Genomic DNA, 57671 nt, shown 5'->3' with positions numbered 1-57671 from the left:
ACCACATCGCAGGACCTTTTGAAAGATTCAGCATCTTGAATTGGATGGCAGATTTGTCTGCCACAATTCCGGAATATCCTCCCATTGCATCAATTTCTCTTACGATCTGTCCTTTTGCGATTCCGCCCATTGCCGGGTTGCAACTCATCTGTCCGATGGTCTGCATATTCATTGTAATAAGCAGTGTTTTTGAACCCAGGTTAGCTGCTGCTGCTGCTGCCTCACAACCTGCGTGTCCTGCACCTACTACTATTACATCATATATTTCTGAAATCATTTTTATCTCGCTCGTTTTAAGCTTTAAACCTTATCTTTATAACCAATGTTTCACGTGAAACATTTTTGGAGAATGCACTCTAGGTAAACTCATATTGTTGCTAGAATAGAGTACTTTAGATATGGGACTTTAAGTGATTCTTCAATTTTAAAACTTTAAATCCCTGTATTTATCCAGGTACAGATCTTCCATTCTCCGCATCTCTTTTTCTTCCTCTTCCGTCTTGTCTTTATAGCCTGCAAGATGTAAAATGCCGTGGGCTAAAACCCTTCTTAATTCTTCTTCATAATCTCGGGAAAGGGTAGAGGCATTATCAGAAATGCGCTGCAAAGATACGAAAATCTCAGCGCTTATTGTCTTACCTTTTACATAATCAAAAGTGATGATATCTGTATAATAATCATGCTGCAAATAATCCTGATTAATCTTAAGAAGATATTCGTCATCACAGAAAATGTAATTGATTTCTCCTAATTTTTTTCCTTCTGAAAGAATAAGATCTTCCAGCCATTTTTTGTAATCTGCACTTACCGACTCTGGTAAGTTTTCGTAAAAGAACTGTATCATTTTTTTTAAAACCAGTGTCCTAAAATAACACTGAATATACCTTTTTGGTTATTTTTTAGGGAGTGGCTGAAGTTTACTTTTATCTGCCCGAAAGGAGATTTGTAACCAGCTGTAATTCCCAGAGAGCTATAATTTACTTTAACTGCATCCTCAAACTTGATATCGTTTGATAAGTTGGCAAAGGTAAAGTTTCCGCTGATAAAATAGTTTTTATTAAACTTAAACTGAACATCGTTGGATGCCAGTATTACATTGTTTGTATACAACTGGGCGAAATAGAATCCTCCAAAACTTTTAAAATTGATGAGATTCTGCTCAAAAATTCCACCTAATCTGTACTGATAATAGCCTGGAAGGTTTTCACCGATAGTAACGCCTCCAAACAGATTGAGACGATAACTGAATTGTTTGCTAAGCGGAATATTAAGTTTAAGGTCTGCTTTGATCTGAATAATTCTTTTATCAACTTCAGACTTTAAAAGATCTACAACCTTTCCTTCTGCTGCAAAATAAACCCCTTTTGTGGGGAATTCCTTATCATCCTGAGTATCGGTTTTAATAAACACATAAGGGTTCAGAAAACGGCTGTATCGCCTGTTATCTCCATTGCTGTTTTCTGCTTTAAAATAATCGTGGCTGATACCGCCGCCAATGGCAAATTTATCCTTCCAGGTAGACTGTATATAAGCTTCATTTCTGATCCATTCCCAGCGGTCTACTACATAATTATCTACATTCTTTATATCAAAGCTCATTCCTGACGAATAGAGACCAACTCCAGGAATGTATCCGTTATCTACAAAATAATTAAGGTAATATCTGAGACGGTCTCCTACAACGAGATCCACCGAAAGGTTTGAATTTTTGAATAAAAGTCTTTTGGCAGAATAATTCAAAAGAAGTCCTGTTTTAAAAACTTCGTCATAATGTAATCCGAATTTTAAAAAATGACGGGCATCATCTTCAGTCACGTAAAGCTTCAGATAGTTGGCGTCATTCTCCTGAACGATATCATAATTGATAAATTTGTAGTTGTTGGTGGCAACCAGTTTATCAATCATTTTATTAATACTTCCGTAGGTCTGCAAAGAGGGTAGGCGTAACCCCATTTTCCCTAATGTGTAGTTTTTTCCGTAAATTTTACTTCCTTCAATAGAAATACTATCTATTTTATAAACATTGGAATAGATTGGATTCACCTGTTGTCTGAGACGGTCAAATGGTCTCTTGGGCAGCTGGTCTAATACCTGGGAATATTTCATACCTTCCACATATCCGCTGTCCAGAATTTTCTTTTTATCATCGTAGCTGGTGGCGGACATCCCTTTCAGATTAGGTTTAATATTGATGTCTGTATATCTGTATTGTCTTCGGGTATCTTTTTTGATGCCGAAATCAATAACCTGGTTCAGAATGGCTATAATATTGTTTAAATCCTCTCTTTTCGAAAGATCCTGGTTAAGGTCCACACCAATGACGATGTCAATTCCTTTGTCCTTTAAAGGCTTTGACGGATAGTTTACCGTCATTGCTCCGTCAATATAAATACTGTCGCCAATTTTTACAGGATCCATTAAAGAAGGAAACGCAGAACTTGCCATAATAGACTGTACGAGATCTCCTTTTTCAAAAATCTGCATATTGCCACTTTCAAGATTGGTAGCAACACAAAGGAATGGAATAGGCATTTTGGAAAAGTCTTCAATATTGGAAACGTTTTTGAAAAGTTCTTTCAGAAGATAAACATTTCTCTGGCCGGTACTGATGGAAGAGGGAAGTGTGATTTTTCCGTTTTTAAGCGGAATGGATAAAAGATATTTATCTACGGATTTGTTGAAAAAGCTGGCTTCCTGCCGGGACTTTGGATCCATAATCAGAGAATAGAAATCCGTATCCATGACTATTTTTTCTATTTCTTTTCCGGAATAGCCGGCGGCATACAATCCGCCTACAATGGCTCCCATACTGGTTCCGGAAATGTAATCCACTTTCACTCCCAATGAATCCAATACTTTAAGAACTCCAACATGTGAAAATCCTTTGGCTCCACCACCGGCCAGCGACAGGCCTATTTTTGGATTCTTCGGAATTACCAGATTTTTTTTTACCTGAGAATGGATCAATAACAGTGGGAATATGAAAAGCAGAATCAGGAGTTTTCTCATAGTTAATCTTTTATATAAATCCGTTTCACCCGAGGTGAAATGGAGGTTAATACTTCATAGGTTATCGTTTTGCAGTAGCCTGCGAATTCTTTTAAGCTTGGTTTGGCGTTGAAAACAGTTACCGTATCGCCTTCTCTTACACCAGGAATATGGTCTACATTAATCATCATCATATCCATGCAGATATTTCCAACGATGGGTGCCAGCGTTTTATTAACTCCCACATTTCCTACCTGATTTCCGATCAGTCTTGGAATTCCGTCCGCATATCCCACTGGAATGGTTGCAATTCTTGTAGGATGATCTGCTTTATATCTTCTGCTGTATCCTACCGATTCACCATTTTCAACGGTTGATATCTGTGAAATTACGGTTTTAAAGCTTACCACAGAACGTAATTGTTTCTGAATTTCAGCATCTGCTGATTCTCCCAGCATACCAATACCGATTCTTACCATATCATGCTGATGATCTTTATAGCTGGTAATTCCTGCTGAATTCAGGATGTGGCGGATGGGAGTGTAACCCAGTTTTTCAATGAGGTAACTTGAATTTTTATCAAAAACCTCCAGTTGTTTCAAAGTAAATTCTTTTTCTTCAGGCATATCAGAAGATGATAAATGGCTGAACATACTTTGGACCTTTACATTTTTGTGGCTTAAAGTTTCGCTTAAATGATCCAGTTCAAAATCTTTAAAACCAAGACGGTGCATTCCTGTTTCCAGTTTGATATGGATTGGATATTTCTTATCATATCCGGATTTCTGAACCGCTTCATAGAATAATTCCAGAACTCTGAAACTGTAAATTTCCGGCTCCAGGTTATATTCGATAATCGTCTGATAACTGTGCTGTTCAGGATTCATCACAATAATAGGAGTAGTAATCCCTTTTTTACGAAGCTCTACACCTTCATCTGCATAGGCTACCCCAAGATAATCTATATGATGGTGCTGAAGAAACTCTGATACTTCAAAACTTCCTAAACCGTAGGCATTGGCTTTTACCATAGCCATCATTTTAGTTCCCGGCTTCAGCAGTGATTTGTGATAGTTGATATTATGAAGAATCGCATTAAGGTTTACTTCAAGTACTGTATCATGTTTTCTGAGTTCAAGAATATCTTTCAATTTTTCAATCTCAAATTTCCTTGCTCCTTTCAGTAAGATGATCTGATTTTCTATGTCACTAAGATGCTTACTTTCAATCAGCTCTTTAGTATCAATAAAAGTATAGGTTTTAGCTTTAAATAATTCACTGAAGTTTGAAATTTCATCACCGATCAAGAATACAGAATCAAAATTCTGTTCATTCACCAATTCTGAAACTTCCTCGTATAATTCTTTGGCATTGGAATTCACTCCAACAATATCTGTTAAGACCAGAGATTTTTTAGATTTATTATATTCATTCAAAAACTGGAGGGCAGTCTTCAAAGAATCGAGGTCCAGATTAAAAGAATCATTGATGATAATATTGCCTTTAATTCCTTCAATCGCTTCAAGTCTCATTTCAACGGCTTTTAAAAGGTTGATTTTTTCAACGATCTTTTTATTTTCGATATTCAGTTCCTTAAGCACAGAGATAAGCGCCATAGCATTGGTTAATGTCGCTTCGTCTCTCTGATGCACCGGAAAACTGATTTCTTCACCCAAATATTCAACAATGATGTTTTCATCTTTGGAAATATTGTTTTTGATGAAAACCTGGTTCTCTTTTTTAAAACCGTAAGCAATTAATTTTTTATCAGAATAGGATTTTTTAATTTTTTGATCAACAAGAAGATTGTCTCCATTATAAATGATGACTTCAGAATTTTTGAAAAGAATGATTTTTTCATCAATCAATTCTTCCTCGGAAGAAAAGTTGGCCGCATGGGCCGTTCCGATATGCGTGAGCAGTCCGATCTGAGGGTGGAAAATATGTTCAAGTTTTTCCATTTCATCCGGTTTTGAAATTCCCACCTCAAAAATTCCCAGTTGATGAGAATTGTTGATTTGAAGAAGAGACAGCGGAAGACCGATCTGTGAATTAAAACTTTTAGGGCTTTTCACGGTAGGAAATTCATTCCACAGACATTGATAGAGCCATTCTTTTAATATAGTTTTACCATTACTTCCCGTAATCCCGATGGATTGTAAATGAGAATGTTCGAAATGATACTTTGCTAACTTTTGAAGAAACGCTACAGAATTTTCAACAATGATCCAGGTTATATTTTCAAACGCCGGATAATGATGTTCAGAAATAATGACATTGATTCCCCTGTCCATTGCAGATTCAATAAATTTTTCACCGGAATTTTTGTGAGTATTGATCGCAATGAAAGCCGTATTCTTGATAGAATAAATAATCCTGCTGTCGTATGCTATATTTTTGATCAATAAACTTCCGTCACCAATGACCTGTGAATTGGTGATCCCTGCAATGTGTTGTACTGTATAATTCATTGGTACCCTTTCTGCTTTTTTTAGCGAAACGGCAAAAAGGTAAAATAGTAAAAGGGCTAAGATTTATGACATCATCCGGTTTTTCCTTTTTAAATATTTTACAGTGTAGCTTTTTCGCTTTTCATTTTATATTAGTGAATATATTTTACGGTTTATAGCAAACAGTTTTACAATTTAGTGATTTCGTCGTCTGCTTTATCCGATTATTTTCTTTTTGAAAGTACTTCGTCAATAAAAACACGGCGGCTTACTGCTTCATAACTTTCTGTTTCTCCCAGTTCCACCAGATTATCTCCCTGTGAAGTTCTCATCGAGTAGTTGGCAAGATTACCGGTTCTCTTACAAATAGCATGCACTTTTGTAACATACTCTGCAGTCGCCATCAAATTGGGCATTGGCCCGAACGGACGGCCTAAAAAGTCCATATCCAGTCCTGCAATAACCACTCTGATCCCGCTATTGGCGAGCTGGTTGGCAACATCAACAATGCTTTCATCAAAAAACTGAGCTTCATCAATGGCTACTACATCACAATTGGAAGCCAGCAGAAGAATTTCATTAGGGTTTTCTACTGCTGTACTGCGGATTTTATTCTGATTATGGGAAACTACATCCTCTTCAGAATACCGTACATCCATTTTTGGTTTAAAAATTTCCACATTCTGTCCTGCCATTTCCGCTCTTCGCAATCTGCGGATAAGTTCCTCGGTTTTACCGGAAAACATAGAGCCACAAATTACTTCCATCCAACCACTTTGTTTGGAATGATTAATTGTATTTTCTAAAAACATTTGTTAAATTAGCCGTATATTTTTAACATCAAAAGTAAGCAATTTTAATAAGAATCTTATTATGCAGAATATCCAAGATTTAAAGGAAAAGATTTTTTTTGAATCCATGAATATCATTGATAATCTGGACAAAATAAGTAATATAGACGAATTACTTTCCAAGCAAGATCTTGTGGATGAGCTTGCTAACAGGATTTCTTTTTTGAAACTGCTGGAAAAAAATATCGAATACTTCGTAGCAGACAATCCGGCACAGAATCCGGACCATCACTATGTCTCTTTTGATTCCGGAGAAACAGAGCATCACGATACCGGAAATGAAGTGACGGAAGAAGAGGCTATTTTCAATAATGAACTGAACGAAATTGATGAAAATGAAGTTTTTTCAGATCAATCTGAAGAAGAAGCTGTTTTCAATAATCAGCTGAATGAAATTGTTGAAAACGAGTTCCACGAAAATATCGTAAGCTTTGTAGAAGAAAATAAGACTGAAAACGCACCTGAAAATCAGGAACAGGATTTTGGAAATGAAACCCTGGAAGAAGAAGCAGTTTTTAATAATCAGCTGAATGAAATTGATGAAAATGAAATTTCAGAAGAACAAAGAGCTGTTCTGAGTTTTGTGGATGAGGATAAAATCCTTGCTGATTCTACACCGGATTCGGATGAAGATCTTAATGAAGATCTGTTTTATAATGAAGTAACAGCAGAAGAAGCGGTTTTCAGTAATCAGCTTCATGAAATAGAAGAGCAGGAAGAGTTAATTTCTGAAGAGGAATCGAAGAAAGAACCTGAGTCTGCGGTAGCAAATGATGTGAAATCTTCTGTTACAGAAACCATTCCAAGCATTTTTGATACAGAAACGCTGGATGATGAAATACTGATTGAAGAAAACGAAGAACAATTTGTGGCTTCAAACATTTCCATAGAACAGGGTGAAATGGCTACAGAAACTTCCAATGTAGAAAATATTCTGAGTGAGATCAAAAATGACCACTCTGAAGAACCTGTAAAAGAAGAAAGCATTCTTGCTGAAGTCTATGACCGCAGAAAGATTGTTGAAATCGATAAACCTGTTCCCGAAGAAACAGATAAACATCGTTCCGATGAGAGCTTCGAAAATTTGGAAGAATACCATCGGGAGAAAAAAATAAAATTAGCCAATATCAAAGGAATGAAGGCTGTTCAGTCACTTTTTGATGACGACCACCTGGAACTTCCCAAGGAAGAAAAAACAGCTCCTGTTGCCAAAGAAGATACAGGAAGTATTCTGAAATCCAATATTCCAACCCAATTTATGGAAGCAGACAAGCTGAAACCTGAATTTAAGCTGGATCTGAATGACAGACTTGCCTTCACGAAGATGCTTTTTGAAGGAAGCCAGGCAGACCTGAACGATACTGTTTATCAGCTGAACCAATTCAGAACACTGGAAGAAGCCAAAGAATACCTGAGTGATCTGTACTATGACAGAAAATGGAATAAGGTGGATGAATATGCACAGAGACTTTGGATATTGGTGGAAAATAAATTCTTATAATTTTGAGCGGAATCCTATATTTTGTTCCCACACCTGTCGGGAACCTAGAAGATATGACATTCAGGGCGGTAAATGTTCTGAAAGAAGTAGATTATATTTTATGTGAAGATACCAGAACTTCAGGAATACTTTTAAAACATTTTGAGATTTCCAAGCCCTTAAAGTCTTATCATTTACATAATGAGCATCAGGCAACGGAGAAGGTGATTACAGACCTTAAAAACGGGCAGAATATTGCTATTATTACCGATGCAGGAACTCCGGGTATTTCAGATCCCGGATATTTACTGGCCAAAGCAGGAGCAGATAACAATATTGATATGATCTGCCTTCCCGGAGCTACGGCGCTCATTCCGGCACTTGTTGTTTCAGGTCTTCCTAATAACGAATTTCTGTTCGCAGGGTTTCTGCCGCAGAAAAAAGGAAGACAAACCAAGCTGAAGCAGCTTGCTGAAGAAAAAAAGACCATCGTTTTGTACGAAAGCCCTCATAAGATTAATACCACTCTGGAACAGATCAAAGAATTCTTCGGAGAAGAAACCAAAGTAAGCTTAAGCCGTGAGATTTCTAAAAAATTTGAAGAAACTAAAAGAGGAACAATCAATGAATTAATTGAGTTCTCCAAGAGTAAAACTTTAAAAGGAGAGATCGTCCTTATTGTCAATAATTCTATTTAAATTTCTTTGAAAAAATTAGTTTTTGTATTGTGTTCTGTAGTCTGTACAGCGCAAACTAACCAATATATGAAGGTGATCCTGTCGAAAAAGACGGGGAAAGAAATCAGTTCTTATTCTGAGGGATATGGAACATTCTACGATACTGATTATAAGAAACAGGGAATTGTGGATTCTTTAGGCACTATTACATTTGAATCACCTTACAAAGGAAGTATTCTGCATGTTTTCAAAAACCGGTTTATTCTTTATTCTGAGGAAGGAAATGGTAGAAAATCAGCTGTTATTGATGAAAAGGGAAAAGAACTTATTCCTCTGAACGATCAGGAATTTAATACACCGTGGTGGAGTGAAGAATGCATTATTTCATCAAAACAGAATTCAGAAGCCGTTTATGATTTTAACGGAAAGGAAATCATTCCTTACTCGGAAAAGATCCGTTTTTCAGGGAAGAACAGGCTTTTTGTTTTAAAAGATAAAAAATGGTTTCTGTATGACTTTAACGGAAAACAGCTCAGCACCCGGGAATTTAAAGAAGACTACAGCTTTGAAGAGGACAGGGCACTTATCATTAATGAAAATGGAGAAAGTGAAATCATTGGTAATAACGGACAAACACTGCACAAATTTTCTAAACAGGTTGTCAACATCAATGCTTATCCTTATCTGATTACTAAAAATAAAAGTACAGGAAAGTATGGCTTGATTGATGCGGAAGACAATACGATCGCCGAAGAAATTTTTAACGATATCACTCCGGAATATTTTGGCAAAAAAGAATATATCTATCTTACGAAAAACGGAAAGACAACAGTTTTCAGTAAGAAAGACGGAAAGCTGTACGCACAGACTTTTAAATACGTAAATCCTTTATTAGGTAATTTATTCAGTGTTTATAATGATAAAGCAAAAAAATCCGGCATTATAGACCTGCAGGGTAACATCATTTTTCCGCAGGAATACGATTTTATCAAAAGTTTTACTGTTTCAGGAAAAGATTTTATTTACCTTAAAAAAGGAAATGAAGAACAATTCTTAGATAAAGATCTTAAAAATATTGTAGGAGACGGAGTTCAGATTTTCGGTTTTTATCCCGACAATCTTATCATTGGAAAGCAGGAACGCTATTATAGATTTTCTGTAAAAGATCATTCTATATCTGAGTTGGAAAATATCAGCGAGATTAAAAATGAAGATGTTGACTATTTTAATCCTCTCAATCAGTATTCAAAACCTTTGGTCTGCAGAAATACAGACAACTTTTATGGAATCCTGGATGGGAAGGGAACAGAAATTGTACCGTTTGTATACGAAGATATTATCACATTCGGAAATGCTGAAAACGAAATTGTCGTGAAAAAAGAAGGAAAATTTGGGGTTTCCAATTTTCAGAATGAGCCTTTGAAAGACATTATTTATGATAAATACTTTTGGCAGAAAGAGGTATTAAGACTGGATAAGAGTAAAAAAACAGACTTTATTTATTTCACCAGATTTAAAAATAATTATGTTCAACTTTAATGAAAATCCTGATATTCATCAAAAAAAAGCTAGTATTTTGACAATTTAAATGGGTTGAATAACATTTTATAATATCTTTGCAAACCGTTTAATTTCAGAAAGGAATTGTAGAAACATGAAGAGGCAGCTGTCACTAGCTGAACGAGTTATAAAAAATAATTGTCAATAGATATGAAAATATTAGAAGGAAAAGTAGCACTAATTACCGGAGCTACAAGAGGAATCGGTAAGGGAATTGCTGAAATGTTTGCTCAGCAGGGAGCAAAGGTAGCATTTACCTACGCTGGCTCTGTAGACAAAGCAAAAGAATTAGAAGCAGCTTTAAGTTCTGTAACCCAAATTAAAGGATATCAGTCTGACGCATCAGATTATGATGCTGCTCAGAAATTGGTGGAGGAAGTAATGGCAGAGTTCGGGCAGATTGATATTTTGGTAAACAATGCAGGGATTACAAAAGATAACCTGTTATTGAGAATGTCCAAAGAAGATTGGGATCAAGTAATCAAAGTAAATTTAGATTCAGTTTTTAACCTTACAAAGGCAGTAATTAAGCCGATGATGAAGGCAAGATCAGGATCTATCATTAATATGACTTCTGTAGTAGGGGTGAAGGGTAATGCCGGACAAGCCAACTATGCAGCTTCTAAAGCCGGGGTGATCGGGTTTACAAAATCTGTTGCACTGGAGTTAGGCTCAAGAAATATCAGATGTAATGCGATTGCACCTGGATTTATCGAAACAGAAATGACGGCTGTTCTGGATGAAAAAACCGTTCAGGGATGGAGAGAAGAAATTCCGATGAAGAGAGGAGGTCAGCCTGCAGATATCGCCAATGCATGTGTATTCTTAGGCAGCGAAATGTCTGCATACATTACCGGACAGACGTTAAACGTTGACGGTGGAATGTTAACATAAAAAATGAAAAAAGTACAGAATATAGTTTTATTCTTGTCCGTTTTACTATTCATCGGTCTGGCATACATTAGTTTCTTTAATGTATATCAGACCGATGATTATTTTTGGTCCTATACAACCAGAAAAGTGGGACTACTGGAAAGTTTTAAAGATACTTATACAACATGGGGAGGAAGATATTTTGGGTATTCTATCAATATGTTTAATCCCGTCTTTTATGACAGTAATAATATTGTTCCGAAAATCTATCCTGTCTTTTTAATGTTTTCCTTTATTGGAATTTCCGCATTAAACCTGAAAGAATATTTCCACTATTCTCTGAAAGAATCTCTCAAAAAAGGATTCCTTTTGTTTTTCTTTTATACCATACTTCTGGTAAGCCTGCCTGAGCATTACTTCTGGATCACGGGTTCAAATATCTATTTCGTTCCTGTAATTTTAGCGGGTATTTTACACTATTTTATTATAAAAAATAAAGATACGGGAGAGAATATCTGGTTTTATCTTTCTCTACCGCTTATCATACTGCTGATGGGTTCCAATGAAATTCTGGCATTGATTGTATGGGGAATTCTGTTGGTATCTTATTATCAGAAACGTAATAAAAAGAACTTGTTTTTGGCACTCCTGGGAACCGTTTTCCTGCTGGTATGTTTTCTTGCACCAGGAAATTTCAACAGAATGGGAGAGGTAGAAAGTGGTGTTGTAAAATGGTTGAAAAGGATTGCTCTTTTTGGTGCTGATACAGCATATGTAGGGCTTAAGGTTATCGCAGTACTTCCATTGTTTATTAAGGTTTTTGAAGAAGAACTCAGGAAAATCGCTACTCAGATACTGTTGAAAAAAGCTGTTTTATTCTGGTTGGTTTCATTGATACCTTTGTTATTTACAGGGTATATTCTGACCTCCATTGCAAGGCAGTTTGAAAGTATCATCTTCTATTTTTTAATTAGTTTTTCACTAATCGCCTTTTTCAAATTCGAGAAAATTAAAAAGTTCTGGTGGGTTTCTCTTTTCATTATTTTCCTTCCTGAACTCAAAGTTTTCCCTGAGAAATATTCTTATTTTAATATTGATTTCAATGGTGAAAATATAGTCATGGAGCTTCTGACTACAGATCTTAAGGAATATGAAAGAGAGATGAATCAGAGAGTTGATATAATTAAAAACTCGTCTCAGGATTCTGTTGTGGTAGATAAAATAAAAGAAGTTCCCAGAATTTTATATATGGATGAAATGGCTTCTTTAAAAGAGGAAAAAAACTATGTAAATGATCAGCTTGAAAAATATTTCAATAAAAAATACATCAGAACAAAAGAATAAAGGCTTTAGAATATTTATCTAAAGCCTTTTATTTTATTTTATTTTTAGTCTTTAAAAACCTGATTTTCCTGCTCCTGGACTCTTATAAAAGTAGTTCTCTTGGAAAGTTCTTTAAGCTTTGAAGCACCTACATAAGTACAGGTAGACCGTACACCTCCTAAAATATCCTTTACGGTTTCTGAAACAGGTCCCTTATAGGCCACCTTTACTGTTTTTCCTTCAGAAGCACGATATTCAGCCACACCTCCGGAATGCTTATCCATGGCTGTTTTAGAGCTCATCCCATAGAAAAGGCGATATTTTTTGCCGTTTTCTTCAATCATTTCGCCACCACTTTCATCATGTCCGGCAAACATCCCGCCCAGCATGACGAAATCTGCACCGCCGCCGAAAGCTTTTGCTACATCACCGGGAACCTTACATCCGCCATCAGCAATGATATGTCCCCCCAAACCGTGCGCAGCATCTGCACATTCTATAATCGCAGAAAGTTGAGGATATCCCACTCCTGTTTTTACTCTGGTCGTACACACAGATCCAGGGCCAATACCTACTTTTATGATATCTGCACCTACCAGAAGAAGTTCTTCCACCATTTCTCCGGTAACCACATTTCCTGCTATAATAATTTTATCCGGGAAATTGGCTCTTGCTTTCTTCACAAATTCAACGAAATGCTCAGAATAACCATTGGCTACATCTATACAAAGAAACTCAATTTTTGGGTGCTTATCGAGGATCTGTTTTATTTTCTCTTCATCAGCTTTTCCGGTTCCGGTACTCAGTGCAATATACTGATGAATACTTTCAGGCTGGCTGTTGAGAAACTTGCTCCATTCCTCAGGAGTATAATGCTTGTGAACCGCGGTAATAATTTTCTCCTTGGCCAGCTCCACTGCCATTTCAAAAGTTCCTACCGTATCCATATTGGCTGCAATTACAGGGACTCCTGTCCATCTTTTCCTGGTATGTTTAAAGGTAAATTCTCTCTGTAAATCAACTTCCGAGCGGGATTTTAAAGTAGAACGCTTAGGGCGGAACATTACATCCTTGAACCCCAGTTTTATGTCATATTCTATACGCATTTTGTAATTATTTGTCAGAATAAAGGTAGTGAATAATATGAAATAGTGTATTTTTGAAATAATGGATTTTCCTGTAACATTTCATATTTTCGGCAAAACGATCCTTGCGCATCCGCTTTTTGAGGCTGCCGGAATGTTTCTGGGCATGAGATATTATTTTTATCTGAAACGTAAGGCTAAGGAAAAACTTTCTTTCAATACTTCTGCGGCGGTTTTAATTGGTGCCACTGCCGGAGCTTTGATAGGTTCCAAGCTGATTGGTAATTTTGAAAACCCTTATGCATTATTTGAAAATTTTTCTTTCAGGAAGTTCTGGTCAAACAATACTATTGTAGGCGGACTGGCTTTTGGTTTAATGGGAGTAGAGCTGGCAAAAAAGATTGTACATCATAAAGAAAGTACGGGAGATCTTATTGTTTTTCCCCTGATATTGGCCATGATTATAGGCAGAATAGGATGTTTTCTGACAGGTATTGATGAAGAAACATATGGTATTCCTACTGATTCTGTTTTTGGAATGCATTTGGGGGACCAATATCTCAGACACCCTGTTGCCTTGTATGAAATAGCCTTTTTAATTCTTCTTTGGATTGGATTAAAGTATATTCAGAATCGTAAAAAATACCCTTCCGGCTTTATATTTCAGCTGTTTATGCTCAGCTATTTTACATTCAGATTCCTTTTGGATTTTATAAAACCAAGGGTAGAAATCATTGGAAATATGGGTACGATTCAAATGGTGTGTATCTGTGTAATTATTTACTACATTTATAAAATAAAAAATACCGGATCTTTATATTTAAAATATTCAAGATGAAAACATTAACTATTTTAGAAGGGAATCTCAATCTGGCTGGGGTAGTGATAATGATTATTGGTGCAATTATTTTGGCTGCACTGTTTTTTTCCCTCATCGTCGCTTTTATTACAAAACTTATTTATGAAAGGAAAGGAGACCGGAAATTCACCAGGAAACAATTTATTCAGACCATGCTTATATCCCTTCTGATCTGTGGGTTAATCAGCGGTTATATTTGCGGAGGACTTTAAAAAATTTGCTATGCCAGTAAGAAATTATACGTATTACGATTATACCATCAGTCTTTGCCCGGAATGTCTTAAAAGGATAGGTGCCAAGATCATTATTGAGGATGAAGCTGTTTTTATGACCAAAAGATGTCCGGATCATGGATTTTTTAAAACAAAAATAGCTTCTGATGTACAGTATTATAAAAATATAAGAAACTATAATAAAGCCTCTGAAATGCCCTTCCATTTCGGAACTGATGTGGAATATGGCTGCCCCTATGATTGTGGACTATGTGTAGATCATGAACAGCATAGCTGTCTTTCTATCGTAGAAGTGACTGATCGCTGTAATCTGACCTGCCCAACCTGTTATGCGATGTCCTCACCCCATTATGGAAGTCACAGAAGCCTGGAAGAAATTGAGGCTATGTTTGATGTTATTGTAAAAAATGAAGGGGAACCGGACGTGGTGCAGATCAGTGGAGGAGAACCTACCATTCATCCGGAGTTTTTCAAAATTATGGATATTGCCAAATCAAAACCGATCAAACATCTGATGCTGAACACCAACGGAATCAGAATAGCCAATGATCCGGGATTTGCTGAACAGTTGGCGACGTATGCTCCTGAGTTTGAAATTTACCTTCAGTTTGATTCATTTAAACCTGAAGTCCTGGAAGATTTCAGAGGGAAGGATCTTACCGCGGTCAGAATGAAAGCACTGGAAAAACTCAATGAGCTTAACCTTTCTACGACACTGGTTATTGTCCTTCAAAAAGATAAAAATATTGATGAAATAGGAAAAATTATAGAGTTTGCCCTGAAACAGAAATGCGTAAGAGGAATTACCTTCCAGCCGGTTGAAATTGCCGGAAGAAACCGGGAAGATTCTGCTCATGAAAAAATTACCTTAACGGAGGTAAGACAGGAAATTATCAATCAGTTTCCCTTATTAAATTCTGATGATATTATTCCCGTTCCATGTAATCCGGATGCGCTGGCTATGGGATATATCCTGAAACTTCAGGGCGAAACAATCCCTTTAACCCGATATATCAATCCTGCAGATCTCCTGAATAATGAATCAAGGAATACCATTGTTTATGAACAGGATAAAGGATTGCATATGCAGCTGCTGGATATTTTCAGTACCGGAATTTCCGTAGATAAAGTTCAGCCTAAAGTCAATCAGTTACTGTGCTGTCTGCCGGATGTTTGTGCTCCGGATCTTGACTATGATAACCTTTTCAGAATAATTATCATGAACTTTATGGATGCTCATGATTTTGATGTACGAGCGGTGAAGAAGTCATGCGTACATATTGTCAATAAAGACCTGAAGTTAATCCCTTTTGAAACGATGAACCTTTTCTACAGAGATGAAAAAAAGGCTTATCTGGAAGAGCTCAGAAAAGAAGATAGAGTATTATTTTAAGAATATAAAAGCAAAGCGTGAAATCAGATTTCACGCTTTTATTATTTCCTTGTTATTTTACTTCTTTTACATCTTCAAAAGTCATCACTTCTTCCAATGTTTTCATGTATTCATACGCAGTAAGATCAAACTTTACCGGAACAATAGAAATATATCCGTTAGCCAATGCCGTTTCATCGGCATCTTCAGAATCGTCCATATTGTTGAAATAACCTGTTAGCCAGTAATATTTTTTACCGTGTGGATTGATTCTTTCATCAAAGCTTTCTTCCCATTTGGCATGAGCCTGCTTACAGACTTTTACACCTTTTATTTCTTCCGCCGGGAGTTTTGGAATATTGACATTCAGTACAATTCCTTTTGGCATTGGATTTTCCAATGTTCTTCTTACGATATTCTGAATAAATTCTTTAGCCTGGGTAAAATCTGCTTCCCAGCTGAAATCCAGCAATGAGAATCCAATAGCAGGAATTCCTTCCACACCAGCTTCTACCGCAGCAGACATTGTACCCGAATAAATTACATTGATAGAAGAATTTGCCCCGTGATTGATTCCTGAAACCACAATATCCGGTCTTCTTTTCAGAATTTTATCAAGAGCCATTTTTACACAGTCTACAGGAGTTCCGCTGCAGGAAAAATCAGTCTGCGGGCCGTCCAGGGTAACTTCTTCGTAACTTAGGGTAGAGTTGATGGTAATAGCGTGGCCTTTTCCACTTTGGGGAGAGTTGGGGGCTACAACCACTACTTCTCCGATTTCATTCATAAAACTGACAAGATTTCTGATACCAGGAGCTGTAATTCCGTCATCATTAGTCACCAGAATAAGTGGTCTTTCCATAAATTATCTTTAATTTTTTATTTAAATAGAGTGAGTTTGTTCATTTTCAGAATTGAACAAATAGATTTTCAACACATCAAATGTAGGTAAAAATCAGACGCCATAAAATACCAGATTGGGATTGGCTGTTGTGAAAATAGAAATAAAATCCTTTTGCTTTTGCTTCAGAGAGTGAAGATCAAAGCACCAATAAAGAAAAATATCAGATGCAGAATATCTGACTAAAATGAAGGAAGTTTACTATGAACTTTATTTCATCAAACTCAGAATTTTACAGGTGCTTCCCATGAAAATCTCTTGTTATCCTGTGAAGAACACCTGTAAAGCCTGATAGTTTTAATGTTAAGTGGTTGTACAAAATAATAAACTAGTCGAGAGGTTTTCTACCGGAAATGATATTATAAAGAATAACAATAATAGCAATAACCAGTAAAACGTGAATTAAATAACCTGTGCTCATTCCGGGAACGACTCCAAGCATTCCCAATAGCCAAACAACGATGCAGATGACTGCTACTAACCATAATAAACTTTTCATGACTTAATATTTTGAATTTGTATGGTTAATTCTCTGCATATTTTATGCCTTTATGATATGAAATTGATTTTTGTGGTATGTGTTCTTTAGTTTTTAACTAAAAAAACAAAGCTTCACATATGCCTGAGAAAAGGCTGATCTGTATCATTTTATAATCAAACAGCCTGATAATAGGAAATGGCTCACACTGTCTCGATTATTTGTCAATCTCTTTAAATAAAAATCGTCAAAACTGTCGATATTTGTAAATAAGGTATTAAATTTGATCATTTGTAACAGTACCAGACTTACTGCTACTAATTATTATACTTATTTTAAAAAAATTAATAAATAAAGACAGTTTATGTGGAAAAATTTCAAACTGAATAAATTTTTACTCCTTATTCCATTAACCAGTCTAATGTTTTGTTTCAACTCGCCACAGAATGACGATGAAAAGATGCAGACGATAATGGTGAGCGTAAAAAACACACTTTCTTATCTGCATTATAGCCCGAAATCTATCAATGATGCCTATTCGAAGGACGTTTATAAGCATTATTTCGAATTGGTAGATCCGGCAAAAAGATATTTTCTTCAATCTGATATGGATGAATTCAGCAAGCATGAAACAAAGCTTGATGACTATATCGGACAAGGTGATCTGACATTCTATAAGCTTACGATTGACAGGCTATACCAGAGAGTAGATGAGATTGATAAAATCACACAGGATATCTTCAGCAAGCCCATCAATCTTCAGGAAGATGAAACGCTTACTCTTGAGCCCAAATTAAAAAAAGTACCTGCCAACAAACAGGAACAGTATAATGAGTGGAAAAAATTCATCAAATACAACATACTTCAGGAAGTTGAGTCGATGAACAGCAAAGAAGAAGCTCAGAAAGAAAAGAAAGACTCTGTTCAGAAATACAAACTGAAAGATACGATCAAGTTTAAGCCACTTACTCAGGACGAGAAGATCAAAAAAGCGACTGATGAAGTAAAAGACCTTGTAAAAGATACTTTCACGAGATTCAAAAAGAGAAAGAAAATGGATTGGTTTACCGTGTATATGAATGCGTATACAGAAGTATTTGATCCGCACACCAACTACTATTCTCCAAAAGATAAAGAAGATTTTGATACTCAGTTTACCGGAAAAGTTATCGGTATCGGGGCTTTGATCCAGGAGAAAAAAGGAAACCTTTACTTAGGAGCGCTTACTATTGGAGCACCGGCATGGAAGTCGAAACAGCTTTCAGAAGGTGATAAAATCCTCAAAGTAAGATCCAAACCGAAGGAAGATGCTGTAAATGTAGTGGGAATGCTTTCTGATGAAGCAGTACGTTTGATCAGAGGTGAAAAAGGAACTCCGGTAACCTTAACGGTTCAGAAAAAAGACGGTACCATTAAAGATGTAACGATGATCCGTGAAGAAGTTGCTATCGAAGATACATTTGCAAGAAGTATTGTAGTGAATGCTCCAAATGGTAAAAAATACGGTTTCATCAACCTTCCAAGTTTTAATGCTGACTTTGAAAATGCCAAAGGAAGAAACGCTTCTGATGACATTAAAAACGAGATTATTAAACTTAAAGCTCAGAATATTGAAGGGATTATTCTTGACCTTAGAAATAATGGCGGAGGCTCTTTAACTGAAGTAGGTGATATTATGGGACTTTTCATGGAAGCTGGTCCTTATGTTCAGGTGAAAGACGGAAATGGAAAAATACAGACGCTTAAAAATAAGAACGAAGCTCCTATCTGGACTGGTCCGCTTGTCATTATGCAAAATGAACTTTCCGCTTCCGCTTCAGAAATCCTTGCAGGTGTAATGCAGGATTATGGAAGAGCAATGATCATCGGATCTCCGCAGTCTTTCGGAAAAGGTACCGTTCAGACTTTTGTGGATCTGAACAGATTCCTGAACACAGAAGATGATTTCGGATCTTTAAAACTGACGATCCAGAAATTCTATAGAATAACAGGAGAATCTACCCAGAGAAAAGGTATCGTTTCTGATATTCAGATGAAGAATTTCTTTACTTATGCTGAAGTAGGAGAGCGCTATGATGATTATGCATTGGCCTGGGATAAAATTTCACCTACAAAATTCCAGAAACTGAACTATTTCAACATTCAGGCGCTGGAAAAAGCGAGTGCAGACAGAATGGCTAAAAACAGCAATTACCAGTTGTTATTAGAATCCGCTCAATGGAGAGAAAAACTGGATAAAGAAGAAAATATCACTTTGAATATTACGAAGTTTAACGAGCTGATGAAGAACAGAAAATCTCAGATTGAAAAGTTCAAAGCTTTGACGAAATTTGAGAACGGCCTTCAGTTTATCATGTATCCAAGTGAAATTGAAAGAGAGAAAAAAGATGAAGCTTTCAAGAAAAAATCTGAAATGTGGATCAAGAATCTGAAAAAAGATCTTTACCTGCAGGAAGCAATGAATATTGTATCAGACATGGGGGCTAAATCCTAAACATAAAAAAAACCGCTAATCTTTTTGGTTAGCGGTTTTTTATTGAATAAAGTAGATTACTTAATTTCTACACATCCTACTCTTCCTCCTGCATTTCCGGTAGGCTGGGTATGGAAATCATCTGCTGCAGCGTGTACAATAAGACCTTTTCCAATGATGTTTTTAGACTCATCTGTACAGCCCAGACACCATTTGTCTGTCTTGAAAGTCAATGTCGCCGTTCCGTTCTGATCAGCAACCAGGTTTCCTATATCTCCCATATGGAAATGTTCAGCACCCCATTTACCATGATCATTCTTTGAAGGATTCCAGTGGCCGCCAGTAGAAGTTCCGTCTGCAGCTGAGCAGTCTCCTTTTTCATGAATGTGTACCGCATGGATTCCAGGAGTAAGGTTGGTAATATCCAGCTTCATGGTTACTTCATTTCCATTTTGAGTAAACTTCGCCGTTCCTCCTGTCTGTGTTCCGCTTTTGGCATTTACAGAGTATGTTTTTGTGGTTCCGCATGAAACGGCAAAAACTGCAAATCCCGCCAATAATGCTAATGTTTGTACTTTCATTTTTTAAATGATTTATAGTGATTTTACGATAAATTTAAAAAAGATTTTCCAAAAGGCTTTATGATCTCACTCTTTTTTGAAAAACTTAGTTTAAATGATTGCTTTAATACAGGCTGTTTTATACTTAAATTCTGAACTTAGCTGTGGAGGCTAACTGTATTTAAAACGAGGTAAAAAAAAGCTTATTTTAGTGGATAGAAAGCCACTTATAAATCAAATCCAGGAGGCGCAAAGAAATAGAAAATGATTATTCTGTATACATTCATCAATGAAACAAAACATCAGCCTCTTCTGGACAGGCATCTGCCTGCTTTTTCTATGGAAATCAGACAGGATATCCTGAGATACAGAAGATGGCAGGATGCACAGCTTTCTTTACTGGGAAAGGTGCTTTTACAATATGGATTAAAAACGTATTATAATATTTCTGATGTAAAAACAGGAGTTCTTCCCAATAAAAAGCCTTACTTAAAAGACCATCATATTTATTTTAATATATCGCATTCCAAAGAGCTTGCGGTCTGTGCTATTGCAGAATATCCTTTGGGAATAGATGTTGAATTCAGAGATCCGAAGATCAATCATAAGGATTTTATATTTCAGATGACGGCCAAAGAGCTTCAGGAAATTCATGATGCTGAAGATAAAACGAAAGAATTCTTCACTTATTGGACAAGAAAGGAAGCTGTAATAAAAGCTCATGGAGCAGGGATGATGCTTCCGCTGGATTCTTTTGAAGTGATCAATAACGAATGCAGGATTGAAAAAGAAAAGTTCTTTACAAGAGAAATTTTTATTCATGAAGAGTATCAGGGGTATATCGCATCTTCAGATCAGAAAATTAAAGAAGATGTTCTTTTATTTAAACGTTTTGAAGAAGATATCTCGTGACAAAAAAAGCGAAATGACCTCCAGACAATAGCAATAAAAGACAACAGACTTTCATTCCGGAAAAATATCTTTGTAAACTAATAATTTTGAAGTGGAAGAGTATAAAAAACGGATTGTAAAAACAATTCAATATATTGATAACCATATTGATGCAGATCTTTCTTTGGAAAAAGTTTCAGAGGTAAGCGCTTATTCTCCGTTTCATTTTCACAGAATCTTTAAGCTGGTTACAGGAGAGACCCTTCAGAATTATATCATCAGAAAGAAAATAGAGAAAAGTGCCCTTCATCTGGCGGTTCATAAAAATATGGACATCAAGGAGATCTATTGGGACCTTGGTTTCTCCAATCATTCTGTTTTCTGCAAAACATTCAAAAAATATTATGGTCTCGCTCCAACAGAATTCCGCAGATCAGCACCGGAAAAATTTCACAGGATTTTACAAACACAAAGCAAGAACGGACAAGTTGATACGGTTTTCAGCCAATACATTTGCAATATTGAAAACCTGTTAAACTGGACTAAAATGAATTTAAAAATCGAAGTAAAAGAAATGCCGGAAATGAATCTGGCATCCGTAATGAGCCTTGGAATGGCCAGCGTAGAACCTTCTTTCAACATTTTAATAGACTGGGCAAAGAAGAAACAACTGTTTCCTCGGGAGAATCTTAAAATGATCTCTGTTTATCACGACAGCTGTAAAATCACACCTCTCGATAAAGTCAGGATTCACGCCTGCATGCTTTTGGATGAAAAACTTCAGCAGCAGGACGGGGAAGTCTTTCCAGAAACATTAGAGGGAGGAAAGTACATTGTGGGAAGCGGAGAGGTGACATTGGATGATTTTGAACAATGTTGGGTTTCTTTGTTCTTATGGATGAATGAAAACAATTACACCATGAGAAGAATCTTCCCTTATGAAATCTATCACTCCAATTTTAAAGAACATCCGGAACGAAAAATGATCGTGGATTTTTGCATTCCGGTTCATTAATTACCATTCGGGAGTAAAAGAATGCCTTTCAGTAATATATTTTTTACAGAAAGGCATTTCTCATGCTATTTTTGATTTCAGAAAACAATAAAAATGAAAACACAAGGACAAAACATACTGTTTCTGATTCTTCTTCTCACTTCCATTATGGGATATTCCCAGGTGAAAATATCGGGGAAAGTATCCTTCAAAAACAAAGGAGTCGCTGAAGTAAATGTAACACTGAAAGATACCTATGATGGGGCTACAACAGATGCCCAGGGTAATTTTACCTTTGAAACTTCAGAAAAAGGAGCTCATACAATTACTTTTACCCACCCGAAATATGAAAATGTGGAAAGATCAGTTTCTATTGAAAGTCAGGATATTACCTTGAATATTGATCTTAAAGAACAGATCAGTGAGATTGATGCAGTGGTGGTTTCTGCAGGATCTATTGAAGCCAGCGATAAGAAAAGAGCAACAGCATTACTCACTCCCATTGATATTTATACCACAGCAGGAGCAGACGGACAGATTTCTTCAGCATTGACTTATCTCCCGGGAGTACAGAAAGTAGGTGGAACAGAAGGGCTATTTATCCGTGGAGGTACCGGAACGGAATCTAAAATCTTTATGGACGGAAGTCTTATCAATAATTATTTTTCCAATTCAGTTCCGGGAATTGCGGGAAGAGATCAGTTCAATACTTCGCTTTTTAAAGGAAATATCTTCTCAAGTGGTGGCTATTCTGCATTGTACGGCCAGGCCCTTTCGGGAGCTTTAATGCTGGAAAGTGTGGATCTTCCGGATGAAACATCTTATAATGTTGGGATTTCACCTATTTTCCTGAATGCCGGCTTTCAGAAGTTATCAGATAATAAAAACTATTCTTACGGAGCTACAGCAGGATATTCTCTGCTAAGCCTGATGCAGAAAGTCTTTAATTTTAATACAGATTTTGTTGAAGCTCCGCAAGGTCTAAACGGAGATCTGAATTTCAGATTTAAAACAAAATCAGGAGGCTTTTTCAAATATTACGGAATGTTCAATTCCAATAAAATGGGCGTGAGATCAGAAAGTCTTGAATCCGGATCCGATTTCAGCCTGGTAAAGCTTAACGGTAAAAATACATTTCACAACCTTTCTTTTAAACAAAAATTCGGAAAATATCTTTTGAATATTGGAGGTTCTTATTCCTACAACAGATCGGATCTTCATTTTTCAAAGGAAACCAATGATATTGAATCCAACAGAAGCCAGCTTCTCACTGACGGAAACTATGTGAACTTCAAAGCAGTTCTTGAAAGAAAGATAAACAGAATCAGTGCCGTAAGAGGAGGAATTGAACTGAATAATACCGATGAAAATCTGAATTTTGAAGCGGTACAGAAACATTATAAAGACCTGATCTCCTCTGCTTTTGTGGAAACAGACCTTGGCTTCAGCAATGCATTGTCAGCAAAAATAGGGGTGAGAGCAGAACATTCTTCATTTTTAGGAAAGGATAATATTGCGCCCCGTTTTGCGATTGCCTACCGCCTTGCAAAAGACTGGACCACTTCGTTAGCTTACGGGATTTTTTTTCAGAATCCTGAAAGTAAATACATCAATGGACCTGCTAATCTTGGTTTTCAGAAATCACAACATTATATTTTCCAGGTTCAGAGAGCTTCAGAAGGCAGAACTTTACGTTTTGAGGCATTTTACAAGAAATATGACCAGTTGATTAAGACGTTCAATATTACCCAGAACAAAGAGCAAAATCAGCAGATTCAGAACGCATTAAATAATGATGGTTACGGATATGCAAAAGGACTGGAGTTTTTCTGGAGAGATAATAAAAAGACATTTGAAAATATCGATTACTGGATCAGCTACTCTTATCTGGATTCCAAAAGAGATTTCCTGAATTATCCGGTAAGCCTGCAGCCGAGTTTTGCAGCAGAACATACCCTTGCAGCAGTAGCAAAAAGATTTATTCCGGAATGGAAACTTGGGGTCAATCTATCATATACTTACGCCAAAGGACGGCCTTATTATGACATTGCCTCTACATTTAAAGATGGAAAAGCTGTAAATTTTATCCGGAATGAAGGAAGACTTAAGGATTACAACGCATTGAATTTCAGTGTCAATTATCTTCCGAATATCGGTAAAAAAGATGCGAAAGCATTTCCTGTATTTGTATTGAGCATCAGCAATATTTTAGGATCAAAGAATGTATATGGCTATAATTTTTCAGCCAATGGTTCCAGAAGCTCTGCTATTGTTCCGCCAGTCAATACTTTTGTTTTCATAGGAGCATTTATAAGCTTTGGAGTAGATAAAACAGATGATGCCATCAATAATAATTTATAAAAAACATATCTTAGAACACACAATAACTAACTTTTAAAATTTAATATCATGAAAAAATACCTTTTAAGTTTTGCTTTAGCTTTGGTGAGCTTAACGGCTTTTGCACAGGCAGATTACGATAAAATAATGTCTGAAAAAATTGCGAAAATTGAAACCTGCAAAACCCCGGAAGATTTCCAGGCTCTGTCTAACGACTTCCAGAGAATTGGAAGCAAAGAAAGCACAAAATGGCTTCCGGCATACTACGCAGCTTTTTCTTTAATTCAGAAAGGAAGAGTCCTGATGAGAGAGGGAAAAATGCAGGAGCTTGATGTTATCGCTGATCAGGCTGAGAAGCATCTTTCAATGGCTCAGAATCTTGCCGGAGCAGATAATGCGGAAATTCATCTGTTGAGAAAAATGTCTTATTCCCTGAGAATGATGGTAAATCCTGCCCAGCGTTACATGACAGATGGGGCAAGAGCTGCTGATGAACTTAATATTGCAGAAAAATTAGATCCTTCAAATCCAAGAATTGCATTGATCAAAGCAGAAGATGTCTATTTTACTCCCGAACAGTACGGAGGAAGTAAAACCAAAGGATTGGAACTATTTAAAGATGCTCAGGCAAAATTTACAACATATAAGCCCAAAACCGCTTTAGATCCTAACTGGGGAAGAGGAGAAGCCGATTATTTCCTAAGCTTACCGGCAGAAAAAGTAAAGTAGTTTTCTCTGTATTTCAAATCAATCAACCTTCATTCGTGAAGGTTTTTTTGGTACCGTTCAGAACGAAAAATCAGCCCTTCGGTAACAATTAATTTTTGATACCTTTAATAAAAACTAATTTTGAGTCAAGAAAACAGATCATGAAGCGTAAATATTTGAAAACCTTACTTTGGACATCATTGGGAACTACATTGTTTTTCTTTTTGTTTTTTAATGATGAAAAAACTTTGCAGACTTTTTTGATTACGCTGCTCCTTTCCACCATGTACTCGTTTGTTCTGGGATTTGGAAACGGATTTATCAATGAATTTCTCAACAGAAAATTCCCATGGTCCGAAGCTACCCGAACGAGAGCTATTTTAAGTATTATTTCCATTATCATCGGGAACTTTATTCTGGTGTATTTCTGTAATTATATGAACTATGTAGTGATTCAGAAAACAGCAACCACAGAAGTATTCTTTTCCTCTAAATATGGGGTAACCAATTGGTTTATGATCAATATTGCCCTTCTGATTTCTGCTTTCCTGCACGCGAAAGGTTTTATGGAAGAACTGAAGAAAACTTCCAAAAAAGAAGTGGTGGAGCAGAAGCTGATCGCCAAATCCGCCAATGCCCAGTTTGAAAGTTTAAAAAACCAGCTGGATCCGCATTTCCTTTTCAATTCCCTGAACGTTTTAAGCTCTCTGATTGATGAAAATCCAAGACAGGCGCAAAAGTTTACCGCTTCAATGTCAAAGATTTACCGGTATGTACTTGAACAAAAAGATAAAGAGCTGGTAACGGTGGAAGATGAAATAGAATTTGCCAGAACCTATTGCGAACTTTTAAAAACAAGGTTTGAAGACAGTGTAGATTTTACTTTTGATGTTGCTCAAGAGGATTATCAAAAATATGTAGTTCCACTGGCTTTGCAGCTCTTGTTGGAGAACTGTATCAAGCATAATTTTGCAACGTCATCAAAACCTTTGGTCATCAGAATTTTTTCAGACGGAAATACCCTTTGTATTGAAAATAATCTTCAGGTAAGGGAGCAGATCAAAGAAAGCTCAGGAATTGGTCTAGCTAATATTGTACAGCGCTATTCCCTTATTACAGAGCGAAATGTCTTCATTGAAAAATCCGAAGATCATTTTAAAGTAAAACTTCCGATGCTGATGGCTAAACCGCATATTTCTACATCAAAACCTGAAGATGATTCTGCCGCTTACCAAAGGGCACAAAAGAGAGTAAAAGAGATTAAGAGTTTTTATATGAACCTTATTTCTTACTGTACCGTAAGCGCCTTTTTAATCTTTATCAATCTTTTTACAAGCAGCAGAAATCACTGGTTCTGGTTTCCCGTACTTGGATGGGGAATAGGCGTTGCTTCCCATGCATTTCAGGTGTTTGGAGTAGGAGAATCATGGCAGGAAAAGAAGATTCGTGAAATTATGAACAAACAAAAAAAATAGAACCATGGGAAGATTTGACGAAAACAATATTGAATATCAACGGGCAAGAAGACAGGTAGAAAGACTGCGCGGGTTTTACGGACATGTATTCGCTTATATCGCAGTGAATGCTCTGATTGTTGTCTATAATTGTATGCACCTGAAGCCTGGTGAAAGCTATTTTCAGTTTAAAAATTTTTTTACGGCAACTTTCTGGGGAATAGGGCTTGCAGCTCACGCGGTGACCGTTTTTCTGCCGCAGGTTAATTTTATCAGGAAATGGGAAGATAAGAAGATCAAAGAACTAATGGATAAACAGAAAGATCACTAAAAGAAATAGCGCTTAATCTTAAAAACCTTCTGAAAAATGAATACTTTATCAATTCTATTCTACATTTCAATGGCCGCCTGGTTTCTCACGGAATTCCTTTACAAGAACATGTTGAAATCCGGCAAAGAAGATCAAAAGAACAAGGATAAATCAACTCTGAATATCCTATGGCTCGCCATTCCATTTTCTATTGCAAGTTCAGTATTTATTTTTTACAACACTCATTTTCCTATAGTTAATGGAATTTGGATTGCATATCTGGGTGAACTTTTTATCCTTATCGGGATTATTGTCAGATACATCATCATCAGATCATTAGGGAAATATTTTACAGTAGATGTAACCATCAGACAGGATCATAAAATCAAAAAAGAAGGATTTTATAAATATCTGAGACATCCTTCCTATGCTTTTTCGCTGCTGACTTCTCTGGGCCTAGGTTTGTATTTAAATAACTGGCTTTCATTGATTTTTGCTTTTGTTCCTCCGTTTTTAGCCTTTGCCTACAGGATTAAGATTGAAGAACAGACGCTGATAGAACAGTTTGGGGATGAATATATTGAATACAGAAAAAGCACCAAAAAATTGATCCCTTTTATCTATTAATGGCAGGTTTTTACAGTTCAGACAGTATAATCTACCATTCGGTCACATAAAATTGATTCGTGGCACTTTCCTGAGCTACCTTTGATTCAAGAAAAAACAAATCAACCTTTAAAACAAATCATTATGGAAATTTTACCTGACAAAGAAACAATTGCTTACAGAAAAGCTTCAAGACGAGTGAAAGACCTGAAAGAATTTTATGGAAACCTTACCTCGTACTGTATCATTATTCCTTTTTTAGCAATACTGAACATTGTAACTGCTCCCGGATATTTATGGTTTCTATGGCCTGCACTGGGATGGGGAGTAGGAATTGCATTTCATGCCATAAGCGTATTCGGGATTGGTAAAAGCTGGGAAGAAAGAAAAATAAAAGAACTGATGGAGAAGGATGAAAAACAGAAAATAAAAACACTATAAACAATAACTTAAAAACTTATAAGATCATGGATTACGAAACTGCCCACACAAGAACCAACAGCATCAGAAAATTCTATAAAAGCCTTTTTATATTTGCCTTATTTGCCGTTCTGATCATTCCTGATGATATTTTTGGCGAAAAGATGATTAATTTTCATTGGTTTGACCGATATACCATCCTTGGAATCTGGGGATTTATTATCCTCGTAAAAGCTGCAAAACTGTTTCTTTTTGATTCCGAATGGGAAAAGAATATGATTGAAAAAGAACTTAAAAAAGAGAAAAAGCGAATAGATTATTAAAATTTGTCTGCTTTTATCTACCTTTATTTCCCAATAATCTGAAAACTAAAATTAAAGATCAATGATCAAAACTGTCATCATAGAAGACGAAAAACCTGCTTCAAGGAAATTAGAGAGAATGTTGAATAATTTTCCTGAAATAGAGATAGTTGCCAAAATAGAATCGGTGGAAGAAGGAGTTGCCTGGTTTTCTGAAAACGAGCATCCGCAGCTGATCTTTTCCGATATTGTTTTGGGTGACGGACTGTCTTTTGATATTTTTGAAAAAGCACCTACCAAAGGTTTCATTATTTATACGACAGCATTTGATCAGTACACCCTGAAAGCCTTTAAGCTGAACAGCATTGATTATCTTTTAAAACCCATTCTTGATGAAGACCTGGAAGGAGCCGTGGAGAAATTTAAATCCTTCATTCCTGCCAGCGATACCAACGGTTCTCTAGATATCAAACAGCTGATCAGAAAAGAAAAATCTACCCTTTCCAGAGTGCTGGTGAAAATAGGATACAACCTTAAGATTATTCAGACTCACGAAATAAGCTGCTTTTTCAGTGAGAATAAAATCGTTTATCTTCAGACGGAAGACCGTACCTATCCGTCAGATTTTACACTTGATGAGCTGGAAGATGTATTGGATACGAAAAAGTTTTTCCGGGTGAACAGGCAGTTTATTATCAGTTCGGATTATATCAAAAATATCCATACTTCGCCTTACTATAAAGTGGACCTTGAGTTTCAGCCTGAAGAGGAAATAACGGTCAGCAGAGACCGCGTGAAAGACTTCAAAGACTGGCTGGTCAGTTGACAAAAATTAAACAAAAACAAACACCATGGATCTTATACTATTTATTTTTAAACTATTTCTTTCTCTATTTTATCCCTGAAAAATTGATCATCAGGTATTGTAGAAATCACTGGCAGATTGTACAAACTGGTGAAATGCTTCGGTAACTTGTTTTGAATGCTTGTGGGTAAGCGGAAATGGAACCATATGAGAATATTCAAACGGGAAATCTTTGATTTCAATATCGACTTTAATATTCCTGTAGCCGCCCTGCAGTGTGTTTAAAGCTTCTATCGGAGGTGCTACACTGTCTTTTTCCAAGACATAGGCTTTGATCTGAGATTGGATTTCCTGAATTCTTTCCTCTCTTTCCTTCTGGAAATAATTGTAGCGTAGCATTTTTTTGAACCAGCTTTCCTGTGGATGTAAATCTTCATTCTGATAATGTTTCAGACGTGGATCCGATTTAAAATCCGAGCTCAGCAATTCCGTAAAAACAGACTGCATTTTCACAGTGGCCTGAGTATCCATGATGTATTTGGAAATTGGAAACATTCTGTCGATCGTCATTCCACCACAAAAGCAAAACACTTTTGATCGGGTAAAATAATAATGAGGATCAGCCATTTTGATAATTAACGCAAGAAATGATCCTATAGAATAGCCAAATAAATCCAGATTTGCTTTTGGAGAAATACCCTTGATTTTACCCTTTTTAATGTCCTTTACCACTTCTGTGATATCAGAATAGGTTTGGAGGCCGGACCAGAAAATTCTTTGCGGATGCGCTTCGAGTCTGGAACTTATGGCAGCATTCACATAAGAGTAATTCATGTTTTCCGGATACTTTCTCTTCCTGAAACTAACCACTTCCATCATATGATGGCGGTCACTCCAGATAGGTTCTGCACGATCCATATGAAATGCAATAGGAAATAAAATGATGGCCTTTTGTGTTCTTTGAGCCAGTTCATACGCCCATGGCAGGTATTTATCCCATTTCTTTTCGTTCAGTCCATGGAAAAAAAACAAAGCTCCTTCGGTTGTTTCTATATCTGCCCGCTTCAGGATATGATATTCAAATCTTTTATTGCATTCAATTTCAAAATCTTTGATATCTACAGCGGGTTGGTCGTACAAGAGATAAGCATTTTTGTTGATTTCGAGCGTTTGCTGATGTTTGTTGCAATGCTGATTTTCTGAGCCATAAAGCAGGTCACAAACCTTGGATTCAAAAGGAATTGATTCAATGGTTACATTCAATTCTTTAATTTCAACCCTGCCTTTTCCGGAATCAAAATGATTTTTCAAAACTTCATACAATTCATAATATTCCATAGCAAGACGATTGAGGGGTTCATATTTAAAACCATCAAGTTAGAGAATTATTGCGGTAATGAATTGATTTTTAAGGTTTAAATATATTCCTGGCATAAGAGAAATACAATAGACCCGAAACAGTCTTATTCCCTGACCATGATATAAAGATTGATGATGATGTTTATTATTGAGTTTTTTGTATCCGATAATTTTTTTATCTCTTTTAACTATCTGTAATCTATTCTATTAGATTCGGTGTCTTCAAGCTGTTTAACAATTGATTCAGGTATTTCATCACTGTCAATGGGAAAGCTGATAGAATCAGAAATAAAGGTTTTTCTGTCCGCTTTTCTGAAGATTTCAAACAAAGCAATCGGCTCCTGATTGAAGCTAATGCAGGTGCTTATGAAATGGATTTCGTGGAGTTTATAGTCCGGGTTCTTAAGTTTTTCTTTAATATCCTTTATCCTTGAAATGAAATGCCTCTGACGGATAAACGTATTGCTGTTCATGATGATGAAAACATAATCAGAATAGGCTGTCACCTTTCCGAAATATTTGTGATGATCACCACCGCTCCTTTCAATAAAATATTCTCCGGTGGTTTCAGACTTGTAAATTTCCATCGCAGAGCGCCATATACGGTCTTCTTTTGCCATTAAAGGATTATCGGGTAGATTTCTGTTATAAGAATACCAGCATCCTACTAAACGGTCTAAAAGTGCGGTATTCATATTGGCATTATTCATATCAATCCTCAGATCATTAAAATTGAATGCCTCCGTATTTGAATTGATGAAATCTATATAATTGGAATACCCTAAAACTTTGACGATTAGACTCAGTTTAGCAAGGTTGGGTCTGCTTAAAACAGCATTTTCATTCTGTTTAAATTTTTTCAGTTTATTGATGATCAGATGCTCATACAGATAATTCGTTCCCAGAAGATCTGGCTCTTTTTTGATCTGTTTTTCTGAATGATCATTGATAATCAGCTCATTCAGTTCTGCGCTTATATAAGACCATTCGGTTTTGGTAACATCTTCCCAATGGTTTTTCTTTAAAAATTGCCGGCTTAAGAAATTCATGAGTTTCTCAAGATGCAGGATATCTTCCTTTTTCATGGTGTGTATTTGTAAGACTAATTTAAGACTTTTATCAAACCAAAAAAGATTTTTGAAAGACTTTTATATTATATAATCCATTGATATTTGAATAGAAAAAAAATCAAAACAATGGAAACAAAAATGCTATTACAAGATGAGTCCCTTTGGAACAGGATACAGGAATTTTCTCTGGATGCTACCGGTGTCGAGTTCCCTTTCTCAAAAAAACTTGCCAAAGAAGAACGCTGGAGTCTTGATTTCGCCAGAAAAGCAATTGAAGAATACAAAAGGTTCGTGTATCTCTGCTGTGTTCTTCCTCATGGAGCTTCTCCCAGTAACATCGTTGACAAAGTTTGGCATATGCACCTGATCTACACCCAAAATTATTGGGAAGAATTCTGTCCTCACATCTTAAAAAGGCCACTTCATCATCATCCATCCAAAGGTGGTTATGCGGAAAAAGAAAGACATCAGAACTGGTTTGAAGATACTTTAACAGGTTATCGGCAGATTTTCCGGCAAGAAGCACCCGAAGAAATCTGGAGAGAGCGTAAGAAAAAGTCAACATTGCAATCATGGCTTAGAAAAATGGCCTTCTTTGCTCCCATATTGGTGTTATTGCTTTTATTTTCGTGTACAGAAGGAGATAACTTTTCAGGGTTAATAGTTACTGCAGTTGTATTTGGGATTATTTTTATTCTGGGAACGATCGTTTCAATCATAGGAGATCAGGAGGTTTCTGACCCTAACAGAAAAGATAAACAAAATAATGACGGAGGAAGTTGTGGCGGATCAAGCTGCAGCGGCGGAGGTGGTTGTGGAGGAGGCTGCGGTGGATGTGGGGGATGCGGAGGATAATAAAACTCATCATTATGAAAAAACTCATCATTTATTCAGTTCCGGTTGTGACAGGCTTTATGTGGCTTATGGCAGTCCATCAGACATTTAATCCGATTATTCTTAAAGGACCTGACTTTCTGAGGTTCTATCTCATCCTGATCCTCGGATTTTATGCTTCGCTTTTTATTCTAAAGTATTTGAAAATAGCTATTTCGAGTAAAACGCTTTATTTTGCGGGATTTATTTTATTATTGGGAATTATCAAACTTATCAGAGGGTTCTTGTTGGGAAAACCTGTTGGGTTTCTTGTTATGATCTTAATCTCAGAATGTATTGTTACATTGATTTTTATCTCAGGTTATATCAATGAAAAGATAAAGTAAAACTTATTATTAAAAACAAACCCGAAACAAAAATGTTCCGGGCTTTATCATGTACTGTTGATATTAAATATTTTTCTTTTCTTCTTTTACGGGCTGATAGCCATATTTCCGAACCATAACGGAAGTCAGGACTACCAAAATAAGACTGATCGCAATATTGGAGTTTTCCGGATGTACAATGGCCTGATAAAGATTATAACCGAAAATAGAGGATACAACCGCAATCAGAATATTGTTTACATAAGCGTACTGGTTTTTTGAAGATGTTTTCATAGTAATATTTTTTTATTGTTATTTACTGAGTAAGTATGACAACTTAAAAAACGTTACAGAAAAATTTCAAAAAAATATTTTCTTTAAAAAAACAATCCCAATATACTTAAAACCTCTTTTATTCAGGAGCTTATATCCCGAAATCCCGTACCCCGAATCCCGAAACTCTTACGAAATCACACCGCTGCCGATCAATTCCTCATCGATATACCATGATGCAAATTGTCCCTCAGCAATAGCAGACTGAAGTTCGTCAAATTCAATATAAAAAGCATTCTCAAACTGATACAGGGTTGCTTTCTGCAAAGGCTGTCTGTATCTGAATCTGGCCATTACTTCCATAGATCCTCCGTTCTGAAGTCTCAAATCCTCTCGCACCCAGTGCAGTTCAGAATTGTCTATTTTCAAAGCTTTTTTGTGAAGACCCGGGAAATGGCTTCCTTCTCCTACGAAAAGGATGTTGTTTTCCATATCTCTGGAGATGATAAAACAGCTTTCTTTATGGCCGCCTATACCAAGTCCTTTACTTTGTCCGATTGTGAAAAACTGGGCTCCCTGATGTTTCCCGATTACTTTTCCGTCAGATTTTTTATAATTGATTTTTCTTGATAAAAATTCAAGTTCTTCTTCTTTGGATGAGAATTCAGGTTTTTCTTCCGAAAATAGAGGAGAATCTTTGAAAATTTCTACGATTTCCCCTTCATTAGGTTTCAATTGCTGTTGTAAAAACTGGGGAAGACTTACTTTTCCGATAAAACATAATCCCTGAGAATCTTTTTTATCTGCCGTTACCAGTCCGATTTCTTTTGCAATTTCTCTTACCTGAGGCTTTGTAAGTTCTCCAATTGGGAATAACGCTTTTGAAAGCTGATCCTGACTTAGCTGGCAAAGGAAGTAAGACTGATCCTTATTATTGTCTTTTCCGGCCAGAAGATGAAAGATTTCTTTACCGTTTTCATCAAAAGTAGAATTTACCCTTGCATAATGTCCTGTAGCAACTTTATCGGCACCCAAAGACATGGCAGTCTTCATAAACACATCGAATTTTACTTCTCTGTTACATAATACATCAGGGTTGGGAGTTCTGCCTTTTTCGTATTCGGCAAACATATAGTCAACGATACGCTCTTTGTAAAGTTCACTCATGTCTATCACCTGGAAAGGAATTCCAAGCTTTTGTGCTACCATAAGGGCATCGTTACTGTCCTCAATCCAGGGACATTCATCTTCAAGTGTTACGGAAGCATCGTTCCAGTTTCTCATAAATAAAGCCACTACCTCATGGCCTTGCTGCTGCAGCAAATACGCTGTAACACTAGAATCTACACCTCCGGAGAGGCCTACTACTACTTTCATTGTATTCAATTTTACGAAACTCTTAACGGGAGTTCTTAGTTTGATGCGGCAAAAATACAATTAAAAAATTCGTAAAAAAACCATAATTTTAAACATTGATAAAAACGATAGAGCTTTATGCTGCCATTTTATCAACCCATCTGCAGACGGAAACAGATGTGAATATAATTGTAAGATCAAAAATATAACATATGAAAAAGTTTATTATCTCTATGATGCTGATAGCTTCAGGATCAGTTTTTTCCCAAATTTCAGTAGGAGCACCTGTACAGGAAAACAGCAAGTGGACTTTTGGAGGAGGCATTGGATTAGGATTTGGAAGCAACAGTGCCTTTAATCTGTCGGCTTCACCAAGAGTAGGATACAGGTTTACAGATGATTTTGAAGGAGGTGTGGTAGGAAGTGTTTCGTGGCAGACTTCTGATTACTATAAATCTACTATGTTTGGAGTAGGTCCTTTTGTCAATTATTATTTTGCCAGATCATTTTATGTGGGAGCCAACTATCAGCATTATTTTGTTGATTACAAAGATAAATATTACGACTATAAATACAATACGGAAGAGAATGCATTATACCTTGGAGGAGGATATATGCAGCGGATCGGAAACAATTCCTTCATGCAGCTGGGTTTAATGTACAATGTGCTTTGGAAACAGAACTCCAGTGTATTTTCCAGCGGTCTGATTCCGACTATTGGTTTTGTGGTGGGACTTTAAGGGTTCATTCATCAATAGGAAAGGGCTTTAGCCCGTTTAGTCAGAAAATAAAATTCATCCGGCTTCAGCCAAGCCTATAAAACAAAAATCCCCGGGAAACTTCCCGGAGATTTTTTATTTGAAATTAAATTATTTATTTAATTAAGATTGAGAAGACTTTTCAGCCGATTTTTTCGCTTTCTGTGTTTTCCCGATCAATCCGTCTTTTGCTTCATTAAGATCAAGAACTACGGTTTCTCCTTCGCTCAATTGCTTGTTTACCAGCATTTCTGCCAATAAGTCTTCAATATACTTCTGGATCGCACGTTTCAATGGTCTTGCTCCGAAATCTTTATCCCATCCTTTTTCAGAAATAAAGTCTTTCGCTTCTTCAGTAAGATCAACTTTATATCCTAATTTTTCAAGTCTGCCATAAAGTTTGTTCAGTTCAATATCAATGATTTTCTTGATATCATCCTGTACAAGAGAGTTGAAGATCACAATATCATCAATTCTGTTTAAGAATTCCGGTGCAAATGCTTTCTTAAGGGCATTTTCAATGGTACTTCTCGCTCTAGAGTCTGAAGTGGTTTTCTTCGCAGAAGTTCCGAATCCTACACCGTCTCCAAAGTCTTTAAGATCTCTTGTTCCGATATTTGAAGTCAGAATAATGATGGTATTTCTAAAATCAATTTTTCTTCCTAAGCTGTCTGTAACGTGTCCTTCATCCAAAATCTGCAACAGAATATTGAATACATCCGGGTGAGCTTTTTCAATCTCATCCAAAAGAACTACTGCGTAAGGCTTTCTTCTTACCGCTTCTGTCAGCTGACCACCTTCTTCGTATCCAACGTATCCCGGAGGCGCACCAACCAATCTCGAAACCGCGAATTTCTCCATGTATTCACTCATGTCAATTCTGATCAGAGATTCATCGGATTCGAATAGTTCTCTTGCCATTACCTTCGCCAATTCGGTTTTACCAACCCCGGTTGTTCCAAGGAAAATAAAGGTACCGATAGGGCGGTTAGGATCTTTAAGACCTGCTCTGTTTCTCTGAATAGCTTTCACTACTTTCTTCACAGCATCTTCCTGGCCGATTACTTTTCCATTAAGCTTCTCATCCATTTGGGCCAATTTATCAAGCTCGTTCTTACCAACTTTCGTTACAGGAACTCCGCTCATCATAGAAACCACTTCCGCTACATTTTCTTCTGTTACGGTTTCTTTTTTCTCTTTTACATCTTTATCCCATTTTTCCTGAGCCGAGTTAAGTTCCATCTGAAGACGTTCTTCTTCATCTTTCAGTTTTCTTGCTTCAAGGTAGTCCTGCGCTTTTACAGCCTTCTGTTTCAGTTCCTTGATATCTTCGATTTTCTTTTCAAAATCAATGATTTCAGTAGGAACTTTCATGTTTTTGATATAAACACGGGATCCGGCTTCGTCCATTGCATCAATTGCTTTGTCCGGCAAGAAACGGTCTGTTATATATCTTGATGTCAAATTGACACACGCCGCAATCGCTTCAGGTGTATAAATGACATTGTGATGCTCTTCATACTTATCTTTGATCTGGTTCAGAATCTGAATGGTTTCATCAATAGAAGTCGGTTCCACCATTACTTTCTGGAATCTTCTTTCTAAAGCTCCGTCTTTTTCAATGTACTGACGGTACTCATCCAGAGTAGTTGCCCCGATGCATTGAATCTCACCTCTTGCCAAAGCCGGTTTGAACATATTGGAAGCATCTAAACTTCCGGTAGAACTTCCAGCTCCTACAATGGTATGAAGCTCATCGATAAATAAGATGACATCCCTGTTTTTCTCCAGTTCGGTCATGATGGCCTTCATTCTTTCCTCAAACTGACCACGGTACTTAGTTCCGGCAACTAAACTTGCCAGGTCTAAAGTGATCACACGTTTTCCGTAAAGAACTCTCGACACTTTTTTCTGTTGAATTCTTAATGCTAAACCTTCAGCGATGGCAGATTTACCAACTCCAGGCTCCCCGATAAGGAGTGGGTTGTTTTTCTTTCTACGCGATAAGATCTGAGAAACTCTCTCAATTTCTTTTTCACGCCCGATCACAGGGTCCAGTTTTCCGTCTCTGGCCAAAGAAGTAAGGTCTCTACCAAAGTTGTCCAATGTAGGGGTTTTACTTTTTGCAGAACCTAGATTTCCTGTAGGTTTTCTCATTTGCTCAAATTCCTCTCTCTCATCATCATCATCGTAAGCACTCATCTGTGGAGACTGGCCCGAATTTTTAAGCATAGTCTGGTACTCTCTTGAAACTCCTTCGTAGTCGATGTCATAAGCTCCCAGAATATTTGAAGTAGGGTCCTCATATTTATAAAGAATACCTAAAAGCAGGTGAACGGTATTAATTTCATTGCTTTTATACTGTCGGCATTCTAACTCTGCACGTTTGATCGCATGATCTGCCATCTTAGTGAAAGAAATATTGGTAACCTCCTCAGAAATAGGATTAAGACTTGCTGTATTTAGAGTTTCAATTTTTCTTCTGATTTGTGTTAAATCCGCATTAAGGTTTTGAAGGATTTCTTTTGCAGAGTTTTCCGTTTTTATAATACCTAAAAGTAGATGTTCTGTATTAAGAAATTCACTTTTCAGCCTTTTAGCTTCGCTTTTGCTTTGTTTGAACACCTGGCTCAAACCTTGTGAAAACTTATAATCCATAATATATCTCATTAGAACAAAGGCAACATTACCTTTTATTCATTATCTAAATTACAAATATTTTACCAAAAATCAATTAATGACTTTATGGCAGAAAAAAATTTATTATCTTATTGAAAATGATTAAGTTTGTAACCTTAAATTTTCCCCATGAATCCTGAACTTACCACTTACATTGGCTATTCTGCTTCTCTTTTTATCGTATTGAGTTTCATACTGAAAGATGTAAAAAAAATCAGAGTGGTTAACATGATTGGCTGTATTTGTTTTGTCATTTATGGTATCTTTAATGGAATGCTTTGGCCGGTTATCATACCAAACGGGCTTATTTGTTTCATTCAAATCTATTATTTAATCCTAGACAAGAAAGATTGATGAGGAAAAAAATTATTACTTCTGCTTTTAGTAATCTGTATACTGACCAACGGATAGAGAAGGTGTGCAAAACCCTTTTTGATAACGGATATTCCATAGACCTGATTGGTAACGACTGGGAAGGAAATGAAAAAATGGAACGTCCTTATCCCTTTTCCAGAATAGGATTGAAGTCTAAAAGCTTAAAGACCGCTTATTTTGAATTCAACTGGAAATTATACAAAGAACTGAAGAAAAAAGCGGACAAAGATACGATTCTCCATGCCAATGATATTGATGCACTTCTGCCAAATTATCTCATTGCCAGAAAACTGAACATTCCTTTGGTGTTTGACAGCCATGAAATTTTCACGGAAATGCCATCCGTTCAGAACAGATTTTCTCAGAAATTCTGGAGAGTACTGGAAAGAAAGCTGGTTCCCCATATGGAACTGATGATGACAGAAAGTGAAAGCTATGCTGAATGGTTCCATGAACAATATAATGTCAATCCGGTTGTGGTCAGAAATATTCCCAGAAAAATTCTTTCTGTACCGGAAATTCCTGAAAATCATCCTAAAATTATTTTGTATCAGGGAGCGATTAATCAGTCCAGGGGAATTGAAAAAATGATTGTGGCCATGCATCATATTAAAGATGCTGTTCTGAAAATTGCAGGGGATGGTCCCAAGAAAAAAGATTACGAGGAACTTGTTATTCAGGAAAAGCTTCAGGATAAAGTATTTTTCCTGGGTAAACTGAAACCTGAAAATCTCAGGGAAATCACCAAAACGGCTGATGCAGGATTCAGTCTTGAAGAAAATAACGGAGTAAGCTACTATTATTCACTTCCTAATAAAGTTTGCGATTATATCCAGTCGAGAGTGCCACTGGTCATGATTAATTTCCCGGAAATGCAAAGGATAAAAAATCAGTTTGATGTAGGAGAAATTATTCCGGATCACCAGCCTGAAACCATTGAAAAAGCAATTAATCTTGTTCTTCAGAATGGAAGACAGTATTATCAGAGCGAATTAAATAAGGCAGCAGACGTATTTTGCTGGGAGAATGAAGAGACGAAAATTCTTCAGCTTTTTGAAAAAGCGTCACGTAAATAAATTTTACAAAATTGGTTATCTTTGCAAAAGAAATTTGATTTAAAATGACCATTAAAGAAAAACAGCAGGAAATAATAGACGAATTCGCTTTTCTTGACGATTGGGAGCAAAAGTATGAGTACATCATTGATCTTGGAAAAGAACTGAAAGGCTTACCGGAAGATAAGAAAACAGAAGAAAATCTGATTAAAGGCTGTCAGAGCAAAGTTTGGATTGATGCTGAATTCAAAGATGGGAAACTTTTCTTTAATGCTGATTCTGATGGTATTTTACCCAAAGGGATCGTTTCTCTTTTAGTAAGTATTTACAGTGGGCATTCCACTCAGGAAATTCTGGATTCTGATTTTGATTTTATTGCAGAAATAGGATTACAGGAATTTCTTTCACCTTCCAGAGCCAACGGATTGATGGCGATGACCAAGCAGATCAAGTTTTATGCAGTTGCTTATCAACTGAAATCATAATCGTGAGCAGAATTTTAGCATATCGTTTTTCCGCATTCGGAGATGTTGCGATGACCGTACCTGTTTTCAGAGAATTTCTGGAACAGAATCCCGGCGTGGAAATTATTATGGTTTCCAGGAAAAATTTTGCGGCGCTGTTTGCAGGAATTCCTAATGTAACTTTTAAAGGGATCGATCTGGATGATTACAAAGGTCTTTTTGGATTGAGAAAACTGAGTAACGAACTGATCCGTGAATTTAATCCTGATTGTATTGCCAACCTCCATGATGTAATCCGAACCAAGGTTTTAGACAGAATATACAGAAGGAAAGGCCTCAAGGTCTTTAAAATTAATAAAGGCAAAGAAGAAAAAGAGCATCTTACGGATATCTGGAATCTGGAAAAGGTACAGCTGAAAAAAACAGTGGAACGTTATGCAGATGTTTTCCGTGAAATGGGCTTCAACGTTGAACTCTCTCATCAATTAAGACCGGTTTCTGCGCAAAAATCAGGGATTGGTTTTGCCCCTTTTGCCCAGCATAAAGGGAAAATGCTTCCTTTGGCAAAATCGTATGAGCTGGTAAGAATTCTTGCTCAGAAACATACGGTGTATTTCTTTGGAGGAGGTAAAAAAGAAACGGAAACTCTTGAAAAGTGGGAAGCAGAGATTCCTAATACAAAAAACCTTGCCGGAAAGTTAAATCTTACGGAAGAGCTCAATTATATTGCCGGACTGGAACTGATGATATCTATGGATTCGGCCAATATGCACCTTGCAAGTCTTGTGGGAACCCGATGTATTTCTATCTGGGGAGCTACCCATCCTTACGCCGGATTTCTGGGATTTGGACAAAGTGAGGAAGATGTTGTTCAGGTAAAAGACCTGAGCTGCAGACCATGTTCTGTCTTTGGAGATAAGGAATGTTACAGAGGTGACTGGGCCTGTCTTGAAGAATTTAATATCCAGAAAGTGGTGGAAAGGGTTAATTTTTAAAAATTAGCATTACTATTTCGTCTGCTTTAGCTTTATCGGAGTGACTTGCTTCTAAAATATTCTTTCTTTTTTCAGTGTCATGATAGTCCTTTCCAGCTGAGGTGATAATCTGCTGACGGATTTGGCTTATATCATCGCCATACAGGCATAAATTTGTTAAAACCGGATCATCTGTAATATTCCCGTTAATAATCACGAAACGGCTGTTGTAAAGCGTATTGAAAAGCTTCACTTTTGTTCCTGAATTCTGGTAAGAAATTAAAATATTGGCATGAGCACCTTCCAGAAGACGATAAAGGTTCTCCGTGGTTTGAATAGGAGTGAGGCTGATATTTTCCACTGCTGAGATTTTGTTTTTAATATCTTCACTGGCACGATCGGAGGCAACAACCAGTTGATATTGCGGTAGCGTTTTAAATAAACCGATAGTCTCATTTAATGCTCTTTTATTGTCAGCAGTGGTGAGATCTCCATGAAATAGAAAATACTTTCCTTTTTGATCCAGTTCCTTTACCGATTCATTACCGTGAAAGATATGAATCAGGTGTGCATTCTTTGAATAGGATTCGACTTCATGATATTCTTTTTCAGACAGACAGAATACAGCTTCAAATTTCTTTAAAAGTTTTTTCTGGTATCCTGTATATTTTAAAGATTCAATGGAGTAGATGATCTTTTTGAATAGGTTGTTCTCCGATCCGGAAAGACCTTTATAGTACTCCTTTTCGTTATTATGGTAGCGGAGATAGAGCTTATGGTCATTCTCTCTCAAAAACCGTATAATTTGGGTGGTTTGTAAACCCTCAAACAAGATGGGAGCTTTATTCCTTTCCAGATTTTTAATAAGTTCATCAGATTTTCTAATCGCAGCAGCGAAAGGCGTTGATGAAAAATAAAGCAGAGGATTCTTCTTCTTTTTGTAAAAAAATACATTTTCCGTAATCTCTTTAATTTCTCTGTCAATAGTTGAAGGGATCTGGTCTATGAAACAGTGAAGATGAATTTTTATTCCCAGATCAGATAAGGCCTTGATTTTATAATAAACATCAATGATTCCGCCATAAGAAGGAGGGTAGGGATAATTGAATGATATGATGTGAAGCTGCTTCAAGTTCGGCTATTCGATGTAGGCAAAGGTAGATAAATATCAGGAAAACTGCAGGACACATTTAAATGCTTAGGGATAAAAATAAAAAAATCTCCCAGAAATCTGAGAGATTTTTTGTGGGTCCTGAGGGATTCGAACCCCCGACCCTCTGGGTGTAAACCAGATGCTCTGAACCAACTGAGCTAAGAACCCGAATTTTTTTGAAAGGTTTCGTTTCCTTTTCTGTGGGTCCTGAGGGATTCGAACCCCCGACCCTCTGGGTGTAAACCAGATGCTCTGAACCAACTGAGCTAAGAACCCTCTAGACTTGTTCTCTTGTTTAGAGTGGTGCAAATATACGACTTATTCTTTAATCTCCAAATTTTTTTCCAAAAAATCTCCCACTACAAAGTTGCTTCCGCCGATAAAAATCATTTCTTCATTTGTACATCGTTCTTTTGCAGAGAGATACGCTTCCTGCACGGAATCAAAAATTTTATAAAAAATTTTCGCCTCCTGAAGCAGATTTTCATAATCTTCGGGGTGTCTTCCCCTGTTGATGGATGGTTTTGCAAAATAGAACTCAGAATTTTCGGGAAGTAATTTCATCACATCATCTATTTTTTTGTCGTTCACAAACCCCAAAATAATATGCTTGTGCCTGTCAATTGAATTTAATTGTGAAAAAACATACTCCATACCTGCCTGATTGTGTCCCGTATCACAAATGGTAAGCGGATGTTGTGAAAATTCAAACCAACGGCCAATAAATCCTGTATTCCGATGAACATGGAGCAGCCCGTTTTCAATATCTTCATTAGAAATAGGTACTCCAAGTTTTTTTAATTCTTCTACCGCAGCTAAGACAACTCTGATATTCTTTTTCTGGTAATTTCCTTTCAGATCAGATTCAAGGTGGGTATTTATAAGAGTTGCATCTATAAACGGAGCATTTTCTTTCGTTGCTTTCTCCTTTATGATATTTTTTACAACTTCATTTTCATCACCGGAAATAATAGGCGTATTGTGTTTAATAATTCCGGCCTTCTCTGATGCAATTTCTTCGATGGTATCTCCAAGAATATTCTGATGATCCAGCTGTACATTGGTAATAGCCGAAATCAAAGGATTAATAATATTGGTAGAATCAAGTCTTCCTCCCAATCCAACTTCAATAATGGCAAAATCTACCTGCTGCTGATAAAAATATTCAAAAGCCATAATGGTGGTAAACTCAAAAAATGAAGGACGGATATCTTCGGGAAGTTTCTTTAATTTTTGAATAAAATCAAAGACAAATTCTTTATTACAGTTTTTCCCATTCATCTTTATTCGCTCTGTGAAGTCGATAAGGTGTGGAGAATTATATAATCCGGTCTTATAGCCAGCCTCCTGAAGAACCGATGCCAGCATATTGCTTGAAGAACCTTTTCCATTCGTGCCGCCAATATGAATGCATTTTATTTTATCCTGAGGATTTCCAAAGAAAGCACAAAGTTTTGTTATATTATCAAGTCCAGGTTTATAAGCCTTCTGTCCATCTATCTGATAGTTGGGCATCTGTACGAAAAGCCAGTCGATAGCTTCCTGATATTGTTCATTTGTCATGGTGCAAAATTCCCAAAAGTTTTTTTAAAATAAAATATAATTTTTCAATCTGTAACTTTTTTATATTTAATTCGTCTAATATTGAAAAATCTTAATATGAAATCGCTGTGATTCACAGGTAACAGTACTGATGAAGATGACACGGTTCCATATGACCATTAAAAACAAATAAACATATACATATGAAAAAAGTTTGGATCATCGTTTTTGGATTAGGTTATCTGGGTTTAAGTGCTCAGAAGAAATGGTCCTTAAAAGAATGTGTAAGCTATGCAGTGGAGCATAATCTTCAGGTTATCCAAAATCAGTATAACAAACAAAACCAGGAATATAATCTTAAAGCAGCCCAAAAAGAATATTTACCATCTGTATCGGGGAGTATGACGAATGGGGTGAGTTTCGGGCAAGGGTCATTAGGAGCGGGAAGTTTTAGAAACGACAGATTCAATAACAGTGTTGGCCTGGGTGCCGATATTTTGCTCTATAATAATGGAAGATTAGAGAAAAATGTACGAAAAGCCCAGTTTGATGTAGAAGCAAGCCAATATGACATTGAAACCATTAAAAATGATATCTCTCTTCAGATTGCTCAACAATATCTGACAGCCTTGTTGAATAAGGAGATTGTTAAAATCTCTCAGAGTGCTGTGGATAATGCCCAGAAACAGTTTGACAGAGCTAAGATCACAACCCAGGTTGGAACAACTGCCCAGACGGTTTTAGCTGAGGCTGAAGCTGCGCTGGCAAGAGAGAAACAAAACCTTAAAACGGCAGAAGTAAATGTTGGACGTGCCTTGTTTGCCATCGCCCAGCTATTACAGCTTTCCGATTATAAGGGTTTCGACGTGGAAGATGTAAATGTTCCGGAAAAGCTTGATTTACAACTTAATACTGTAGATGAGGTGCTTACAACGGCCTATGAGATACAACCGCAGATCAAAGCAGCCGAAAGCAGGATAAGATCTGCCGAAGCACAAACTGAAGTAACCAAAACAGCATTCTGGCCAACGTTAACAGCAAGTGCGGGTCTTAACACTTTCTATAACAGACAGTTTGATCCTATGCCAGGTACTGTGCAGGGAACTTTTTTTGAACAATATAAAGATCAGTTCGGGCAAAATGTTGGGTTATCATTGAATATTCCTATCTTCAATAAAGGAAAAACAAAACTTCAGGTAGAACAGTCTAAGGTCAATGAGAGTATAGCCAGAAATACATTAGAACAACAGAAACAGACGGTAAGACAAAATGTTCAGAAAGCTCAGTTTGATGCTGATGCCAATTATGAAACCTATCTGGCTGCAGTGGAAGCTGAAAAAAGCTCAAAACTGGCTCTTGATTTTGCCGATAAAAGTTATGCTGCCGGAAGAACCACCATCTACGACGTCAATGTGGCGAGAAATAATTATGCAAATGCACAGGGATCAGTAGCGCAGGCAAAATATAATTATCTTTTTAGTCTTAAACTATTGAATTTCTATGCAGGAATTCCATTAAGTTTGTAAAATGCCAATTCAATCATTAGAAAAATACTTACCTCAAAATACACTTAAATATTTAAGAATCTGGTTTGCAGATTACTATATACATATAAAAGTTACAAGAAACAGAAATTCAAAACTGGGAGATTACAGAAAACTTCCGGACAATTCGCATGAAATTACGGTAAATTCAACCCTTACCCCACAACTTTTTTTCTTTGTGCTCACTCACGAGCTCGCACATCTGATTGCTTTCGAAAAATATGGACGGAGAATTTCGCCTCATGGCAACGAATGGAAACAAACTTTTAGAAATATGCTTCTGGAAAGCCTTGAGGTTTATGATGAAGAACTCAAACCTATCATTGTAAAATTTTCAAAATCGCCTAAAGCCAATTTCATGGCAAGCCCTGATCTGGTAAGATATTTTCATACTGAGAAACAGGATGATAGTCTTCATTTTATTGAGGAGCTTAAAAAGGGAGAATTTTTTATGTACCGCAACGAAAAGTATTTATTAGAAGGTCTGGTTAAAAAAAACTATCTTTGTAAGAACCTGGCTACTGGAAGGAAGTATTCTTTCAAGCCTTTAGCGAGGGTAGAAAAATGTAGCTAATAATGTTAAAATCAGATAGATATTGCGTTATAATGGCGGGAGGAATCGGGAGCCGGTTCTGGCCGATGAGTACGCAAAAATTTCCAAAACAGTTTCAGGATATTTTAGGAACCGGGCGCACTATGATTCAGCAAACCTATGACAGAATCAGCAAGGTAATTCCTAAAGAGCAGATATTCGTAATTACGAATAAAGAGTATGTTCCTGTTTCCCATCAGCAGCTTCCGGAAATTCCTGAAGAGAATATTGTGGGCGAGCCGTTGATGAAGAATACAGCCGCTTGCAATCTGTATATGGCCAATAAAATTGCTGAGATTAATCCGGATGCAACGATGATTGTATTGCCGGCAGATCATCTGATCCTTAAAGAAGATGTGTTTTTGGAGAAAGTGGAGCTGGCATTTGACCTGGCTTCAAAAAATGATTATCTGGTAACATTAGGGATTACCCCGACAAGGCCTGATACCGGATACGGATATATTCAGTTTGTAGAAAAAAAGGGATCGGAATATTTTAAAGTGAAAACATTCACAGAAAAGCCTATCCTTGAAATTGCCCAAAGCTTTTTGGAAAGTGGTGATTTCCTTTGGAATGCAGGAATTTTTGTATGGAATGTGAAAAGTATTCATCATGCCTTTGATCTTTATCTTCCAGAAATGATGCAGCATTTTATGGCTTGTGAGTACAACTCAGAAAAAGAAAACAGCTGTATTGAAACCATTTATCCGAAGGTTCAGAAGATTTCCATTGATAACGGAATTTTAGAAAAAGCAAAGAATGTTTATGTGATTCCATCAGATTTGGGATGGAGCGATCTTGGAACATGGACTTCCGTATATGAAAATACGGAAAAAGATAAAGACGGAAACGCGGTAAAACTGAAACATTTACTTTCTTATAATTCAAAAGGAAATATCATCCGTTTAAAGAATAATAACAAGGCCGTAATCATTGATGGTCTTGAAAACTATATTGTTGTAGATACAGATAAGGCACTTCTGATCTGTCCGCGTGATAATGACCAGCTCATCAAAGATTATGTTCTTGATTTGAAAAACTTTAAGAAAGGCGAGAAGTTCATGTAATATTTGGTATATTTCTGCTGATTTTTAAATTATGAGTAACACTGCAACCCGATTTACAATTCTTACATTTTTACTTTTGGGAATCTTAGGATATTCTCAGGAGAAGAAAAAGTTTTCAAGTATACCTTCTGTTTTGCAGCAGATCAACCCAGGAAGCAGGGTAGACTCGTGGGTGCTGATATACAACAGCTACGGGAAAGGTGAGGAAATAAAGACTTCGGGTAAGGTAAATTATACTCCTCAGTTCTCAGGATTCAATCTTTTCCCTAGTGAAGACAGCTTTTATTATATTGCTTACTCAGAAGGAGGTAAAGTAAATTATGTAACAGATGTAGAAGGATTAAAGAAGTTTGTTGACAGAATTGATAATGCTCAGGAGGCTGCGGTTGTATTAGCTGCTGAGGGATATATGGTGGATGAGGAATTCAAGGATCTTGCCGGCAATTACCATGAAGATCAATCGAATTACTATCTGGATCTTGGAAAACTGACCTCAAAGGAATGTCCATACCAGAAAACACATTATACAGTCACGGTAAATAAATCTACAGGTGCTGTAAGCAATGTAAAAGACAATGGAACGTATATTGAGCTTTACAATAAGAAATGTGCTAATAACCCGAGATTGTTGAAAATCGAAAAAAAAGAAGAACCAAAGAAAGATGAGTCTAAAAAAACACCCAAACGCAGATAATATCTATGAGACAGAGCGATTAATCCTTCGTCCCATGTCCCGTGAAGACAAAGATTTCGTTTTTGACCTTTATAACAGACCCAAATTCATTCAACATATCGGCAACCGCAATGTTAATTCTGTTGAAGATGCCGAAAATTATATTCTCAACAGATTTGCTCCCCAGATTGAAAGACTTGGATTTGGAAACTATCTTTTAATAACCAAAGATGGGAATGAAAAAGTAGGGGCAGTAGGAATCTTCGAAAGAGAAGGGCTTGATATCGTGGATATAGGATATTCTTTACTGGAAGAGTTCGAAGGTAAGGGATATGCTTTTGAAGCAGCCCAGAAAGTTAAATCGATCGGAATGGATGATTTCGGATTAACAAAAATATCAGCCATTATTTCAAAGGATAATATTTCTTCCCAAAAACTGATCGAAAAATTAGGGTTGAGGTTTAAAAAACACGTCATACTTCCAGGCGAAACAGAGGAATTAAATTACTACGAAACCGAATAATAAATCCCCAAAAAACATTTTCACAAATAACACAGTGATATAAATCGTGTTATTTGTGAAAGCATTTGTGATATTTGTGTTGCAAAAAGAATTAACCTTCCAGAATCTGCTCAGCAGCAGTCTTTGAAGTCACTTTCTCGATAACTCTTGTACAGACACCATTTTCATCGAAAATAAAAGTCGTTCTTACAATTCCCATATACGTTTTTCCAAACGTTTTTTTCTCCTGCCATACCCCGAACTTTTCAATGATATCACGGTTTTCATCCGCGATAAGATCATAAGGAAATGCAAATTTACTGTGGAAGTTCTTCTGTTTCTTTACACTGTCACCACTTACTCCCAGTAACTGATACCCTGCTTTTTCAAGCTTGGAATAATTATCACTCAGATTGCATGCTTCCACGGTACACGTTGGGGTATTCGCTTGCGGGTAGAAGAAAACCACCAGTTTTTTTCCTAGTAACTTTGATGAGGTTACCGTTTCTTTGTCTTGATTGAATCCTTCAAATTCAGGTAATTTATCTCCAACTTTCAGCATAATGATTTAATTTTGTTCAAATTTAAGGGTTACATGACAAAAAAACAAAGAGCTGAGCTCGTTCAGATAGAACTGGATAAATTATATCCGACTACACCTATTCCTTTAGATCACACCGATCCGTATACATTAATGGTGGCCGTAGCACTTTCCGCGCAGACCACAGATAAAAAAGTTAACCAGGTAACACCTGATCTTTTTGCCGTGGCAGGAACTCCACAAAGAATGGCCAAGCTGGAAGAATTTGAAATCAAAGAACTCATCAAAGAAATCGGACTTTCCAATACCAAAGCCAAAAACCTTAAAAGAATGGCAGAACTTCTGCTGGAACGTCATAACGGTATCGTTCCGCAAACTTATGAAGAATTGGAGGCCCTTCCGGGCGTAGGGCATAAAACTGCATCAGTGGTGATGAGCCAGGGTTTCGGATTTCCTGCTTTTCCGGTAGATACCCACATTCATCGTCTGATGACACAATGGAAACTTACCTCAGGAAAAAATGTAGTAGAAACAGAGCGTGACGCCAAAAAATTATTCCCTGAAGAAGTATGGAATAAACTTCACCTTCAGATTATTTTCTACGGAAGAGAATATTCTCCGGCAAGAGGAAAAGGAGAGAAAGATTTTATTACGAAAATGTTATTTGAGAAATAATATTCTAGATATCTTCGTAATTTCAACCATGTCAAGGTTCAAAACCTTGACATGGTTTTGTAAAAAGAATGATTAATTATCCAACAACCTTCTGTGATAATTAACCTGCCCCAGATGATAATCCAGATGAGCAAGCAGATGGATCAGGAAGTAATCGGTTGTCATGGCACTTTCAAAAACAACCAATGGATATTCTTTTTTCAGGTCTTCATCGGACAATTGGGAAAGTACTGAATCTATCATTGCCGCAGTGGCTTTCACCTTTTCAATAAGTTCCGCTTTGGGAATATCCTTTGACGAAAATTCCAGGTCACGCTGCCTTACATATCCTGTGTTTCCAAGGTGTGTTCCGATAAAATGATTAAGATTTCCCACCAGATGAAGGGCGAGGTTACCCGCAGAGTTGGCAATGTTTTTATCCGTTTTCCAAAGATTTTCTTCGCTTTGATAGGCTTCCACTTCCGTTTTTAACTTATTTAAATCTCTGTTGTAAAGAGATCTTAGACTTTCTGTGATCATATCAATATTGTTAATTTAATAGGACAAAATAAAAGGGCACCGATTAATGAAGTACCCTTAGTATTGTAAATTTATTTTTGTTTTTGGGCCCAAAGCTCCATTTTTCTGTTCAGAACGTCCAGCGGAAGACATCCCTGGCTTAAAACTTCATCATGGAAGCTTGCCAGATTGAATTTGTTTCCCAGTTCTTTCTGATATTTTTCTCTCAGCTCACGGATTCTTAAAGACCCTATTTTGTAGCCTAAGGCCTGACCCGGCATTGCCATATATCTTTCTACTTCTGCAGTGGCCGATGCTTCATCATAAGAAATGTTGCTTAAGAAATATCTGATGGCTTCTTCTCTTGACATTTTTCCGGTATGAAGTCCTGTATCTACTACAAGTCTTACTGCTCTCAGCATCTGATCGCTTAAATATCCCATCTTCTGGTAAGGATCAGTATATAAACCGAATTCAGGACCTAATGTTTCACAATAATGAGCCCATCCTTCACCATATGCTCCTAACCATCCGAATCTCATGAATTTAGGAAGCCTTGTATTTTCCTGCTGAAGAGAAACCTGATAGTGATGCCCCGGAATCGCCTCATGAAGGAAAAGAGATTCCATTCCCGAAGTAACGTTGAATTTGGTAGGATCAGGAAGCGGAACATAAAATATACCTGCTCTTTTTCCATCCGGAGTTCCCGGCATATATTCTGCGCTGGCACTTGCCTCTCTGAATTTCTCTGTCTGTCTGATCTCAAACTTTGTTTTTGGCGTTACATTAAACATTGTTTTCAGCTTCGGAGTGATTTTCGTTAAGATCCCGTTGAATGCATTTAAAACTTCCTTAGATGTTTTAAAAGTCATTGCCTTTGGATCCGTCTTAACAAAGGTGATAAATTCTTCCAACGTTCCGGTAAAACCTACCTGCTGTTTTACTTTCTCCATTTCTGCGCGAAGCATTGCGACCTGTTGAAGCCCGATCTTATTGATCTCTTCAGGTGATTTCTTTGTGGTCGTCCAGCTCTTTACATAATAGTTGTAGATTTCATTGCCGTTAGGAAGGCTGTTATATCCATCCGTATCTCTTGCCTTTGGCAGGTATTCTTTTTCTAAAAATGTTCCCATTTTAGTATAAGCCGGGATGATTTTTTTCGTAATAGCATCTTTGTAAAGTGCTGAGAATTTTTCTTTCTGAGCCTCTGTAAAGTTTTTAGGGAAATTTTTAATAGGGCCGTAGAAAATATTCTTTTCCATATCGGAAGTAGTGATTTCCTCAGCTCTCATCTGAGGAATCATTTTGATAACCAGTTTTTTGGGAAGCACTATTTTATTGTTGATTCCCTCACGGAAGTTGTCCGCAGCAGCATTCATCCACTCCGGAAATTTTTCCATTCTTTTCAGCCAGTCACTATAGTCCTTTTCGGTTTTAAAAGGCTGATTGCCCTGTCCGCTTCCATACAATGGGAAAGTAAGTGGCAGCCCTCCGAACTGAGTGAAAGGAATATATTCCGGATGGTAGGCATAGCCCTCAATTTTATCTTTTAAAGTATAATCCAACACATCATATACCACTTTATCCTCATCAGAAAGACTTTTGTAATCTACATGTTCCAGCTGTTTCTGTACAGAATTGTAGAACGCTACCTCTCCTGAGATAAAATCTTTATCAATATTAATCGGAAGCTGGTCGTTATATCTTGTATCTCCTTGTGCTGTAGCATCTAAAGGATATAACTTAAGATATTGCTCATAATAGTTCGAAGCGATAGAATCCAGGTTGCTGGGTGTCACTTTTGTAAGGGGAGAATCCGATTTTTTGCAGGAAGCAAGACCGATCAGCAACACTAAGGCCAGAATACTTTTTGATAAAATGTTTTTCATCTCACAATCTTTATGAAAACAAAAGTAAGTATTATTGGGATATTCATGCTTATTGAATGCATTGATTTTAAAAAATTATTTTCAAAATCCTTTTAACTTTGAATCAATTTTTTATCTTTGTCTAAAACGTTTAACAATCATATTATTACAGTTCTTTTTTAAGAAAAAATGAAAGGGATTTTAAAAATTTACCATCCGGACGAAACGCTAAAATACAATATCAGAAATACTTATTGTAAGGCCGTTTACAGCAACCAGCAACATTTTTTAGAGGTTGAAGTGATTACGGATGACAGTTTGGATCACGTGGACGATGATTCATTACAGTACAACTTTCCGCAGCTTTCACTTGAAGTTTTTGATTTTCCTATCGAATCGGCGGAAATAGAAGGGAAGACCATCACAATCAATGACTCTGATGAAGAAACCTATACAGAGGTAGACCTTTTTGATGACGAAGATGCCTATATCTATGATAATGAGCTTCTTTTTGAAAAAAATGAAGAAGGGGAGCTTCAGGTTATCTGGAAAGGAACTATTGATGATTTCTATACCGGATCAGATACACCGATCCCTTTTAGATTAAAATGCGAATTTAAACAAGATGATATTGAGGTAGAAGAAGACTAACCGAGCTTCTGCCTTTTTAACTGTACATTTCTTTTCAAATTATTTTTGGAAAGAAATTTGCTGTTTGTAAAATTGTAACAAATTTTAAGTTGTTTTTAAGCAATTTTTAAGAGTTCAATTCATAATATTCTCCTACATTTGTCGTTGAAATTTAATAAAATTTACATTTAATGCTGTTAACGGAACTTTCTCAGATTTTATTCGCACAAATCGCTACCCCTGCAGTTGCTGCAGACAACTTGGAGTTCTCATTCTGGAAAATTATGTTCCATGGAGGAGCCTTCGCTAAAATAGTGATGGTCACTGTATTACTATTGGGAGTGTTTTCTCTATACCTGTTTTTTGAAAGGTTTTTCTTTATCAAAAGGCTGACATCAAAAACAGATTCCAACTTCATGAACAATATCGAAGACTTCATCAAGGCCGGAAAAATAGAGGCAGCAGCAGATTACTGCAAAACACAGAACTCTCCGGAAGGAAGAATTTTAGAAAAAGGAATTTCCAGATTAGGACGTCCCGTTTCTGATATTGTAAGTGCTATGGAATCACAGGCACAGGTAGAGGTTGCCAATATGGAAAAAAACCTGAACCTTTTGGCTGTCGTACCGAGTATCGCACCAATGCTGGGACTTCTCGGAACAGTAATCGGGATGATTATTGCTTTCTTTAATCTATCTCACGCAACAGGATCATTCTCTCCGAAAACACTTTCAGAAGGTATTTATACCGCTTTAGGGCAGACCGCTGTAGGTTTGGCTGTAGCGATTCCTGCCAACTTCTGTTATAATATTCTACTGACAAGAATTGATAAATTTGTCCTGAAAGCCCAGAATATGTCAGGAGAATTTTTAGACCTTATCAACAAACCTTTATAAATCTTTCTTACGATGAAAATTCAAAGAAGAAATAAAGCGAATCCGGAATTCAGTTTAGCAGCGATGACAGACGTTATCCTGTTGATGCTGATTTTCTTTATGATTACCTCTTCGGCGGCCAATCAAAGCGCCATCGATGTGAATCTTCCGAAAGCCGGAGCAGTTGATGATAATATTCCCAATCCTTTAACGGTAAGCATCAAGCCGGACGGTTCATTTTTTGTAGATGATAATCCTGCCAATAAAGGAGAACTGGAGCAAATCATTGTAGATAAATTAGCCAGCCAGGCCAATAAATCATTTACGATCAGAGCAGATGAAAACACATTGCATAAAGATGTCGTTTTTGTGATGGAAATTGCTGAGAAACATAAATTTAATATTGCGATTGCAACCGTTAAAGACAAATAACATATCCGGATTTCCGGAAAGAATTACGTTTTAAGATGAAAAGCTATACAGCAAACAGAAACGAAGAAAATAAAGACAGAGTAAAGAGCGCACTGCTTTCTATTCTGATCTGGGCTGCTATTCTGCTTTTTGTTTTTTTATATAAATTAAAACCTGAACTGGATAAAGATCCTGAAGTGGTGACTACCATGCTGGTGAACTTTGGAGATAACAGAAACGGAAAGGGAATTGAAGAACCTGCCGAACAGCCGGGAAGCCTTGCCGCTGCAACTGAAGAAGTAACTCCTGAGCCTGCAGAAACTCCGGTTCCGGAAACAAAAACAGTTATAAAACCTGAGCCAGTACCAACTCCGGAGCCAAAGAAAACAGAGGTTAAAGAGAAGGTTATTACAGGAAACAATTCAAAAACAACCGTTCCTAAAAAAGAGGAATCCAAAAAAGCTGAGAAAAAAGAAGCAACCAGCACGAGTGCTTCAAAAAATACTAAAAAATCAGGAGCCGCTACCGCTAACTCAAAAACAGGAAATGGTGACGGAAAAGGAACCGCAGCCATAGGCAACCTGATTAAAGGAAGAGGAACTAAAGCCGGAAGCCAGGGAACCGGTGATGGTATCGGAAATGCGGGAGACCCTTTAGGCGGTGATGGAAATGGTGACAGTAAAGTAGGAATCGACAGAAAATTGGTTGGTTATATTCCGGGAACAATGGGAAGAGGCGGAGCGCAGCCCTCACACAGTTGTACAGCAAGCGGATCGATTACCATTGCTTACACCGTAGATAAAGCGGGAAATGTAGTGTCCGCAAGAAGAGCCGGCGGGATTTCGGATCCTTGTGTCTCATCCACATCTGTGGCCTGGGTTAAGAAATATGTAAAAGCAGAAAAAGCCAATACGTCTTCAACCGGAACTTACAAAATTACCTTCTAAAAATACAAAAGCACTTTATTCAAGTGCTTTTTTCAATTCATTTATTCTGTTGATGACCGGAAGGGCAAAAATACCACTGGTCTGAAGATAAAGCTCGTAGAATGTCTTTGCTTTATCCTGAAAATCTTTGTTCTGATCATGTCTGCTGTTGAAATAAAATAGATTTCCCAGCATTTCATAATAATCTTTGTGATCTCTTTCCTGTCTTTCATTCACAATCGCGATCATTTCTTCCTTGGTTTTAGAAGCAACCTCGGTGAAGTTCATTTTGAAAATATCTCTCATCAACGTATCAAAATCCAGTTCTTTCTGCATTAAACTTTCTTCAGGTTTGTCCAGAATCAATTTTTCCAATGCCTGAGTTAATTGGCGGATGAGTCTTAAGGTGAATTCTTTATCTGTGATCATAATGGATTTAAAGTTTTAAGTTTAATGTTTAAAGTTAATAGCATCTGCTCAACCTGCAGATTTCATTAAGCAAAGAATAAGTAAGCTAATGCAATGGCAGTGATAACGCCGACTAAATCGGCCAGAAGCATGGCAATTACCGTGTATCTTGTATTCTTAACGGCTACGGCACCAAAATATACTGCAATCACGTAGAACGTCGTATCTGAGCTTCCCTGAAGCACTGCGGCTAATTTCCCCTGGAAACTATCAGCTCCGAATGTTGTCATCGTATCTACCATCATTCCTCTGGCTCCTGAACCGGATAAAGGTTTGATCAATGCAGTTGGAAGTCCATCCACAAATCTCGGGTCCATATTGGCAATATTGGCTACCCACTTCATTCCGTCAATGATTACATCAAATACACCGGAAGTTCTTAATAACGAAATTGCAATTAACATCCCAACGAGATAAGGAATAATCTTAACACAGGTGGTGAACCCTTCTTTTGCCCCTTCTATAAAGGCATCAAAAACGTTGATCTTTTTATAAACGGCTCCTAATACAATCGCAAGGAAGATAAACAGAATTAAACCATTACTCAATACTTTACTGAAGTCATCCAGTTCATCTTTACTCAATTGCACAAGGTATAGAACCAATAAAGCAATAATAGCCGAAATTCCACCTACATAAGCAATTACTACCGGACGCAGAAGATTGATTTTCTGGTATAAAGAAACAATAATCATCGCAGCCAGTGTAGCGGCAAAAGTGGCAATCATACATGGTAGGAAAATATCTGTAGGGGTTTTAGATCCCATAGAAGCTCGGATAGCAATAATTGACACGGGAATTAAGGTCATACCTCCGGCATGAAGACACAGAAACATGATCTGTGAATTGCTGGCGGTATCTTTATTGGGATTTAAGGTCTGAAGGCTTTCCATGGCTTTTAAACCAAAAGGGGTTGCAGCATTATCCAATCCCAACAGGTTCGCACTGAAGTTCATCAGCATATGTCCGAATGCAGGATGGTTTTTTGGAATTTCCGGAAATAATTTGGAGAAAAAGGGCTGAATCAAACGGCTTAGAAGATTGATGCCGCCTGCTTTTTCAGCAATGCTCATGAATCCCATAAATAAAGTCATGATTCCGATAAGACCAAGACAGATCTTTACGGCTGTTTCTGAAGTTCCAATAACTCCATCGGCTTCCTGAACGCGATAAACATTTACATTTTGCTTTAAAGAATCTGTTGTATAGTGAATTCTGCTGTCTGCAAAATCATTTTTTTTCATCAGGCTGTCTCTGACAACAGGAGAGAGGCTGTTCATAGGCTGGGATGCAATCTTCACTGTATCACCACCTTTTCCTACCACCATATCATTGAAAATGGTTTTGTAGTTACCTGACGAAACATATTTTATACTGGCAATGGCAATGGCAATGATAATGAAAGCCGACCAAATTCTGCTGAGAACCATCTGATTGATTTAATTGTTTAAACTTATCAAAAATACTTTAAACCACAAAAATAACTAAAGTCTTTTGTTATTCTGGTGCCAAAGAGAACTAATGATGGCTTCTAATCTTAAAGTATATTGTTAACGCAATGCACGCAAAGGTTTTTAATGATGAAGTTTGATTTTTCGTAGCAGTCAGCAAAGAGAATTTAAATTAGAGAACATAGCTGAATGAAATGCCCTTGCGGACGAAAATATGCATAAATTTTTTAAATTTTCCTTGCGATCCTCAGCGTTTAAGATAAAATGATTTATTTACTCCTTCAGGTAAACAAGATGTCCTTCAAAATCATCATCCAGATTTTTCAGAACCTTAGCTTCATCCATTTTTTTGATTAATGCATCTACAAAGAAGCTTTTTTCAAAAAACTGGCGGTGAATTCCCGGTAAAATTTCCATGAAATAATCCATTCCGATTTTGTTGTTATGGAGATCCATTTTGGTTTCCAAAGGTTCATTCGGAAAAAGCTCTTCATGCATATCTGTTATTCTTTTGCAGAAATCAAGTGCTTTTTTCGGAGAAGAAATTTTACAGCAGTACATCATAATGAAGCAGCACCACAGCGCATGTCTGAAGGCGTTTCCAATTCCATTGTTGGAGGCTGTATCAGGAAATTTTTTCTGTGCAATGGTAAACGCTTTTACTGTTGCATAAAAACTCAGTAAAGCGAAAAGAGGATGGGGAAGAACAAGTGATAAAAGACGGATAATCTTTTTAAAACTCATGCTTCGGATGGTATTGAAAAATATCTTAAAAGTCCTCATAAATAAAAATCTCTCCCTAATTAGAGAGAGATTGTATTGTTTTTGTTACAAATACTATGCTTTTACAGTTAATAAATTAACTGTTTTGGCAACCGTATCCTGAATTTCAGTTCTTTTTACGATGAAATCTACAAATCCTTTTTCCTGTAAGAATTCTGATGTCTGGAATCCTTCCGGTAGATCTCTACCAATCGTTTCACGGATTACTCTTGGTCCTGCGAAACCAATCAGTGCTCCCGGTTCTGCCATGATGATATCAGCAGTCATTGCGAAAGAAGCAGTGATTCCTCCGAATGTAGGGTCGCAAAGGTAAGCGATGTATAAAAGTCCAGCTTCAGAAAGCTGAGCTAATTTAGCCTGAACTTTTGCCAGCTGCATCAAAGAGTAAGTGGCTTCCTGCATTCTTGCTCCTCCGGACTGACAGATAATCATATACGGAAGTTTGTGTGCAATACAGTAATCTACCGCTCTTCTGATCTTTTCTCCCATTACAGAACCCAAAGATCCACCGATGAAAGCAAAATCCATACATGAAACTACCATTTCAGTTCCTTTTACAGTTCCTACAGCGTTTCTGATAGAGTCTGTAAGCTTTGTTTTAGCTTTTACTTCCTTCAAACGGTCTTTATAAGGCTTTGTATCTTTGAAGTTTAAGATATCAATACTTTCAACATTGGCATCCAGTTCGGTAAATTTACCACCGTCAAAAAGGATGTCAAAAAATTCTGCACTTCCTATTCTTACATGAAATCCGTCTTCAGGAGAAACATAGTTATTTCTCTTTAGTTCATCATGTTCCACTACTTTTCCGGATGGAGTCTGATGCCAAAGGCCTTTGGGAACGTCTTTTTTCTCATCAGTAGAAGTGGTAATGTTTTTTGCTTTTCTTTTAAACCAGTCGAATGCCATTTTTGCTT

The 57671-nt window shown here is 36.9% G+C and carries 59 protein-coding genes and 2 tRNA genes (1 of these 61 running past the window's edge); 36 read left to right on the top strand and 25 right to left on the bottom strand.

Annotation, left to right across the window (positions count from 1 at the left end; translation table 11 throughout):
- The 5 genes from mnmG to AC5YGI_RS02325 all read right to left on the bottom strand — a co-directional run.
- Positions 1–277 carry the start of a tRNA uridine-5-carboxymethylaminomethyl(34) synthesis enzyme MnmG gene (mnmG, locus tag AC5YGI_RS02345; protein WP_496167398.1) on the bottom strand. 1586 nt of this gene lie to the left of the window's left edge, so only the first 277 of its 1863 coding nucleotides appear in the window; the start codon lies at positions 275–277; the stop codon falls past the left edge of the window.
- A 147-nt stretch (positions 278–424) separates the two neighbouring features.
- Complete coding sequence (gene ybeY, locus AC5YGI_RS02340) at positions 425–844, bottom strand: rRNA maturation RNase YbeY (RefSeq protein WP_496167396.1); 420 nt, start codon at positions 842–844, stop codon at positions 425–427.
- Positions 845–849: 5 nt separating this feature from the next.
- Positions 850–3009: a patatin-like phospholipase family protein gene (locus tag AC5YGI_RS02335; RefSeq protein ID WP_330744758.1), complete on the bottom strand. Its 2160-nt coding sequence runs from the start codon at positions 3007–3009 to the stop codon at positions 850–852.
- A gap of 2 nt (positions 3010–3011) precedes the next feature.
- On the bottom strand, positions 3012–5459 hold the full coding sequence (locus AC5YGI_RS02330) for a bifunctional UDP-N-acetylmuramoyl-tripeptide:D-alanyl-D-alanine ligase/alanine racemase (RefSeq protein ID WP_330744759.1): 2448 nt from the start codon (positions 5457–5459) through the stop codon (positions 3012–3014).
- A 203-nt stretch (positions 5460–5662) separates the two neighbouring features.
- On the bottom strand, positions 5663–6250 hold the full coding sequence (locus tag AC5YGI_RS02325; protein WP_062672824.1) for a thymidine kinase: 588 nt from the start codon (positions 6248–6250) through the stop codon (positions 5663–5665).
- 61 nt (positions 6251–6311) lie between these two features.
- Here AC5YGI_RS02325 and AC5YGI_RS02320 point away from each other — a divergent pair, with 61 nt between their 5' ends.
- The 5 genes from AC5YGI_RS02320 to AC5YGI_RS02300 all read left to right on the top strand — a co-directional run bounded on the left by AC5YGI_RS02320 (position 6312) and on the right by AC5YGI_RS02300 (position 12223).
- Positions 6312–7790, top strand: coding sequence for a DUF8457 domain-containing protein (locus AC5YGI_RS02320; protein WP_330744760.1), 1479 nt, complete (start codon positions 6312–6314; stop codon positions 7788–7790).
- Positions 7791–7792: 2 nt separating this feature from the next.
- On the top strand, positions 7793–8467 hold the full coding sequence (gene rsmI, locus AC5YGI_RS02315; RefSeq protein ID WP_047377914.1) for a 16S rRNA (cytidine(1402)-2'-O)-methyltransferase: 675 nt from the start codon (positions 7793–7795) through the stop codon (positions 8465–8467).
- 6 nt (positions 8468–8473) lie between these two features.
- Positions 8474–9985, top strand: a complete 1512-nt coding sequence (locus AC5YGI_RS02310; protein ID WP_330744761.1) for a WG repeat-containing protein — start codon at positions 8474–8476, stop codon at positions 9983–9985.
- 171 nt (positions 9986–10156) lie between these two features.
- Positions 10157–10900, top strand: a complete 744-nt coding sequence (gene fabG, locus AC5YGI_RS02305) for a 3-oxoacyl-[acyl-carrier-protein] reductase (RefSeq protein ID WP_137904546.1) — start codon at positions 10157–10159, stop codon at positions 10898–10900.
- 3 nt (positions 10901–10903) lie between these two features.
- The gene (locus AC5YGI_RS02300; RefSeq protein ID WP_496167392.1) at positions 10904–12223 is read left to right on the top strand and encodes a DUF6056 family protein; all 1320 of its coding nucleotides are present in this window, start codon (positions 10904–10906) and stop codon (positions 12221–12223) included.
- Between the two features lie 44 nt (positions 12224–12267).
- Here the strand turns inward: AC5YGI_RS02300 and AC5YGI_RS02295 are convergent, their stop codons facing one another.
- Complete coding sequence (locus tag AC5YGI_RS02295) at positions 12268–13308, bottom strand: GMP reductase (protein ID WP_446107160.1); 1041 nt, start codon at positions 13306–13308, stop codon at positions 12268–12270.
- Positions 13309–13369: 61 nt separating this feature from the next.
- Here AC5YGI_RS02295 and AC5YGI_RS02290 point away from each other — a divergent pair, with 61 nt between their 5' ends.
- The 3 genes from AC5YGI_RS02290 to AC5YGI_RS02280 are packed head-to-tail and all read left to right on the top strand — an operon-like array spanning position 13370 to position 15772.
- Positions 13370–14125 (top strand): prolipoprotein diacylglyceryl transferase, encoded by a 756-nt coding sequence (locus tag AC5YGI_RS02290; RefSeq protein WP_496167390.1) that lies wholly within the window; start codon positions 13370–13372, stop codon positions 14123–14125.
- Complete coding sequence (locus AC5YGI_RS02285) at positions 14122–14358, top strand: hypothetical protein (RefSeq protein WP_496167388.1); 237 nt, start codon at positions 14122–14124, stop codon at positions 14356–14358. Before AC5YGI_RS02290 ends, AC5YGI_RS02285 begins: the two co-directional genes overlap by 4 nt.
- Before the next feature lie 10 nt (positions 14359–14368).
- A complete protein-coding gene (locus tag AC5YGI_RS02280) occupies positions 14369–15772 on the top strand; it encodes a radical SAM protein (protein ID WP_496167387.1) in 1404 nt (467 codons plus the stop codon).
- A gap of 52 nt (positions 15773–15824) precedes the next feature.
- Here the strand turns inward: AC5YGI_RS02280 and surE are convergent, their stop codons facing one another.
- Complete coding sequence (gene surE, locus AC5YGI_RS02275; protein WP_110008969.1) at positions 15825–16613, bottom strand: 5'/3'-nucleotidase SurE; 789 nt, start codon at positions 16611–16613, stop codon at positions 15825–15827.
- Positions 16614–16980: 367 nt separating this feature from the next.
- A complete protein-coding gene (locus AC5YGI_RS02270; RefSeq protein WP_110008970.1) occupies positions 16981–17151 on the bottom strand; it encodes a lmo0937 family membrane protein in 171 nt (56 codons plus the stop codon).
- 343 nt (positions 17152–17494) lie between these two features.
- Between AC5YGI_RS02270 and AC5YGI_RS02265 the strand changes: the two genes are divergently transcribed.
- On the top strand, positions 17495–19624 hold the full coding sequence (locus tag AC5YGI_RS02265) for a carboxy terminal-processing peptidase (protein ID WP_496167386.1): 2130 nt from the start codon (positions 17495–17497) through the stop codon (positions 19622–19624).
- 56 nt (positions 19625–19680) lie between these two features.
- Here the strand turns inward: AC5YGI_RS02265 and AC5YGI_RS02260 are convergent, their stop codons facing one another.
- The gene (locus AC5YGI_RS02260; protein WP_062672846.1) at positions 19681–20184 is read right to left on the bottom strand and encodes a superoxide dismutase family protein; all 504 of its coding nucleotides are present in this window, start codon (positions 20182–20184) and stop codon (positions 19681–19683) included.
- 243 nt (positions 20185–20427) lie between these two features.
- On the opposite strand from AC5YGI_RS02260, the gene AC5YGI_RS02255 reads away from it, so the two are divergent.
- The 10 genes from AC5YGI_RS02255 to AC5YGI_RS02210 all read left to right on the top strand — a co-directional run bounded on the left by AC5YGI_RS02255 (position 20428) and on the right by AC5YGI_RS02210 (position 29014).
- Positions 20428–21075 (top strand): 4'-phosphopantetheinyl transferase family protein, encoded by a 648-nt coding sequence (locus AC5YGI_RS02255; protein ID WP_330744767.1) that lies wholly within the window; start codon positions 20428–20430, stop codon positions 21073–21075.
- Between the two features lie 91 nt (positions 21076–21166).
- Positions 21167–22069 (top strand): AraC family transcriptional regulator, encoded by a 903-nt coding sequence (locus AC5YGI_RS02250; protein ID WP_330744768.1) that lies wholly within the window; start codon positions 21167–21169, stop codon positions 22067–22069.
- Positions 22070–22162: 93 nt separating this feature from the next.
- A complete protein-coding gene (locus AC5YGI_RS02245; RefSeq protein WP_496167385.1) occupies positions 22163–24409 on the top strand; it encodes a TonB-dependent receptor in 2247 nt (748 codons plus the stop codon).
- A 48-nt stretch (positions 24410–24457) separates the two neighbouring features.
- Positions 24458–25117, top strand: coding sequence for a hypothetical protein (locus AC5YGI_RS02240; RefSeq protein ID WP_496167384.1), 660 nt, complete (start codon positions 24458–24460; stop codon positions 25115–25117).
- Between the two features lie 140 nt (positions 25118–25257).
- Complete coding sequence (locus AC5YGI_RS02235) at positions 25258–26571, top strand: 2TM domain-containing protein (protein ID WP_330744771.1); 1314 nt, start codon at positions 25258–25260, stop codon at positions 26569–26571.
- A 4-nt stretch (positions 26572–26575) separates the two neighbouring features.
- Complete coding sequence (locus AC5YGI_RS02230) at positions 26576–26881, top strand: 2TM domain-containing protein (RefSeq protein ID WP_202842124.1); 306 nt, start codon at positions 26576–26578, stop codon at positions 26879–26881.
- 36 nt (positions 26882–26917) lie between these two features.
- A complete protein-coding gene (locus tag AC5YGI_RS02225) occupies positions 26918–27487 on the top strand; it encodes a methyltransferase family protein (protein WP_330744772.1) in 570 nt (189 codons plus the stop codon).
- 123 nt (positions 27488–27610) lie between these two features.
- A complete protein-coding gene (locus AC5YGI_RS02220; RefSeq protein WP_330744773.1) occupies positions 27611–27907 on the top strand; it encodes a 2TM domain-containing protein in 297 nt (98 codons plus the stop codon).
- 26 nt (positions 27908–27933) lie between these two features.
- Positions 27934–28209, top strand: coding sequence for a 2TM domain-containing protein (locus tag AC5YGI_RS02215; RefSeq protein ID WP_330744774.1), 276 nt, complete (start codon positions 27934–27936; stop codon positions 28207–28209).
- Positions 28210–28270: 61 nt separating this feature from the next.
- Complete coding sequence (locus AC5YGI_RS02210) at positions 28271–29014, top strand: LytR/AlgR family response regulator transcription factor (RefSeq protein WP_330744775.1); 744 nt, start codon at positions 28271–28273, stop codon at positions 29012–29014.
- Positions 29015–29104: 90 nt separating this feature from the next.
- On the opposite strand, the gene AC5YGI_RS02205 is transcribed toward AC5YGI_RS02210, so the two are convergent.
- Both AC5YGI_RS02205 and AC5YGI_RS02200 read right to left on the bottom strand, forming a co-directional pair.
- Positions 29105–30331: a DUF6051 family protein gene (locus tag AC5YGI_RS02205; RefSeq protein ID WP_330744776.1), complete on the bottom strand. Its 1227-nt coding sequence runs from the start codon at positions 30329–30331 to the stop codon at positions 29105–29107.
- Between the two features lie 209 nt (positions 30332–30540).
- The gene (locus AC5YGI_RS02200; protein ID WP_330744777.1) at positions 30541–31437 is read right to left on the bottom strand and encodes a hypothetical protein; all 897 of its coding nucleotides are present in this window, start codon (positions 31435–31437) and stop codon (positions 30541–30543) included.
- 111 nt (positions 31438–31548) lie between these two features.
- Between AC5YGI_RS02200 and AC5YGI_RS02195 the strand changes: the two genes are divergently transcribed.
- Both AC5YGI_RS02195 and AC5YGI_RS02190 read left to right on the top strand, forming a co-directional pair.
- A complete protein-coding gene (locus AC5YGI_RS02195; RefSeq protein ID WP_330744778.1) occupies positions 31549–32277 on the top strand; it encodes a glycine-rich domain-containing protein in 729 nt (242 codons plus the stop codon).
- Between the two features lie 14 nt (positions 32278–32291).
- The gene (locus AC5YGI_RS02190) at positions 32292–32642 is read left to right on the top strand and encodes a hypothetical protein (protein WP_330744779.1); all 351 of its coding nucleotides are present in this window, start codon (positions 32292–32294) and stop codon (positions 32640–32642) included.
- A 63-nt stretch (positions 32643–32705) separates the two neighbouring features.
- On the opposite strand, the gene AC5YGI_RS02185 is transcribed toward AC5YGI_RS02190, so the two are convergent.
- Positions 32706–32915 (bottom strand): hypothetical protein, encoded by a 210-nt coding sequence (locus AC5YGI_RS02185; protein ID WP_330744780.1) that lies wholly within the window; start codon positions 32913–32915, stop codon positions 32706–32708.
- 168 nt (positions 32916–33083) lie between these two features.
- Positions 33084–34271 (bottom strand): tRNA 2-thiouridine(34) synthase MnmA, encoded by a 1188-nt coding sequence (mnmA, locus tag AC5YGI_RS02180; protein WP_120232343.1) that lies wholly within the window; start codon positions 34269–34271, stop codon positions 33084–33086.
- A 191-nt stretch (positions 34272–34462) separates the two neighbouring features.
- On the opposite strand from mnmA, the gene AC5YGI_RS02175 reads away from it, so the two are divergent.
- A complete protein-coding gene (locus AC5YGI_RS02175) occupies positions 34463–34990 on the top strand; it encodes a hypothetical protein (protein WP_330744781.1) in 528 nt (175 codons plus the stop codon).
- Positions 34991–35131: 141 nt separating this feature from the next.
- On the opposite strand, the gene AC5YGI_RS02170 is transcribed toward AC5YGI_RS02175, so the two are convergent.
- On the bottom strand, positions 35132–37666 hold the full coding sequence (locus AC5YGI_RS02170) for an ATP-dependent Clp protease ATP-binding subunit (RefSeq protein WP_330744782.1): 2535 nt from the start codon (positions 37664–37666) through the stop codon (positions 35132–35134).
- Positions 37667–37816: 150 nt separating this feature from the next.
- Between AC5YGI_RS02170 and AC5YGI_RS02165 the strand changes: the two genes are divergently transcribed.
- From AC5YGI_RS02165 to AC5YGI_RS02150, 4 genes are read left to right on the top strand one after another with little or no spacing between them, the layout of a single operon-like run.
- The gene (locus tag AC5YGI_RS02165) at positions 37817–38041 is read left to right on the top strand and encodes a uroporphyrinogen decarboxylase (protein ID WP_110008987.1); all 225 of its coding nucleotides are present in this window, start codon (positions 37817–37819) and stop codon (positions 38039–38041) included.
- Entirely contained in the window at positions 38041–39138 is a 1098-nt protein-coding gene (locus AC5YGI_RS02160; RefSeq protein WP_496167381.1) for a glycosyltransferase, read from the top strand. The genes AC5YGI_RS02165 and AC5YGI_RS02160 overlap by 1 nt, the downstream gene beginning before the upstream one ends.
- 44 nt (positions 39139–39182) lie before the next feature.
- Positions 39183–39602 carry a SufE family protein gene (locus AC5YGI_RS02155; RefSeq protein ID WP_137904536.1) on the top strand — a complete coding sequence of 140 codons (420 nt, stop codon included), beginning with the start codon at positions 39183–39185 and terminating at the stop codon, positions 39600–39602.
- 2 nt (positions 39603–39604) lie between these two features.
- Positions 39605–40576, top strand: coding sequence for a glycosyltransferase family 9 protein (locus tag AC5YGI_RS02150; RefSeq protein WP_330744784.1), 972 nt, complete (start codon positions 39605–39607; stop codon positions 40574–40576).
- Here AC5YGI_RS02150 and AC5YGI_RS02145 read toward each other — a convergent pair.
- The 4 genes from AC5YGI_RS02145 to AC5YGI_RS02130 all read right to left on the bottom strand — a co-directional run bounded on the left by AC5YGI_RS02145 (position 40566) and on the right by AC5YGI_RS02130 (position 43271).
- Positions 40566–41687, bottom strand: coding sequence for a hypothetical protein (locus AC5YGI_RS02145; protein ID WP_330744785.1), 1122 nt, complete (start codon positions 41685–41687; stop codon positions 40566–40568). The genes AC5YGI_RS02150 and AC5YGI_RS02145 overlap by 11 nt on opposite strands.
- 114 nt (positions 41688–41801) lie before the next feature.
- Positions 41802–41876, bottom strand: a tRNA-Val gene (locus AC5YGI_RS02140).
- Between the two features lie 33 nt (positions 41877–41909).
- A tRNA-Val gene (locus AC5YGI_RS02135) sits at positions 41910–41984 on the bottom strand.
- 42 nt (positions 41985–42026) lie between these two features.
- On the bottom strand, positions 42027–43271 hold the full coding sequence (locus AC5YGI_RS02130; RefSeq protein ID WP_496167380.1) for a bifunctional folylpolyglutamate synthase/dihydrofolate synthase: 1245 nt from the start codon (positions 43269–43271) through the stop codon (positions 42027–42029).
- Between the two features lie 182 nt (positions 43272–43453).
- Here AC5YGI_RS02130 and AC5YGI_RS02125 point away from each other — a divergent pair, with 182 nt between their 5' ends.
- The 5 genes from AC5YGI_RS02125 to AC5YGI_RS02105 are packed head-to-tail and all read left to right on the top strand — an operon-like array spanning position 43454 to position 47649.
- Positions 43454–44776 (top strand): TolC family protein, encoded by a 1323-nt coding sequence (locus AC5YGI_RS02125; RefSeq protein ID WP_330744787.1) that lies wholly within the window; start codon positions 43454–43456, stop codon positions 44774–44776.
- Between the two features lies 1 nt (position 44777).
- Complete coding sequence (locus tag AC5YGI_RS02120) at positions 44778–45368, top strand: SprT-like domain-containing protein (protein WP_330744788.1); 591 nt, start codon at positions 44778–44780, stop codon at positions 45366–45368.
- Between the two features lie 2 nt (positions 45369–45370).
- On the top strand, positions 45371–46453 hold the full coding sequence (locus AC5YGI_RS02115; RefSeq protein ID WP_330744789.1) for a mannose-1-phosphate guanylyltransferase: 1083 nt from the start codon (positions 45371–45373) through the stop codon (positions 46451–46453).
- Between the two features lie 31 nt (positions 46454–46484).
- A complete protein-coding gene (locus tag AC5YGI_RS02110) occupies positions 46485–47147 on the top strand; it encodes a hypothetical protein (protein ID WP_446107136.1) in 663 nt (220 codons plus the stop codon).
- On the top strand, positions 47116–47649 hold the full coding sequence (locus AC5YGI_RS02105; protein WP_330744791.1) for a GNAT family N-acetyltransferase: 534 nt from the start codon (positions 47116–47118) through the stop codon (positions 47647–47649). Before AC5YGI_RS02110 ends, AC5YGI_RS02105 begins: the two co-directional genes overlap by 32 nt.
- A gap of 91 nt (positions 47650–47740) precedes the next feature.
- Here AC5YGI_RS02105 and bcp read toward each other — a convergent pair whose 3' ends face one another.
- Positions 47741–48190, bottom strand: a complete 450-nt coding sequence (bcp, locus tag AC5YGI_RS02100; RefSeq protein ID WP_496167378.1) for a thioredoxin-dependent thiol peroxidase — start codon at positions 48188–48190, stop codon at positions 47741–47743.
- Between the two features lie 33 nt (positions 48191–48223).
- Between bcp and AC5YGI_RS02095 the strand changes: the two genes are divergently transcribed.
- On the top strand, positions 48224–48844 hold the full coding sequence (locus AC5YGI_RS02095; protein ID WP_330744792.1) for an endonuclease III domain-containing protein: 621 nt from the start codon (positions 48224–48226) through the stop codon (positions 48842–48844).
- Between the two features lie 72 nt (positions 48845–48916).
- Here the strand turns inward: AC5YGI_RS02095 and AC5YGI_RS02090 are convergent, their stop codons facing one another.
- Positions 48917–49363 (bottom strand): DinB family protein, encoded by a 447-nt coding sequence (locus AC5YGI_RS02090; RefSeq protein ID WP_496167377.1) that lies wholly within the window; start codon positions 49361–49363, stop codon positions 48917–48919.
- Positions 49364–49434: 71 nt separating this feature from the next.
- The gene (locus AC5YGI_RS02085) at positions 49435–51231 is read right to left on the bottom strand and encodes a DUF885 domain-containing protein (protein ID WP_496167376.1); all 1797 of its coding nucleotides are present in this window, start codon (positions 51229–51231) and stop codon (positions 49435–49437) included.
- Positions 51232–51399: 168 nt separating this feature from the next.
- On the opposite strand from AC5YGI_RS02085, the gene AC5YGI_RS02080 reads away from it, so the two are divergent.
- From AC5YGI_RS02080 to AC5YGI_RS02065, 4 genes are all read left to right on the top strand, one after another.
- Complete coding sequence (locus AC5YGI_RS02080; RefSeq protein ID WP_330744796.1) at positions 51400–51861, top strand: hypothetical protein; 462 nt, start codon at positions 51400–51402, stop codon at positions 51859–51861.
- A gap of 170 nt (positions 51862–52031) precedes the next feature.
- Positions 52032–52736 carry a MotA/TolQ/ExbB proton channel family protein gene (locus AC5YGI_RS02075; RefSeq protein ID WP_047426580.1) on the top strand — a complete coding sequence of 235 codons (705 nt, stop codon included), beginning with the start codon at positions 52032–52034 and terminating at the stop codon, positions 52734–52736.
- 12 nt (positions 52737–52748) lie between these two features.
- Complete coding sequence (locus tag AC5YGI_RS02070) at positions 52749–53147, top strand: ExbD/TolR family protein (protein ID WP_312297431.1); 399 nt, start codon at positions 52749–52751, stop codon at positions 53145–53147.
- Between the two features lie 35 nt (positions 53148–53182).
- Positions 53183–54073, top strand: a complete 891-nt coding sequence (locus AC5YGI_RS02065) for a ferric siderophore ABC transporter substrate-binding protein (RefSeq protein ID WP_330744797.1) — start codon at positions 53183–53185, stop codon at positions 54071–54073.
- Between the two features lie 15 nt (positions 54074–54088).
- On the opposite strand, the gene AC5YGI_RS02060 is transcribed toward AC5YGI_RS02065, so the two are convergent.
- From AC5YGI_RS02060 to accD, 4 genes are all read right to left on the bottom strand, one after another.
- Positions 54089–54481: a hypothetical protein gene (locus AC5YGI_RS02060; protein WP_137904524.1), complete on the bottom strand. Its 393-nt coding sequence runs from the start codon at positions 54479–54481 to the stop codon at positions 54089–54091.
- Positions 54482–54546: 65 nt separating this feature from the next.
- Positions 54547–55950, bottom strand: a complete 1404-nt coding sequence (locus tag AC5YGI_RS02055) for a nucleoside recognition domain-containing protein (protein WP_446107131.1) — start codon at positions 55948–55950, stop codon at positions 54547–54549.
- 294 nt (positions 55951–56244) lie between these two features.
- Positions 56245–56754: a DUF6973 domain-containing protein gene (locus tag AC5YGI_RS02050; protein ID WP_110009013.1), complete on the bottom strand. Its 510-nt coding sequence runs from the start codon at positions 56752–56754 to the stop codon at positions 56245–56247.
- A gap of 54 nt (positions 56755–56808) precedes the next feature.
- Positions 56809–57663: an acetyl-CoA carboxylase, carboxyltransferase subunit beta gene (gene accD, locus AC5YGI_RS02045; protein ID WP_105700341.1), complete on the bottom strand. Its 855-nt coding sequence runs from the start codon at positions 57661–57663 to the stop codon at positions 56809–56811.
- Positions 57664–57671: the final 8 nt, after the last annotated feature.

The sequence above is a fragment of the Chryseobacterium sp. CS3K3.1 genome (assembly GCF_059515165.1).
Note: the sequence above shows the minus strand (reverse complement) of the source record. Positions and strands in the feature narration are given on the sequence as shown.

Excerpts from the sequence above, each read along its gene's own strand:
- ybeY (WP_496167396.1), bottom strand. The coding sequence starts at position 844 with ATGATACAGTTCTTTTACGAAAACTTACCAGAGTCGGTAAGTGCAGAT.
- AC5YGI_RS02335 (WP_330744758.1), bottom strand. The coding sequence starts at position 3,009 with ATGAGAAAACTCCTGATTCTGCTTTTCATATTCCCACTGTTATTGATC.
- AC5YGI_RS02330 (WP_330744759.1), bottom strand. The coding sequence starts at position 5,459 with ATGAATTATACAGTACAACACATTGCAGGGATCACCAATTCACAGGTC.
- AC5YGI_RS02325 (WP_062672824.1), bottom strand. The coding sequence starts at position 6,250 with ATGTTTTTAGAAAATACAATTAATCATTCCAAACAAAGTGGTTGGATG.
- AC5YGI_RS02320 (WP_330744760.1), top strand. The coding sequence starts at position 6,312 with ATGCAGAATATCCAAGATTTAAAGGAAAAGATTTTTTTTGAATCCATG.
- fabG (WP_137904546.1), top strand. The coding sequence starts at position 10,157 with ATGAAAATATTAGAAGGAAAAGTAGCACTAATTACCGGAGCTACAAGA.
- AC5YGI_RS02300 (WP_496167392.1), top strand. The coding sequence starts at position 10,904 with ATGAAAAAAGTACAGAATATAGTTTTATTCTTGTCCGTTTTACTATTC.
- AC5YGI_RS02295 (WP_446107160.1), bottom strand. The coding sequence starts at position 13,308 with ATGCGTATAGAATATGACATAAAACTGGGGTTCAAGGATGTAATGTTC.
- AC5YGI_RS02290 (WP_496167390.1), top strand. The coding sequence starts at position 13,370 with ATGGATTTTCCTGTAACATTTCATATTTTCGGCAAAACGATCCTTGCG.
- AC5YGI_RS02285 (WP_496167388.1), top strand. The coding sequence starts at position 14,122 with ATGAAAACATTAACTATTTTAGAAGGGAATCTCAATCTGGCTGGGGTA.
- AC5YGI_RS02280 (WP_496167387.1), top strand. The coding sequence starts at position 14,369 with ATGCCAGTAAGAAATTATACGTATTACGATTATACCATCAGTCTTTGC.
- surE (WP_110008969.1), bottom strand. The coding sequence starts at position 16,613 with ATGGAAAGACCACTTATTCTGGTGACTAATGATGACGGAATTACAGCT.
- AC5YGI_RS02270 (WP_110008970.1), bottom strand. The coding sequence starts at position 17,151 with ATGAAAAGTTTATTATGGTTAGTAGCAGTCATCTGCATCGTTGTTTGG.
- AC5YGI_RS02265 (WP_496167386.1), top strand. The coding sequence starts at position 17,495 with ATGTGGAAAAATTTCAAACTGAATAAATTTTTACTCCTTATTCCATTA.
- AC5YGI_RS02260 (WP_062672846.1), bottom strand. The coding sequence starts at position 20,184 with ATGAAAGTACAAACATTAGCATTATTGGCGGGATTTGCAGTTTTTGCC.
- AC5YGI_RS02255 (WP_330744767.1), top strand. The coding sequence starts at position 20,428 with ATGATTATTCTGTATACATTCATCAATGAAACAAAACATCAGCCTCTT.
- AC5YGI_RS02245 (WP_496167385.1), top strand. The coding sequence starts at position 22,163 with ATGAAAACACAAGGACAAAACATACTGTTTCTGATTCTTCTTCTCACT.
- AC5YGI_RS02240 (WP_496167384.1), top strand. The coding sequence starts at position 24,458 with ATGAAAAAATACCTTTTAAGTTTTGCTTTAGCTTTGGTGAGCTTAACG.
- AC5YGI_RS02235 (WP_330744771.1), top strand. The coding sequence starts at position 25,258 with ATGAAGCGTAAATATTTGAAAACCTTACTTTGGACATCATTGGGAACT.
- AC5YGI_RS02230 (WP_202842124.1), top strand. The coding sequence starts at position 26,576 with ATGGGAAGATTTGACGAAAACAATATTGAATATCAACGGGCAAGAAGA.
- AC5YGI_RS02225 (WP_330744772.1), top strand. The coding sequence starts at position 26,918 with ATGAATACTTTATCAATTCTATTCTACATTTCAATGGCCGCCTGGTTT.
- AC5YGI_RS02220 (WP_330744773.1), top strand. The coding sequence starts at position 27,611 with ATGGAAATTTTACCTGACAAAGAAACAATTGCTTACAGAAAAGCTTCA.
- AC5YGI_RS02215 (WP_330744774.1), top strand. The coding sequence starts at position 27,934 with ATGGATTACGAAACTGCCCACACAAGAACCAACAGCATCAGAAAATTC.
- AC5YGI_RS02210 (WP_330744775.1), top strand. The coding sequence starts at position 28,271 with ATGATCAAAACTGTCATCATAGAAGACGAAAAACCTGCTTCAAGGAAA.
- AC5YGI_RS02205 (WP_330744776.1), bottom strand. The coding sequence starts at position 30,331 with ATGGAATATTATGAATTGTATGAAGTTTTGAAAAATCATTTTGATTCC.
- AC5YGI_RS02200 (WP_330744777.1), bottom strand. The coding sequence starts at position 31,437 with ATGAAAAAGGAAGATATCCTGCATCTTGAGAAACTCATGAATTTCTTA.
- AC5YGI_RS02195 (WP_330744778.1), top strand. The coding sequence starts at position 31,549 with ATGGAAACAAAAATGCTATTACAAGATGAGTCCCTTTGGAACAGGATA.
- AC5YGI_RS02190 (WP_330744779.1), top strand. The coding sequence starts at position 32,292 with ATGAAAAAACTCATCATTTATTCAGTTCCGGTTGTGACAGGCTTTATG.
- AC5YGI_RS02185 (WP_330744780.1), bottom strand. The coding sequence starts at position 32,915 with ATGAAAACATCTTCAAAAAACCAGTACGCTTATGTAAACAATATTCTG.
- mnmA (WP_120232343.1), bottom strand. The coding sequence starts at position 34,271 with ATGAAAGTAGTAGTAGGCCTCTCCGGAGGTGTAGATTCTAGTGTTACA.
- AC5YGI_RS02175 (WP_330744781.1), top strand. The coding sequence starts at position 34,463 with ATGAAAAAGTTTATTATCTCTATGATGCTGATAGCTTCAGGATCAGTT.
- AC5YGI_RS02170 (WP_330744782.1), bottom strand. The coding sequence starts at position 37,666 with ATGGATTATAAGTTTTCACAAGGTTTGAGCCAGGTGTTCAAACAAAGC.
- AC5YGI_RS02165 (WP_110008987.1), top strand. The coding sequence starts at position 37,817 with ATGAATCCTGAACTTACCACTTACATTGGCTATTCTGCTTCTCTTTTT.
- AC5YGI_RS02160 (WP_496167381.1), top strand. The coding sequence starts at position 38,041 with ATGAGGAAAAAAATTATTACTTCTGCTTTTAGTAATCTGTATACTGAC.
- AC5YGI_RS02155 (WP_137904536.1), top strand. The coding sequence starts at position 39,183 with ATGACCATTAAAGAAAAACAGCAGGAAATAATAGACGAATTCGCTTTT.
- AC5YGI_RS02130 (WP_496167380.1), bottom strand. The coding sequence starts at position 43,271 with ATGACAAATGAACAATATCAGGAAGCTATCGACTGGCTTTTCGTACAG.
- AC5YGI_RS02125 (WP_330744787.1), top strand. The coding sequence starts at position 43,454 with ATGAAAAAAGTTTGGATCATCGTTTTTGGATTAGGTTATCTGGGTTTA.
- AC5YGI_RS02120 (WP_330744788.1), top strand. The coding sequence starts at position 44,778 with ATGCCAATTCAATCATTAGAAAAATACTTACCTCAAAATACACTTAAA.
- AC5YGI_RS02115 (WP_330744789.1), top strand. The coding sequence starts at position 45,371 with ATGTTAAAATCAGATAGATATTGCGTTATAATGGCGGGAGGAATCGGG.
- AC5YGI_RS02110 (WP_446107136.1), top strand. The coding sequence starts at position 46,485 with ATGAGTAACACTGCAACCCGATTTACAATTCTTACATTTTTACTTTTG.
- AC5YGI_RS02105 (WP_330744791.1), top strand. The coding sequence starts at position 47,116 with ATGAGTCTAAAAAAACACCCAAACGCAGATAATATCTATGAGACAGAG.
- bcp (WP_496167378.1), bottom strand. The coding sequence starts at position 48,190 with ATGCTGAAAGTTGGAGATAAATTACCTGAATTTGAAGGATTCAATCAA.
- AC5YGI_RS02095 (WP_330744792.1), top strand. The coding sequence starts at position 48,224 with ATGACAAAAAAACAAAGAGCTGAGCTCGTTCAGATAGAACTGGATAAA.
- AC5YGI_RS02090 (WP_496167377.1), bottom strand. The coding sequence starts at position 49,363 with ATGATCACAGAAAGTCTAAGATCTCTTTACAACAGAGATTTAAATAAG.
- AC5YGI_RS02085 (WP_496167376.1), bottom strand. The coding sequence starts at position 51,231 with ATGAAAAACATTTTATCAAAAAGTATTCTGGCCTTAGTGTTGCTGATC.
- AC5YGI_RS02080 (WP_330744796.1), top strand. The coding sequence starts at position 51,400 with ATGAAAGGGATTTTAAAAATTTACCATCCGGACGAAACGCTAAAATAC.
- AC5YGI_RS02075 (WP_047426580.1), top strand. The coding sequence starts at position 52,032 with ATGCTGTTAACGGAACTTTCTCAGATTTTATTCGCACAAATCGCTACC.
- AC5YGI_RS02070 (WP_312297431.1), top strand. The coding sequence starts at position 52,749 with ATGAAAATTCAAAGAAGAAATAAAGCGAATCCGGAATTCAGTTTAGCA.
- AC5YGI_RS02065 (WP_330744797.1), top strand. The coding sequence starts at position 53,183 with ATGAAAAGCTATACAGCAAACAGAAACGAAGAAAATAAAGACAGAGTA.
- AC5YGI_RS02060 (WP_137904524.1), bottom strand. The coding sequence starts at position 54,481 with ATGATCACAGATAAAGAATTCACCTTAAGACTCATCCGCCAATTAACT.
- AC5YGI_RS02055 (WP_446107131.1), bottom strand. The coding sequence starts at position 55,950 with ATGGTTCTCAGCAGAATTTGGTCGGCTTTCATTATCATTGCCATTGCC.
- AC5YGI_RS02050 (WP_110009013.1), bottom strand. The coding sequence starts at position 56,754 with ATGAGGACTTTTAAGATATTTTTCAATACCATCCGAAGCATGAGTTTT.
- accD (WP_105700341.1), bottom strand. The coding sequence starts at position 57,663 with ATGGCATTCGACTGGTTTAAAAGAAAAGCAAAAAACATTACCACTTCT.